The following is a 57,671-nucleotide window of genomic DNA, read 5'->3' on the forward strand; positions in this document are numbered from 1 at the left end:
CGCGCTTCTTCGCGTACACCGACGGGCTGCGCACCGCGCGCGGCACCGACGGCCGCAAGGTGTTCTGCATCCCGATCGCGGAATCGTCGCGCGACCCGCGCTGGCGCGCACTCGACCGGCGCTCGTTTCGCCAGTGGCTGCGCGACGAGGGCTACACCGCGAAGGCGCTGCACTGGTATCTGGACTATTGCTGCCGCGACGACTACGGCGCCGGTTACGAGCACGTCTCCGCATGGGCCGGGCTGCACTATTTCTCGTCGCGCGGCGGCCATGCGGGCGACGCGGGCGACGGCGCGGTGCTGACCTGGCCCGACGGGCTGCACACGATGGTGACGAAGCTGGGCGATTCGATCGCCGCACGCACCGGCTCGAACGCATGGTCGCGGGACGGCTTCGCGGTGCGCGCGACCGAACGTGCGGGCGGCGTCGACGTGCTGTGCGCCCGCGTCGGCCACGACGGCGCGCTGTCGACGTTCATGCTGAAGGCGCGCCGGGTCGTTTCCGCGATGCCGCTGTTCGTCGCGGCGCGCGTGTTTCCGCAGATGCCCGCATACGGCTTCGATCCCGCACGCGACCTGCCGCCGCGCGCGCCGTGGCTCGTGTCCAATTTCCTGCTCGACGGCATGCCGGCCGAGGAAGCCGGCGTACCGCTCGCGTGGGACAACGTCGTCTACGACAGCGTGGGGCTCGGCTATGTCGTGTCGACGCACCAGTTGATCCGGATGTCGCCGCCGACGCGCTCCGTCTTCTCCGCCTATCAGGCATTGAGCACGCAAACGCCGGACGATACGCGCCGCTGGCTCGCGCAGGCGAAGCCCGACGCGTTGCGCGAGCAGGCGGCAATCGACCTGCAGGCCGTGTACGGACGCGAGCTGTGGAAGCATGCGACCGCACTCGAGATCACCGTGCGCGGCCATGCGATGGCGACACCCGACGTCGGCTTCCTGAGCCGACCGGGGCTGCTCGCGCTGCGCGATGCCGACGGCCCCGTCGTGTTCGCGCATGCCGACCTGTCCGGGCTGTCGCTGTTCGAGGAAGCGTCGTACTGGGGCATGCTGGCGGCCCGGCGCGTGCTGGCCTGACAACCGCCGTTCGTCATTGCGGCGTCGCCGCCACCCGCTATAATCGCGCGACATTCCGACTGCATTGAGCAGGCCGACGGTGGCGCGCCGTTCGACGCGCCGCACGCCCTTCTCGACAACAACAATGACGAACCAAACCCTCCGACGCCTTCGCCCGTTCGTGCGCGCCGCCGCGCGCGTGCTCGCGTGCGCCCCGCTCCTCGGCGGGCCACTGGCGCTGCATGCGGCCGACGCCGCCGGCACGACCGCTGCCGTGCCCACGTCCGGGCGCTACATCGTCGTCGACACCGGCCACACGCCCGCGCATCCGGGCTCCACCGGCGCCAGCGGCCGCGTCGAATACCTGTACAACCTCGACCTGTCCGGCGCGGTCGCCGACACACTCGCCGCGCACGGCGATCGCGTGCTGCGCACGTCGGCAGACGGCCGCGAGATCGCGCTCGATCGGCGCTCGACGCAAGCGCCCGACGCGAACCTGTTCGTATCGATCCATCACGACTCGATGCAGCAACAGTTCATCGACGCGGGCCGGCAGCGCGAATTCCGCGGCTTCTCGGTGTTCGTGTCGGCGCGCAACCCGCACTATGCGGAAAGCCTGCGTTGCGCGAAGGCGATCGCCGAGCGGCTGGTCGCGGCCGGCGAACGGCCGTCGCTGTATCACGCGCAGCCGATCAAGGGCGAGAACCGCCCGCTGATCGACCCGCCACTCGGCATCCATCGCTTCGACGATCTCGTCGTGCTGCGCACCGCGCCGATTCCCGCCGTGCTCGTCGAGGCTGGCGTGATCGTCAATCCGGACGAAGAAGCGCGGCTCGCGCGCCGCGAGACGATCCAGCGCCTGTCCGCCGCGATCGCGGGCGGCATCGACGCGTGTACGACGCCCGGATAAACGACGGTATCGCCCGCCCGGTTCACCGGTTTTCACCCCAGTCAGGAGACTCACCATGAAGAAAAAGAATCTGCTCGCGTCCTGCGCGTTGCTCGCCCTTGCCGTTCCGTTCGCCGCGCATGCGGCCGGCTGCGGGAAGCCGCGCAGCGCGTTCGACCAGGTGTATTGCACGAGCACGCAGTTCTCGCAGTCCGACCGCGATCTCAACGACGAGTACGGCCGGCTACGCAAGCAACTGAGCGGCGACCAGCAGGCGGCGCTGAAGTCCGGGCAACTCGCGTGGCTGAAACAACGCGATGCGCAGTGCAGCGAGACGCGCGGCAGCAGCTACCTCGTCGATATCCAGTGCGCGAACGACATGACGCAGGCGCGGCTGTCGTTCCTGCGTGAGCGTGAGCGCGAATGCTCGAGCACCGGGTGCGTGACGTCGAAGCTCGGGGAGTAAGGGCGCGACGCATGCGATGCCGCGACGCGTTTTGCGGCATTGCACCCCGAAAGGAATCACACGAGGGCGCTTGACGTCGAACACGACGACGATCGCCCCCTTCCCTGATCGACTTTTCCGACGCGCGCGGCAATCACAGAAACCACCGATACTCCCGCGCGCCGATCTCGTTGCGGAAATCCAGCTCCTCCTGACGTTTGTTCTCGCAATACACCATCACGAACTCGCTGCCGAGCCCTTTGCGCACGGCCGGATGGTCCCGCATCGCGGCGACCGCCGACAGCATCTCCTTCGGAAAATCGATGCCGCTGCCGCGATCGTCGTTGAGCGGCGCGATCGGCTCGAGCCGTGCATCGAGCCCGTGCTCCATCCCGCTCAGGATCGCCGCCAGCACCAGGTACGGGTTCGCATCCGCGCTCGCGAGCCGGTGCTCGATCCGCAGGTTGCGTGTGTCCGACGCCGGAATCCGGATGCACGCGTCGCGATCCTCGAAGCCCCAGCTCGCGCGGCTCGCCGCGTTCACCATCGACCCGTAGCGGCGAAACGCGTTGTGATTCGGCGCGAACACCGGCATGCAATGCGGCAGCAGCGCGAGGCAGCCGGCCACCGCGTGCCGCAACGGCCGCTGCCCGTCTGCCGCAAGCACGTTGCGTCCCGCATCGTCATACAGGCTCACGTGCACGTGCATCCCGCTGCCCGGCGCATGCAGATACGGCTTGCCCATGAAGCTCGCGCGATAGCCATGCCGCAACGCGACGCCGCGGGTACTGCGGCAGAACAGCGCCGACCAGTCTGCTGCGCGCAGCGCGTCGTCGGTATGCCCGAAATTGATCTCGAACTGGCCGGGCCCGAGCTCGGCGGTGATCACCGTCGCATCGACACCCTGGTCGCACGCGGCGTCGACCATCTCGTGCAACACCTCGGAGAAGCGCGACAGGCGCTCGATATGCATGTTCGGTCGATCGTCGCGGTCGTCGCTGAGACGATCGCGCGGATACTGCGGCATGCCTTCCACAAGCTGCGCGGCGAACAGGTAGAACTCGAGCTCGAATGCGACGACCGGCCGGATGCCGCGCGCCGCGAACCGCCGCAGCACGCGCGCGAGCACCTCGCGCGGCTCGAATTCGATCGGCGAATCGGTACCGTCGGAGCTGATCAGCATCTGCGCGAGCGGCTGCCGCTCCCACCGCACAGGCTTCAGCGTGCCGGGGATCAGGCGGCGCGGCGCGTCGGGATCGCCGTCGTTGAAACAGTAATCGCCGATCTTGTAGAGGCCACCCTGCGTGCCGAGCAGCACGCAGTTCTGCGGCAGCTTCAGCAGCGAGCCGGACGCGACTTTCTCGAGCGCGTCGATCGGATAGCGCTTGCCGTAGAAATGCCCGGGCAGGTCGAGGCAGATCAGGTCGACATAACGGATCTCGGGGTGCGCCTGCCGGAATGCGCGGACTTCACCGACCAGCGCGGGAACGACGTCAGTCATGTCTCATCCTTTCCATGTCTTGTAGGGCGGTGCCGCAACGCGGCGAACCGGATTCATGCGGCGCACGGCGCAACGCATGCCGCATGTCGATCAGTACTGCAAACAGGCCGTGTGGCGCGACGGACTGCGGAGGCGCCCGCCCCGCCGACCATTCAGCTCAGGTAAATACCCAGATCACGCGCGTCGGCGCGTCGGTCAGGTTCGCATACCGGAAGCGCTTGTGCGCGGGAAGCTGGAATGCATCGTTCGGGCCGAGCGTGACGGGCGTGTCGTCGCCGTCGATCCAGATCGTCAGCGCTCCTTCGAGCACGAAGCCGCCCTGCTCGTCGCTGTCGTCGACCGGCCGCTCGCCGCTGCTCGCCCCCGGCGCGAGATGGCTTTCGAGGATCGAGAAGCGCGAACGCATGTTCGGCGACACGAGAATGTCGGTAATGCCGGCTGCGTAATGCACGGTGCGGCGTTCGTCGGGCCGCGTGACCCACGGCACGCTGCGCGGCTTGCTCAGGCTGTAAAAATACGTGGTCGGCACGCCGAGCACCTCGCCGATCGCGGTGAGATCCGCGACCGTCGGACGCGACAGCCCGCGCTCGACCTGCGACAGAAAGCCGACCGAGCGGCCGATCCGTTCGGCGAGATCGCTCAGCGTGACCTTGCGATGCTTGCGCAGGTCGCGGATCAGGATCGCCAGACTTTCTATCTCTTCCTGTTCGTTCATGAAGGATTCCGATGCAATCAAACGGTATCGCGCAGGCGGTACCAGACCTTGCCGATCGCCTCCAGCGGCGCGGCCAGCCGGTCGCCGCCGGGAAAGCGCGGGTTGCGAATGCGCTGATACTGCGCGAGCAGATGCGCGTCGCCGAGCACGGCATCGGCCACCGCGCGCGCGCCGGCGAGCGTCGGCAGCACGCCATGCCCCGAAAAGCCCTGCAGCCAGAAGCGCTGCCCGTGGCGGCCGATGTCCGGCGTGCGGCGCATGCTGATGTCGATGTGACCGCCCCACGCGTAGTCGAGCGGCACGCCGGCCAGTTGCGGGAACACGCGTTCGAGGCGCGGGCGCGTCGCCGCCGGGATATCGGCCGGAATGCCGCCGAGATACGTGCAGCCGCCGCCGAACAGCAGCCGGTTGTCGGGGCTCAGGCGGAAATAGTCGGGCACGAACTGGTTGTCGATCACGCAACTGTTGCGCGGCAATAGCGCCCGCGCGACGTCGGGTGCGAGCGGCGCGGTTGCGACCTGGTACGTGCCGACCGGCAGCAGCCGGCGCGCAAGGTCGCGATCGAGCCGGTCGACGTATGCGTTACACGCGAGCACCAGCACGTCCGCGCGCACTTCGCCGCGCGCCGTGCGGGCGACGTGGCCGCCGGCCGTCTCGCGACAGTCGAGCACGCGGCTCTGTTCGAAGATGCGGCCGCCCGCGCGCTCGATCGTTCGCGCGAGGCCGAGTGCGAGCTTGAGCGGATTCAGGTGGCCGGCCTCCGGATCGTGAAGCGCCGCGAGATAGCGCGTGCCGCCGATCCATTCGGGCATCTCGTCACGGCCTATCATGCGCAACCGGTCGTAGCCCCAGCGCTCGGCGGCCTCGTCGCGCGCCTGCGCCAGCATCGCGACGCGCCGCGGCCGCACCGCGGCCCACAGGCTGCCGGGCCGGTAGTCGATGTCGAAACCGTGTCGCGCCGGCAGTTCGCGCACTTCGGCCGCCGCCCAGCGCATGCTGTCCCAGAGCAACCGGGCGCCGTCGCGGCCGAGCGCATCCTCGAGCGGCCGCATGTCGCACGACCAGCCGAGCAGCGCCTGTCCGCCGTTGCGGCCCGACGCGGCCCACGCGACGCGGCTCGCTTCGAGCATGACGACGCGCCTGCCGGCGAGCGCGAGCCGCAGCGCCGTATGCAGCCCGCTGAAGCCCGCGCCGACGACCAGCACGTCGGCGTCGACACGTTCGTCCAGCGCCGGCCGATGCGGGATCGGCGCCGGGTAGGTACCGGCGTAGTAGCTTGCGACGTGACGGTCGGACTGCACGAACATGCGAGCCTCCGTGAAAATATTGCTGCGAAATTTCATGAAAAACTAGCACGACAATTTCACGGAAGCAACGCCAAGAAATTCCAACAAAATAAATTGCGAAGGCCACTAACCCGTCGCGCGTTCCGTTAACCGCTTCGTTGTTTCGCCGAGAGGCCATGGCCAAACCGATACTCGATGACGAATCGTGGTCACTCACCCAACCGCTGTTGTCACCACCGAAGCGGCGTCCGACGCGATACCCCGGACGCAAGCGTCTCGACGATCGCGGCGTCGCCCTCCATTCATACAGTGGGATCGGGTCGAAAGCAGGACCCAATCCCACTGCGTATCCGGTTCGAACGCCTCGCCACCATACATGAGGCGTTCATGAAAATCGCCGTCTGAATCATCTGCTGGAGGCACGTTCAAAAATCGTTCTGTTAGCGTTCCTTAGCGGATGGGATCGCAACCAACCGGAGCAACGAAACATTCGCTCCGGTCAAGGCTTCGCACGCACTTCCTTGTGAGCATTTTTGAGAATCCACAGTTTCTACACCTATATATTTTCACCACGCGTTCGATAACAAGGCGGGTTCGCCGTCCCCGGCATACGCGCGCAAGCGAAAACGTTTGCCGCCGCCGCGCGAGAGTTTCGTCTCCGCGTGGCCAACATTACGGACGTAACGATACGAACATGAGCGATACGAAACATCGACTTGAAGCGAGTGCTGGCCTTTCCCGTCGCACGTTCCTCTACAGCCTCGGCGCACTCGCGCTTTCGGCGTGCGGCAGCGGCCCGGATACGAGCGAGGCGGCCGCCGGCCGCGCGACAGGCACGGCAGACGCAGCGGCGGGCAATCGCGCGCTTGCGCGCGTCGCGACCCGCGCCGACGCCGTCACGACGAGCCAGGCCTTCGTAACCGCCACCAACCGAATATTTTTACGCCCAGGATGTGGGCCGACGTCAATCGAAAGAACATACCTATATTTTTCAGAAACGAAAGATGCTATCTAGCCCGGCGTTATTCCGCTTTCGAATGTTCGATTTTGTTCGATATCGCATTACCTCCGAGCGAAGTCACACTCTTTAAATATTTATCATTTAAAAATCGCATGCCACGGATCCGAATGGCGGATGCTTTACCAAGACCCATCCAAATCGTCCAACATAAAAAGACATGACATTTTGCATTTCATAGCATCAATTCCAGACGAAGCAAATTACCGAACCATCGGCCATGACATTTTTTGAGGATCGAATGTTAAATACCACATATATTTCAGGTTTGATTCTGCTTGTTTCTTCTATTTTGCAGGGATGCTCCGGCGGCGACGCCTTGCCGTCAAAGCCTGCTCAGAACTCAACAGATCAAAGCTTGAATCAGCAAAATGTCGCGCAAAATCTGCACTCTACGCCCCCGCCTCCGGGCAACACGGTACTCGTAGCCAGCGGGTCGACGCCTCAGCAGAAAGTCCGAAATCTGGGATCGGGGACGGGGTTCGTCGCGTCGGCATTGTCTGAGAAACTCCCGCCGGGAACGGCTGACGACTACGATGTTCTGGTCGTTTCCAGCGACCAGACTGCAAATCCGGGCGTAATGAAGGAAATTGTCGACGGCCTGGGAAATGGCAAAGAGATAGTCATCGATTCCGCCGGTAGCGGAAAGCCCGGGGGCGCGACCGTCAATTCCGCCGTAGAACAAATTGTCGGCCCGGGAACCGCGGTTGCCGGCGACGCAGTCCGAATTCAACGAGGCCCGAACGGCGACGGCTATCTGATCACCCCGATATTCAACACCGGCGGCGGAAATACCAACGGAGGACCCGACCAGAAGGTTTCAGGCATCGATGCGACACAAAACAACGTCGCGAATATTTTTCAAACCAATGATGGGGGTAACAAGTGAAGTCGAAATCGCTTTTCAATTCCGCGATTGCGGGCGTCGTTTGCCTGTTTCAGGTCGGCCATGCCGTTGCCGGGACGACGTGCCTGCTCGATAGCCAAACCAACCAGGCAAATCTGGTGGGAAACAGCTCGTCCTGGTCGATTCCTATTCAGCAAGCAACCAATACGTGGCAAGACTGGATATGGAGAGGTGATACCTTCCTGTGCAATGGCGTCCGCAATGTAGCTGCCCCGTGTACGTATACATGGACGAAAACCCGTTCCAATGGATACACCGTCAGCGGCAGTGCCAGTTTGAATCCGGAAAGTATTCCGATCGTGGGAGGCATCTTGAATCTGCTTCACGTTGACGCCTCGTATGGGCGCACAGTGACTAATACGGAATCGACTGGCTGGAGTCAACAGGTTCCGGCGGGGAAATATGCCACGTTCGTCGAGGTTGTCGTGCGTCGCTGGAAGCAAGGCGTGTTTCAAGGAGCGTATCAAATCACAAGCAAGCGATGCACGATCGACGAAATTGGGGATGGGCATTTCGCGTGGGGGCATGTGTATTCCTGGAATGGATCGGCCAGATACGGAAACTGGACGGCGAACCAGGCGGTCAATGGTTCCAATTCCGCGTACGGCATGGTCTGGATTCACTGACTTTGTTGCAAGGGTCGTCCGTGATACGCCAAGCCTCAACCGAGGAACGGCTTGAATTCCCGGAAGGAGAGCCGGTTTTTCGTTAACACCCAAGACAGGTCATCACGGCGACCCGAAATTCGCTCTTTTCGTCAAATAGAAGTTGATGTCCAGGTCCACCGCGCTCACCAAGGCGATCGACCAGGTTCGTTCAATCTCCGGGTCGTACGTACCGCGTCGGATCGGCCATGCGCATGCGGCCACGACCGATCCCGTGCATCCTGCCCGCCTTTGCAACGGCATCGCAAACTACGCCGTGAGCAGGCGACCGAATCCCGTGCGCAGCGCAACGCGGTCCTGCAAAGCGAAGACGGCGGCGTTTTCCCGGCAACCGAAGGGCGACGGCTCGCGGCCATGATTCCGGGCGCCCGCTTCGAAACACTCCCTCGGGGCGGACCTCTTGCAATCTCGACCACGCCGGTGCGCTTACCCGGGCACTTTTGCGCTTCCTGACCGGGCCCGATATTGTCGAGTCGTCCTGATTATTCCGCGCTGAAGTTGGGCGGCGCGCGGATGGTCGTCACCGGCACGGCCGACGCCGAGCCCGGCTTCGCGCTCGAAGGCCTCGGCTACCGGCCAATCGAACGCGTGTACGGCACGCAGCCGTGAGCGCGGCGCAAGATATTCAGCCCGGCGAGAACGTCGTCGTCAGCAAGAACGTGCGCCCGGGCAGCACGGGGATGAAGTTCGGGTAAAGCGCGGCGCCGTAAAGCTTCCGGTCGAACACGTTCTTCACGCCAAGCTGCACGGCCCACCTCTGCGCTCGGTAGAACACCGTCGCATCGACGCGCGCATCGCCGGGCACGACGTAGCCGGGTGCGCCTGTCGCCCGCTGCGAGCGGAAGAACACGCCGCTGCCGACGCCCCAGCCGCGCCACGCCGGCGCCTGCAGCGCGTAGGTCATCCACAGACTGCCGGCGCGCGCCGGCGTGCCCGGCGCCCGGACCTGCGTACCACGCGGGTCGACCGCCACGCCCGAATCGGACACCGTCAGCGAGCCAATCACGTCCAGTCCCGTCAGAACCTTCCCGGCCAAGTCGAACTCGACGCCGCGGTTGTGCTCGCCCGGCACGCGTGCGTAAAAGCCCGGATGCGTCGGATCGCCGATGATCTTGCCATCGTCGCGCAGCTGGTACGCGGCGGCGGTCGCGGTCAGCGCATCGCCGAAGAGCGTGAACTTGATGCCGGTCTCGATCTGCTCGGTGCGGGTGGCCTGCAGGGTCTTGCCGTCCCACGACACGGTGTCGAGCGACGGCCGAAAACCGCGCATCCAGTTTGCATAGATGCTGACCGACGGCGTGATCGCATAGCTGGCGGCGACGCTCGGCGACCAAACCGAATTGCGCACCAACGGCGAGCTTAGCGATTTGTCCAGCAGCGCGTTCGTGTGCCGCAGCGATGCGAGCAGCGTCACCCGATCGGCGATCAGCGCCTGGAGCTGCACGTAACCGCTCAATTGCCGCATCGCCGAATCGGATTCGCGCGCGAGCGGACCGGACGGAATCGACGGCAGCGGATGCGGCGCATACAGGTTCTGGACGGCGGACGCGTACGGTGCGATGTCGGCCGTCGACGACAGCCGCCAGTGCTCGACGCCCGCGAGCATGGTGCCGGACACACCGCCCGCGCGGAACGTGCGCAGCAGTTCCGCCGCCACATCCGATTCATGCCGCCGCTCGACGGAATGCAGGCCGTAGAGTGCGATGTCGCCGGAGCCGTCCAGCAGCGCGTAGGGCACGTGCCAATGCGACACGGTTTCGTATTTCAGCCAGATCGCGCGCACGCGCGCCTGCCAGCCGTCGCCGAACGCGCGCTCGGCGTTCAGCGACGCGCGCAGCGAATCGGTGCCCATGTGGTCGTCGCGCGCGCCGGCGGGCTCGAGCGACGTTTGCGGTAACGGATTGCCGTCATCGCCGCCGACCGAATACGGCAGGACCGGCACGCGCTGCCGGTAATGCTCGAGACGCAGCGTCACATCGGTGTCGGCGTCCCGGTAGCGCACCGACGGCGCGACGAAAAAGCCGCGCTGCCCATCGTAGCCGCCATAGCTGCGTCCGTTCAGGTTGCCGCTCGCTACGAACCGGTAGCCGACCTGCCCGTCGCTCGACACGTCACTCATGTCGAGCATGCTCTCGCGCCGCCCGCGCGACGACAGCGTCGTCTGCAGCGTCGCATGGCGCGCGAACTGCGGCCGCTTCGTGACCAGGTTGACGATGCCGCCGTTTGGCGCGCCTCCGACGAGCGCCGTCGCAGGGCCCTTGACGACCTCGATGCGTTCGATGCCCGCGAGCGGCGGGTAATCGGCGGATTCGACGACGCTCCCGTCGACGAGCAGCGCCTGCGCGGTATAGCCGCGTATCCCGATGCCGTAGTTCGCATTGTTTTCGTCGAACACCGACGTCGCGCCGCTGATGTTCGCGATCGCGTCCGCGACCGATTCCGCCTGCTGGCTCGTCAGCACGGCATGGCTCACGACGCCGACCGACTGCGGCGTGTCGACGAGCGGCAGGTCGAGCCGCGCCGCGGCCGACGAGCGCGTCTCGGCGAAGCCGCCGTCCGCGCCAACCCGAGCGCGCATGCGAATGGGCGGCAACATGATGGTCGCCGCGCCGGCATCCGGTGTACGGGTGCGCTGCAGCGTCCACGTGCCGCCCGCGACGCTGGTCGGTTCGAGCGGCGTGCCCGCCAGCGCGCAGGCGAGCGCGTCGCGCGCGGTCATCGTGCCATCGACCGGCCCGGCCCAGCGGCCGGCCGTCAGTACGCTGTCGAACGACAGCACGACGTGCGCCTGCCGCGCAACCTCGAGCAACACGGCATCGAGCGCGCCGCCCGGTACGTGAAAGGTGACGACGCCCTCGTCGGCGCAGGCGGCGGCCGTCGCCGCGCCCCACCAGACGCCCGCCAGCATCGCTCGTCCGACGATGTCGTTTATTTCGAATCGACTAAACACACTAAACATGCTTACTTCTCTGCCAGGTCGGAGCGCGAGCATACAGGGTCCGCGTGAACGTCAAAAAAAGCGGTGGCCGGCATGCATTCACGGCAATAGGATGTGTAGCATCACGAAGAACAGCGGCGGCGCACCGCAGAGCGATTGCGAAGCCGTGTCGGATTCGCAGCCTGCGACACACAGGCTCCGGCCCTCGGGCACGCACGCCTGCGTGACGCTCCCGCTCGACGCGATACGCCCGTCGACGGGCTGTACGGGCCGGCCGGCCGATAACCCGACACGCGCAGCCATGCGGCCGCCGCGCGACCGTCACGGCAACGTCGCCACACCGCAGCGAATTCGTCTTGCGCGAATCGCGGGTAAAAATGCGCACCGGCATCGAGGTTGAGTGCTCGTATATTCTTTGCTAGCCTGCGTGCAAGGCGCTCCTGGCCGCTCCAACCGTTCGATGCAACATGGAATTCAGCATGACGACGCTTGCCGCTGTCCCACCCGTCGACGCAATCTTCCGCAACGACTACCCCTGGCTGCTCGGCCGTCTGCGCTACAAGCTCGGCTGTGCGTTTACGGCTGAAGACATCGCTTCCGAAACGTTCGTGCAACTGATCGCGCAAGCCGGCACATCGTCCGTGCGGGAGCCGCGCGCGTTGCTGACGACAATCGCCCACCGCCTCGTCTACGACTTCTGGCGCCGCCGCGACCTCGAGCGCGCGTACCTCGCCGTGCTCGCCGCACGCCCGGAAAGCGTCGCACCGTCCGAGGAGGAGCGCGCGCTTGTCGTCGAAACGCTGCATGCGATCGACCGGATGCTGGCCGGGCTGTCCGCGAAGGCGCGCAACGCGTTCATCTACAGCCAGTTCCACGGGCTCACGCATGCCGAAATCGCCGACCGGCTCGGCGTATCGAAGCGCACCGTGCGCGACTATCTCGCGCAGGCGCTGCGCGCGTGCTATCTCGCGTCTTTGCAGTGAATCTGGCCGATCAACCGAAAGTGGTCGACGCGATCGACCCGCGCGTACTCGACGATGCGATCCGCTGGATGGTGCTGCTGCGCTCGGGCGATGCGACCGGGCGCGACCGCGCGCGCTTCGACGCGTGGCTGCGCGCCGATCCCGCACACGCGCGCGCGGTCGCGCGGCTCGACGCATCGCTCGGCGCGCTGACGCCGCCGGCAACGCACGGCCTCGCGCCGAGCGCGCTCGGCGATGCGCTATTGGCCGTACCCGCACGCCGGCGCGTCGTGCGCGGCGTGCTGTCGTTCGGCGCGCTCGTCGCTGGCGCGGGCGCGCTCGCCGATCGCTTCTCCCCCATCGCCGAGTGGTCGGCCGACCTGCAGACGAACACCGGCGAGCAGCGCACCGCGACGCTTGCCGACGGCTCGTCGCTGATGCTCGCCGCGCGCAGCGCGGTCGACGTCGACTACCGGGTGGACGAGCGCGGCGTGCGGTTGCGCGCGGGCGCGCTGCTCGTGCGCGCGGCGGCGAACGCGCGCCCGTTCGTGGTCCGGCATGCCGAGCGCATGGTGCGCGCGCGCGCCGGCAGGTTCGCGGTTCGTGTGGACGGCCCGTGGCTGCACGTCGCCGCACTCGATGCGCCGGTCGGAATCGCGGTGCCGGGTGGCGCGACGCTGTCGCTGCGGCCCGGACTCACCGCGCGCGCCGGCGTCGACCTCATCGAGCCACTCGCCGCCAACGCGACGGACGAAGCCGCATGGACCGGCGGCCAGTTGGTCATACACACCGAGCCGCTCGGCGCGGTGATTGCGCGGCTGCGTCCGTACTACCCCGGCGTGATCCGCGTGACCGACGCCGCCGCCGCGCTGCCCGTCACCGGCGTGTTCCGACTCGACGATCCGCCGCGCACCCTCGCCGCGCTCGCCGCGACGCTACCGCTGGAGGTCCGGCGCTATGCGGGATGCGTTGTGCTCGTTTCGCTCGCGTCGCAAGCCTGACGCGCACCGGGAGCGCGGCGCGATTGCCCGGGTGATCGCCCGATTGCCCGTGGTAACCCATCCAACGCCAGACAGCAAAAATTTTTTGCGGAAGGCACGTCACTTTTCGTCACTCGTCGCACAAGCAATCTGAAACACCGCAAAGTCGCGACACCGCAGGCGAACGGCAAAACCGTCCCGTGCGTGCAGGCACGGCCCGTCCCGGCGAACTGCCGGGCGCCGCCGCGCGACGACGGGCGCGGACGCCGATATTCCGTTTCGATTTGAAGAGGTCACTTTGGACTATGCCCTCCTGACCCGCGACCTGCGTCTGGCCGACCGCATCGCGGACAGCCTCGGGCGCGGCGAGCGCCGCGGCGACCGGTTCGCCGACGAGCTGACGATGCTGCGCGCATTGCGCCACCGGCCGTACGACCTGATCGTGTTCGACGCGCGCTGCGTCAATGCGACCCACAATCCGGTGCTGTCGTGGCGCGCGTGCCACGCGGACAGCCGCGCGCCGGTCGTGGTGGTCGGCTCGTTCGACGGGCCCGCCGAGATGTTCCTCTGGTACGACCTCGGCGCGGCCGACGTGTTGACGCTGCCGTTCGATCCCAACGAGCTGTACGTGCGCGCGACGCTCGCCCGGCGCGGGCAGGCCCGCGCCGCCTCGGCCCCGGCCCGCCTGTCGGTCGGTCCGTATGCGCTCGATCGCGATACGGGCACGGTCAAGCTGCACGGCGGCGCGATCGCGCTGACGTCGCGCGAGTTCGCGATGGCCTGGCTGTTCTTCTCGAACCCCGGCACCTGCTTCAATCGCGGCCAGGTCGCAAAATCGATCTGGGGCAACTACCGCGACTGCGCGGACCGGACGATCGAGCAACACATCTACAAGCTGCGCAAGAAGCTCTCGCTCGGCATTGCGAACGACGTCGCGCTGCGCACCGTGTATGGCTTTGGCTACAAACTCGAAGTCGGGTCGTGCAGCGACGCGCATGAGCCGGAATTCGCGACGCCGACAGCAGCCGGCCCGCACCCGGCCGCGTGAGGTAGGCTGTCGAACGCGTGCGCGCGGCGGCAGGTTCGTCGCGCATCGCGTCCGGCCGCCCGCCGTCACCGCGAACCGGTGGCTGCGGCCGCTGCCCGCAGGCGCGACCGGTCCGCGACGCGCCGCGCCGCGCCGCGAAGAACGCGATGCCTTGGTCTATCGCGCACACATAGCCGACGCGGGGCGCGAGCCGGTTGTCCGTAGGCGGCGAAAACGGACCGGCCGAAAACGCGACGGTCTGGCCGGGCTTCACCCGACAGCGGATGAACCTCCAGACCGGCCGCCCCGACTCATCGACCATCGCGGGTTCGTCGGCGAAGCTCAGCGTGCCGTCCGGCGTGATCCGCTACGCGTTGATTCGCAGCCCGCCGCATGTCGTGCCCGGCGCGGTTGCCGTGCCAGCCGGCGCGCATTTCGGCAGATCGCCCTTGAAGGACACGCCCGCGCGCTGGTTCAGCGTGTTTTCCACTTCGCTCGGACCGGACAACCGTATCGTCGGCCCTTGTGGGCGGAAAGGCATGGCGCGTCCGCGGCCCCTCGCCGCGCAGTCGCCCGGCGACTCGCTTGACAGCTCACCACGAAAGTCAACATTCTCGATGAGTGTTTTTGAAATCGTCTCTTAGCAAAAATCCAACTATCCATATCAATTCAGTTAGCCGTATATCTAAAAATTTTTCAATTTTTTGTGCATATTTGGTGCTTTTTAAGCGATTTTCATCCATATAATCCGGACATCGGTGGTCCATCGATATTCGGATGACCAGGAATTCCGCCGCGATTACGACAGCACTTGATGCCTTCCATGAGATTTTTTGAGGATTCCGGCGTGATTCACCTTATATATTTTCGTCCTGTGTTCGTTAACCCGACGAACTCGCCGTTCTCCGCATACGCTCGCAAGCGCAAACGTTTGCCGTCGTTGCGCGAGTCGCTTATCGCTGCATGAATCAAGTTATGGACGACAGAACGATACGAACATGACCGACACGAAACATCGACTCGAAACGAATGCCGACCTCTTCCGACGCACGTTTCTTCACAGTCTCGGTGCGATCGACAGGTTCCGCCTCCATCACGACGCGCCGCCCGCCGATCAGGCCGTGGTGCTTGCCTGCGGGATCTGATGCGTCCTCGCAACGGCTCACTCGCCATCCGGACGTCACGCTCACGTCGGAATGGGGCGATTCCGCTTCCTCTCGAAATGCGCGTCCCGTGCCCTCTACACACGCTGTCCGCCTGCGCTGCGCCGTGATTTCCACTCCGAATCCGCATGCTCATCAATCACACACCCTGGTTCGTCCTGCATCGCCCGCGTCCCCGGGCAACGCACCGGCTGTTCTGCTTCCCGTATGCCGGCGGCGGATCGCTGCTGTACCGGAGCTGGGCGTTTGAACTGCCAGACTGGCTCGAAGTCGTCGCCATCGAACCACCGGGGCGCCAAACCCGCTTTGCGGAAGCGGCGCTCACGTCGCTCGACACAATGTGCACCGCGCTTGCGACGGCGGCGGCCGGCCTGCTCGACAAGCCGTTTGGCACGTTCGGCTACAGCTTGGGCAGCGTCGTCAGCATCGAATGGACAAGGGAACTCGTTCGGCGCGGCCTTCCCACCCCTTCGCACGCATTCAGCGCCGCACACCGCGCGCCGCACGTGGCGCCAAGCGGGCCGCCGGCCCATCGGCTATCCGATCCGGAACTGATCGAGTGGCTGAAAGCGATGGGCGGAACGCCGGCTGCCTTGCTGTCGGAGCCCGAATGGCTAGGGCACTTCCTGACGTCGCTGCGTGCCGATCTCGCACTCGCCGACGGGTACCGGGTGGATACGCCATTCGTGTTGCCGTGCGGGCTGACGGTGTTCGGTGGTCTGCGCGATCCCCATGTCGCGAGCGATGCATTGGCCGAGTGGGCCCGCTACAGCGGGGGGCCATTCGCGCTGCACCGGTTCGACGGCGGGCACTTCTTTCTCCAGGCGTGGGAACAGGAGATTCGGAACCGCGTCGTCGCCGCGCTGACCGACCCTACGTAGCAGTCCCGTCAAATCGGCACCAGCATGCCGCGGGGAAATCTGCCGGCCAGTGTACGCCCGGTGCCGCGCACCGGTCGCACCTGCCGGCATTTGCGGCATTGCATGCCGACATCGGGATTGAAAAGGAGAACGACCTCGATCGACACGATCAGTATGAGTTGAAAGTCCATAACGATGAATAAGCAAGCGCTATCGGTCAGCGGGAGACACCTTCAGTAACACGGGCCGAATTTATTCAAATTTCATCGGGTATCGAACCATGACGACTCAATGGCATGAAATTTACTTGGGCATAGAGAATGCGAAGACCATGTCCGATCTTGCCGATACAGCCTCGCGCGCTGTATCGAGGATCGGCTTTTCCAACTGGCTTTTCGAAGTCAAATCCACATGCTCCGGCAACGACTCGGAATTCTTTTCCGACCGCGGGCAATACGAAAGCTGGATCAAGTATTACAAGGATGCGGATTTCCTTCCGGGTGGCAGTCCCGTCTATGCCGCACTCCGAACCAAAGGCCTGGCAGAATGGAGCGACGGCGCACGCTTCGTTCTTACCCAGTGCAGCTGGATCGGTGCCGATTTACCCGCCCTGTTTTCGGTCGGACGAGAAATCACACCTGTAAGAGTCGAGGAAAAGGCGACGAATGCCCCGTACATCGCGTGGCTCGCCGGCGCGATCCATGCGAAGTTCATCGCGCTGTCGGCGCCGACGCCGAAAACGGGCGACGTGTGCAGTCTTACGGACCGCGAACGGGAACTGCTGCGGTGGACCGCGCTCGGCAAGACGGCCGGCGAAGTCGCGTCTATCGTCGGGCTCACGACACGCACCGTCTATTTCCACCTGAAAAACGCGATGCTCAAGATGAATGCGACCAATACACTGCAAGCGGTCGTGAAGGCGATGGTACTCGGCCTGATCTGAGGCCGTACCATGCCGCGCGACATGCGCCGCGCGGCATGGCCCGCTCAGCGAGCAGCGGCGCGCCTCGCCGGCGCACGCGCCACGATGGCAAGCGCGCACGCGTACGACGCGACGCCCAGCGCGAACGGCCATCCCGCCGCGGCCGCGCCACCGCCCGTGCGCGCGGCCGCGGCGAGCGCGGCCGACCCGAGGAGCGGCGCGATCGCCCCGACCAGACTGACGAGCGACGCGAGACCGCCCTGCAGTTCGCCTTGATGCCGGTCGGACGCATGGCGCGACAACTCGGCGCGCAGCGCGGGGTCGGCCACGAGTCCCAGTGCCTGGGCCATCATCCCCGCGTACGTGAGCCATGGAGACGAAGCAGCGAAATAGCACAGATACGCGACCGCACAACAGCCGTAACCCAGTGCGAGGATCGCTCGGTTGTCGACGCGCGCGGTCAACCGACGCACGAGATAGCGTTGCGACAGGGCCATCCCGACAGCGAGCGCGGCGAGCGCCCGCGACGCATCGATCACGCTCCATCCGTAACGCGCCTGGTTCGCGAGCACGAAGCAGCTCTGGAACACGCCGTATGCGGCCCAGGTCAGCAGTAACGCCAGCAGGTACGGACGCAGCGTTTGGTTGCCGAACAGCGCGCGCAGGCTGCCCAAAGGCTGCGCACGGCGCCAGTCGAACGTTCGCCGGTGCGCGGCAGGCAGGCTTTCCGGCAGCCACGATGCGACGTACGCCGCATTCAGCGCGGCCAGCGCGCCGGCGATCGCGAACGGCAGGTACGGGTCGAACGACGCGAGCCAGCCGCCAGCGACCGGGCCAGCCACGAGTCCGACCGCGATGACCCCGCCCGCGCTGCCGTACAGATGCGTGCGGCGCTCGCCGTCGCTGACATCGGCCAGATACGCCATCACCGTCGACACGTTCGCGGCGGCGGCACCGCCGAGCGCGCGGCCGATCAGCAGCGACGCCAGACCGCCACCGAACGCGACGGTCCAGTGGCTCGCCGCGATGCCGACGAGCGCGGCCAGCAGCACCGGGCGGCGTCCGTACCGGTCGCTGAGCGCGCCCAGCATCGGTGCGCACAGGAACTGCATTGCCGAGTAGGACGCGATCGCCGCGCCCAGCACGAGCGAAACGCGCGCGGGCGACAGGCCCGCGAGCCCCGCGACGAGCGTCGGCAGCACCGGCATCGCCAGCCCCGTGCCGAGAACGTCGAGCGCGAGGATCGCGAGCACCACGCGCACCGCGCGCGTGCCGCCGTGCCCGGCAGGCGGCGCGCCGTTGACGTGCGGTTGCGCGCTCATCGCTCGAACGCCTGCAGGCGATCGGCCAGCGGCAGCGCGATCGCATGGGCGTGCACGTCGGACAGGCACGTGAAGTGATCGCCCGGCACGTCAATGCATTCGACCGGTGCGCGACTGAATGCCTCCCAACCCCACGCGGGCGTCTGCCGGATCTCCGGCAGATTGATGCCCGACGGCATCGAATCGACCGCCCGGAACAGCACGAACGACCAGTCCGACGGTTGCTTCGGCGGGTCGTAAGCCATTCCGAACGCCGCGGCCGCGCGATAGACGTTGAAGATGCCGCCGATGCTGCCGTCGTCGGCGCGCGCGTCGATCAACCCGTGAGCCTGGAGCTGCGTCTTCAGGAAGCGCAGGCGTTCTTCGTGCGATGCGGCTTCGAGACGCGCCAGCATATCGCGCGTCACGTCGACTGGCTTGCCCGAGTAGCGTCCGAAAATGCCCAGCAGCGAACCGACTACCTGGGCATCGGTCGGCGTCGTCATGCGCAGGTACGGCGGCGCAGCGGAGTCGAACAACGCGATCAGGCCGGGGGGCTCCCCTTCGGCGTCGAGCCGTCGCGCCATCTCGAGCGCGACCTTGCCGCCGAGCGAATGGCCGCCCAGCAGATACGGCCCGTGAGGCTGAACGGTGCGGATGCAGCGCACGTAGTGCTCGGCCATCGCCTCGACGCTATCGTGCGGTTCGGCCTTGCCGTCGAGCCCGAGGCACTGCAGACCGTAGAACGGCCGCGCCGCTCCCATCGCGCGTGCGAGCGGCAGCACCTGGGTAACGTTGCCGCCCATGCCCGGTACGCAGAAGAACGGCGTCCCGGCACCGGTACGCTGCACGGGCACGAGGCAGTAGCGCACGTGCGCGTCATCCTCGCCGCGGGCCGTATCGGCCGCGTCCGGCGCGCCGAGCGACCGCGCCATCCGTTCGATCGTAGGCTCGTCCAGAAACTCGGCAAGCGTCAGGCAATTCGCAAAGCGCTCCCGCACGCGCGATATCAGCTGCGCGCCGAGCAACGAGTGCCCGCCCAGCGTGAAGAAATTGTCGGTCACGCCGGGCAGTTCGCCGCCCAGCAGCTCGCGCCAGAGTTGCGCCAGCTCGCGCTCGACGTCGTTGCGCGGTGCGATCCGCTCGTCGACGGCCGGCGCCGCATGCGCGTCGCCGCGCTCGCCGCGCGCATCGGTCCCGCCCGCGAGGCGGCGCAGCCACACCTCGATGTCCTCGGCCTTGTTCACCGCGATTTGCGCGCCATCGTGCGCGAGCGCGATGTCGAACACGCGGCAGCCCTCGTCGTTCAGCAGACCGTGGGCCGCGTCGATCGGCGTCTGGTTCGGATGAGCACGATCGTATGCGACCCGCATGCCGACCTCGGCCCAGGCATCCCAGTTGATCGAGACGACCGGCAGCCCGTCGTGGCGCGCCGCATGCGCGACCGCGTCGAGATACGCGTTCGCCGCCGCGTAGTCGGCCTGGCCGAGACCGCCGACGAGCGCCGCCAGCGACGAACACAGCAGCACGAAATCCGGCCGGTGCGCGCGCAGCGCATCGAGCAACGCGTCCGTGCCGAGCGTCTTCGGCGCCAGCACGCGCGCCCATGCTGCCGGCTCGCCGAGCTGGACAGGCCCGCTGGCCTCGATCCCCGCCGCGTGGATCGCTCCGTCGATGCGGCCGCAGCGTGCGGCGATATCCGCCAGCGCCGCGGCCCACGCGCGAGGTTCGCCGCAGTCGGCCTGCACGAGCGTCACGTCGGCGCCGAGCGCACGCAGCGCGGCAGTCGCCGCCGCGACGTCCGGCCGCGACGCATCGACCGTGCGCGATACCAGGAACAGGCGCGGCGCGGCGACTCGGCGCGCGATATGCTCGGCAAACGTCAACCCCATGCCGCCCAGGCCGCCCGTGATCACGTACGCGCCACCGTCGACCAGCACAGGCGTCGCGTCCACGTCGGGCAGCGCCCGGAAGCCCGGCTCGTGGAACGTGCCGTCGCGCAGCGCGAGCGTCGGCACGAGCGTCGGCACGAGCGGCGCCGGCGAGCCGGCGTCGGCGCGCGCAAGCAGCCCGCGCAGCGCCGCATGATCGGCATCGCCCGGCTCGGCCGGAAGATCGACGTGGCGACAGCGCAGATGCGCGAACTCCCGGCTCGCTGCACGCAGTGCGCCGACCAGCGCGGCTTGCACGCCGCTCGGCCGTTCGCCGGCACGCACGGCGCAGGCGCCCGTGGTGACGAGCGTCAGAACCGTGCCGGATGCGGCTTGCGGGCCGAACGTCTGCAACAGGCGCATCAGATCGTCGAAGCGCTCCACCGCCGAACCGCGATCGTCGGCGCCGACGCAATAGAGGATCTGCGCCGGCCGGGAATTCCGTTCGAACGCGCGCGCATGGCCGTAACCGTCGCCGGCCTCGGGCGCGTGCGTGCCGCGCGCATCCTCGTCGACCAGGATGCTGCCGTGCGGTGCATGCGTCGCGATCGCGTCGCGCATCGACTTGCCGCGTGCGACGATCGTCCAGGCCGCATCGGGCAACGCATCGCCGCGCGGCGGCAGTGCGGGCCGCCATGCGGGGCGCGAGCACCATGCGGCCGGCGACGAGCGGTCGGCCGCCGCCGCGGGCGCACGCTCGTCGCGCAGCGTGAAGCCCTCCACCTCGACGAGCGCGGGCCCGACGCCTCCCGCCTCGTCGAGCGCGAACAGCGTCACATCGAAGACGTTCTCGCGCACGCGGCGCGCATGGCTGAACAGCCGCGCGGTCAACGGTGCATGGAGCGACAGCCTGCGATAGTGGAACGGCAGCCGCGCGCCGCGGTTTTCCAGCGTCGACAGGAAACCGGTGGCCATGTCGAGCAACGCCGGGTGCAGCGGCGCATTCTCCAGGTCGGCCGCGAACGCGGGATCGAGCTCGAGCTGCGCGACCCCTTCGTCGTCGCCGAGCCACAACGCGCGGAAACAATGCCAGCGCGGGCCGAACAGCGCGAGCCGGTCGTCGAGCGCGGCGCGCGCGGCGGGACTCGCGAGCGTGTCCGCACGCTGCGCGCGCACGTGCTCGAACCGGGCCGGCGGAGCCGGCATCTGGTCGGCATCGGCGATCGTGCCTTGCGCGTGCACGGTCCACGCCGCCGCATCGTCCGCGGCGGCGGAGGTGACTGCGAAGTCCTGAACACCGCCGTCCGCGCCGCCGAAGCTCACGCGCACGATACGTGCGCCGTGCGCGTCGTCGAGCACGAGCGGCGCCGGGAAATAGACGTCGCTCAATGCAATCCGCGGCCCGTGCCCCATCCGCTCGAATGCGCCTCGCACGAGCTCGAGACAGCCGGTGCCGGGCAGCACCGGCTTGCCGTCGAACACGCGATGCTCGTCGACGACCCACCACGACGGCGGCAATGCAAGCTCGTACGTGCGCCGCCCGCCGGCAACACGCCGCCAGTGACGATAAAGCGCAGGCGGCCCGCTTCGCTCGACCGGCGCGTCGATCCAGTGCCGCGTGCGCGCGAACGGATAAGCCGGCAGCGGCACGCGCCGCGCGGCGTTGCTGCCGCACGCGCGGCGCCAGTCGACGCGTGCACCCAGCCGCCACAATGTGGCGATCGCATGCGCGAAGGTCGACACGTCATCCGAACGATCGCGCGGATGACGGCCGCAGCCGAGCACATCGTATGCCCGGCCGTCCGCCTCCAGCGCGGTGCGCAGCGTCCGCCCCGGGCCTACTTCGACGAGCAGCGGCGCATCGAACGCGTCGTGCAACGTCGCGATCCCGTCGGCGAAACGCACCGTGTCGCGCAGGTGCGATGCCCAATAGCCGGCGTGGTTGGAGGCGTCGAGCGACAACCAGGCGCCGGTGCGGTTCGATATGACGGGCACCGTGCTCGCCTGCACCGGAATCCGGGCGACGAAGGCCTCGAGCGCCTGCGCGGCCGCCGCCATCCGATGCGAATGAAATGCGTGCGACGTCGCAAGCGGCTGGCTCTGCACGCCTGCCTCGGCAAGCGCTTGCCGCAGCCGCTCGATCGCCTCGGTCCCGCCGGCCAGCACGCACTGGTTGCGACCGTTGACGGCCGCCAGCTCCACGTCCGCGTCGAGCCAGCGCGCGCATGCGTGCTCGTCCAGCGCGACGGCAAGCATCGCGCCGCGATCGGCGGCCTGCATGAGGCGTCCGCGCGTCGCGACGATTGCGAGCGCATCCGCCAGCGTGTAGTAGCCGCCGACGCACGCGGCGACCAGCTCGCCGAGACTGTGGCCGATCAGCGCGTCCGGCTCGACACCGCGAGCGCGCAGCAGCATCGCGCACGAATAGTCGACGGCGAACAGCGCCGGTTGCGCGATACCCGTCTCGCGCAGCCCGGCGGACGCATCGGTCTCCCTGCCGGGGTCCGGGTACATGGCCGCGAGGATGTCGAGCCCGTGCTGTGTGCGCAGCAGCGTCGCGCATTCGTCCAGCGCGTCGCGGAACGCCGGTTCGCGTTCATAGAGCCCCTTCAACATCCCGATATGCTGCGCCCCCTGACCGGGGAACATGAACACGACCGGGCGATTCTCCCGCGGCTCACCCGCCGGCGCATCCCACGGCGCGTCCAGCGCCATGCATGCGGCCTCGCGCGTCGCGCACACGATCGTGTCGCGCACCGGCAATCGCGCACGGCCCGCGCCGAGCGAGAACGCGACGTCTGACAGCCGCGCGGACGACGCGCGCAGGTGCGCGGCCAGGCGGCGACGCATGCGTCGAAGCGCGGCCGGCGTGCGGGCCGACAGCGGCAGAACCTGCACGCCAGCATCGGGTGCGTCGGGCGACGGCAACGGCCGCGGCGGCGGCGCCTCGACGATCACGTGCGCATTGGTGCCGCCGATCCCGAACGAGCTGACGCCCGCGCGACGTGGCCAGGGTGCATCGGGCCACGTGTACCGCTCGGTGTTGATATGAAACGGGCTGCCCTCGAGATCGATCTCGGGATTCGGTTTCGTAAAATACGGCATCGGCGGCACCTCGCCGTGCTCGACGGCGAGAACGGCCTTCACGAAGCCGACGATCCCTGCCGCCGCATCGAGATGCCCGAGGTTCGCCTTAAGCGAGCCGAGCGCGCACCGGCGGCCGGCCGGCCATGCGCCGTTCGGGGCATAGGCCTGCGTGAGCGCGCGGAATTCGACCGGATCGCCAAGCCGCGTGCCGGTACCGTGCGCTTCCACGTACCCGACCGTGTCGGCCGGCACGTCGGCATCCCGCAGCGCGGCCGCGATGACGCCGGCCTGCCCGGCGACGCTCGGCGCGGTGTAGCTCACCTTGCCGGCGCCGTCGTTGTTGATCGCCGAGCCCCGGATCACTGCATGCACGTGATCGCCGTCCTCCAGCGCCTTCGCGAGCGGCTTGAGCATGACGACCGCGCAGCCGCTGCCGCCCGTCGTGCCGGACGCATCGGCGTCGAACGGCCGGCACCGGCCGTCCGTCGAGATGATGCTGTCCGGCATGGGTCGATAACCGTAATACTCGGCCTCGAGCGACACGCCGCCGACGAGCGCCATCTCGCAGTCGCCCGCGCGCAGGCTCGCGCAAGCGGCATGCACTGCCACGAGCGAGGACGAGCAGGCGGTCTCGACGGTCACGGCCGGGCCGGCCAGGCCCAGCTTGTACGCGACGCGGGTGGCGAGGAAGTCGCGGCCGTTGCCGAGCAGCCACTGGATGTTCTCGAGCTTCAGTTCGCGTCTGCGCGGATAGACGTTGTCGAGCAGATAGTGGCTCGTGCCGGCGCTCGCGAACACGCCCACCCGGGCGCCGCGCGCGGCACCATAGCCGGCCGCCTCGGCAGCCTCCCACGCACACTCGAGAAACAGTCGCTGCTGCGGGTCCATCAGCGCCGCTTCGCGAGCGGAGTAGCCGAAGAACTCGGCGTCGAAGCCGTCCACGTCCTCGAGCCGGTTGCCGAGCCCGACGAAGTCCGGCTGCGCGCGCGTCTGCGCATCGACGCCGTGTTCGGCAAGCAGTTCGTCGCTGAAGTGCAGCGTCGACTCGACGCCATCGAGCAGGTTGTCCCAGAAGGTCTGCAGATCGGGAGCGCCGCAGAAGCGGCCCGCCATCCCGATCACCGCGATCGCGCGCTCGCTTGCCGGCGGCACGGCGGCCGGCGCATCGGCCGCGGCCGCAGCCTGCGCCGGCGCATCGTCGGCCTCGGCTTCGGCCACGCTCACGCGGTTGCGCTCCAGGTGCGCGACCAGTGCGCGCAACGTCGGATGCTCGAACAGCTCGGCAATCGCGATCCGAGTCGCAAACGCGTCCTCGAGGCGCTTGCGCATCTCGACGATCCGCAGCGAATGCCCGCCGAGATCGAAGAAATTGCTGTCGGGCTCGACGTCGTCGCGTTCGAGCACGGCTTGCCAGATCGCTTTCACGTGCGCGAGGAGCCGGCGGCCGCCGGTCGGCACACGTTCGCCCTGCACCTCGGCAGCAGCTGCCGGTGGCGCCGAAGCATCGCCGGCCGGTGCGTCCGCGACGGGCGCGACGGGCGCGACAGGCGCGACCGGCCCGGCCGCCTGGGCGGCGAGCGCGTTGCGGTCCACCTTGCCGGTACGCGCGCGCGGCAGATCGGGCAGCCTCACGAGGCGCTGCGGAACAAGATGGGCCGGCAATTGCTGCGCAAGCCGCGTGCGCACCTCGCCTTCCGCGGGTTCGCCCACGTAGTAGCCGACCAGGATCCGATGCCCGTTCGCATCGAACGGCGCGAGCACGACGCCCTGCGTGATCCCCGGCAGCGCGTTCAGGCGCGCCTCCACCTCGCCCGGTTCGACCCGGAAGCCGCGGATCTTGACCTGCGCGTCCGCGCGTCCGACGTACGTCAGGCTGCCGTCCGGCTGGCGGATCACGTAGTCGCCGGTCCGGTAGCGGCGCGCGCCGGGCTCGCTTGAACGCGGATCCGGCACGAAGCGGCGCGCGGTCTCCTCGTCGAGGTTCAGGTAGCCGGCCGCCACGCCCTCGCCGCCGATGTACAGCTCACCGGGCACGCCGCACGGCAACGGATGGCCGTAGCGATCGAGCACCTCGAACGTCACGTTCGCCAGCGGTCGCAACACCAGCGCGCCGCGGGCATCCCAATAGTCGGTCGCCGATGCGTAGATCGTCGTCTCGGTCGGCCCATAACCATTGATGAAGCGCCGGCCTTGCGCCCACTCCCGCGCGATGTTCGCCGGACAGGCCTCGCCCGCGGCCACGATCGTCGCAAGCTCCGGCAACTCGGCGTACGGCAGCAGGCGTAGCGCGGTCGGCGTGATCTGCAGATGCGTGATCCGCTCGGCGCGCAGCAGCCCGAGCAGCTCGGGCCCCGGCAGCAGCCGGGCGGCGGGCGCGAACACGAGCGTCGCGCCCGACACGAGCACCGGAAACACTTCGCCGCACACGCCGTCGAAGACGGGCGAAAAATACTGCAGCTGGCGCGCACCCGGATGCAGCCCGACGGACGCTGCGAATGCGTGCGCGGTATTGAGCAGGTTGCGCCGCGTCACCATCACGCCTTTCGGACGTCCGGTCGAGCCCGACGTGTAAAGCACGTACGCGAGATCGGTCGGCGCGTGCACGAGACCCGGCGCGCGCACGGCCGGCGCGCGGTCGTCGTCGATATCGTCGGCGATCAGTGTCGTCACGCCGAGCGCGGCGCAGCGCGACGCGAGGTCGCGCTGGGCGACGACCAGCCGCACGCCGGCGTCGGCCACCGTGTAGCCGAGACCTCCGTCGACCGTGTCGTCGGGATTCAGCGGCACGAACGCGCAGCGCGCCTTCAGCGCGCCGAGCATGCCTGCAACGAGATAGGGATGGCGTCCGGTGAACAGCCCGACATGCGTGCCGGGCGTCGCGCCGTGCGCGCGCAGCGCGCCGGCGATCCGGTTCGCGAGCTGGTCGAGCTGCGCGTAGGTCCAGCGCCGTGCGTCGAACTCCAGCGCAATCGCGTCCGGCGTCGCCGCCGCGTGCGCTTCCAGTTGCGCGATCACGTCACCCGTCGCGCCGAAATCGCGCCGCGTCCCACGGCACGCGTCCGTCAATGCCGCGTATTCGTCGGCCGGCAGCATCATCACGTCCGACACGGTCTGGTCGGCATCGGCCAGCAGATTGCGCAGCAATTCGCCGAAATGGCGCGCGAGCCCGCCCACAAATGCGCGCGCGTAGCGTGACGTACGGTACTTGAAGCTGCCGCCGAGCGATGCGCCGTCGAATGCGCGCACTTCGACCATCAAGTCGAGCTTGACGTCGGCGGGCGCGACCGCGAGCTCGTCCACCGCCAGCCCCGCCAGGTTGAGCGCCTCGGGCGCCGCACTCTGCACCACCAGCCCGATCTGGAAGAACGGGTGCCGACCCGGCGCGCGAGCCGGATTCAGCGTTTCGACGAGATGATCGAGCGGCACCGACTGTCCGGCGTCGGCCTCGAGCAGCATGCGCCGACTTGCTGCGATAACGTCCGCGAGTCGCATCGGCGCGTCCAACTGCAACCGTATCGGCAACAGATTGACGAAGAACCCCATCAACGCTTCGGCATCCGGATGATCTCGTCCCGCGAACGGGATGCCGATCACGATATCGTCCTGCCCGGTGTAGCGATGCAGCAGGACCGCGAGCGCCGCGTGCATCACCATCGTCGGCGTGCAGTTCAGCCGCTCGCACAGCCGCTTCAGCTGCGGTGCGCACGATGCGGGCAACGCGAAATCGACATAATCGGCGCCCGGTGCGCCGGCGCCCGGCGCGTCGGTCCGCTCCGGCAACGGCAGCGCGGACGGCAGATCGCTCAGGCGCTCCCGCCATGCGGCGACGGATTCCGCAAAACCGCTCGTCGCCGTCCGTGCGCGCTGCCACGCCGCGTAGTCCTGATACTGCAACGCGGGCTCGCTCGACACGAGCGCCTCGCCTGCGGCGCATGCCCGATAGGCTTGCGCCAGCTCGCGGCGCAACAGCCCGCTCGACCAGCCGTCGTACGCGATGTGATGCAGCACGATGCACAGCACGTGTTCGTCCGGCGAGACGCGCAGCAGCAATGCGCGGATCGGCCACTCGCGGTCCAGCTCGAACGGACGCGCCGCTTCGCGCGCGAGTCGCTCGTTCACGCGCCCCGGCTCGATCTGCTCGACGACGAACGGCACCGGCGCCGGGGCGTCGATCTGCGCCAGCGGCTCGCGGCGCGGATGGCCGGCATCGTCCACCCACGCCTGCACGTCCGCGGTGAAGCGCGTTCGCAGCACCTCGTGGCGCCCGACCACGCGGTTCAGCGCCGCTTCGAGCGCGTCTCGATCCAGGCGGCCGCGCACACGGAACACTTCCGGCATGTTGTACGCCGCGCCCGGCTCCGCCTGCCGGGCGAACCACATACGCCGCTGCGCGAACGACAGGCGCCGGCGCTCGTGGCCGTCCGCGCGCGGAATCGGCGCATCCGCGCGAGCGGCCACGCCTTCCCGGGCAGCCGACATCATTTGCTCCATCACGCGCTCGGCAAGCTGCTCGATCGTGGGCCGCTCGAACACGTCGGCCACCTTCAATTTCACGCCGAACGCATCGTGGACGCGCGTCAGCGCCTGCGTGACGAGCAGCGAATGGCCGCCTCGCTCGAAGAAATTGTCGTGCACGCCGATGCGCGTCGTGCGCAGCAGCGCCTCCCAGTCCTGCGCAAGCCGCGCCTCGAGCGGGTTTCGCGGCGCAACGTACGCATGCGCGAGCGCATCCCAGTCCGGATCGGGCAAGCGCTTGCGGTCGATCTTGCCGTTCGGCGACAGCGGCAGCGCCGGCAACAGGACCAGCGCACGCGGCACCATGTGCTCGGGCAGCCGCGCGCGCAGATGCTCGAACAACGCTTCCCGGGTTGCCCCCGCATCGGCATAACCGACCAGTTCGAGCTCGCCGCCCGGCGCCCCGCGCGCCACGACCGCGCATTCGCGCACGCCCGGATGCTCCGCGAGCACGCTTTCGATCTCGCCGAGCTCGATCCGGAAGCCGCGAACCTTGACCTGGTTGTCGAGCCGGCCGATGAACTCGATCGTGCCGTCCGCAAGATGCCGGCAAAGATCGCCGGTGCGGTAGAAGCGGCGGCCGCCCGGATCGGACACGAAGCGCCCGTCGGCATCGAACCCGCCGACCGGGAAACGTTCGCGGGTCAGCTCCGGCCGATTCAGGTAACCCGACGCGACGGCGCCGCCGCCGATCAGCAGTTCACCGGGCACGCCGAGCGGAACGAGATTCAGTGCGTCGTCGACCACGTACATCGACGTGTTCGGCAACGGCGTGCCGATCGGCATGCTGCGTTCGGACTCGTACCACGCGTCGCGCGGTTCGAAGGTCGCGCTTTCGCACGTGGCTTCCGTCACGCCATACACGCTGAGCACGCGGGTATCCGGCGCGCACAGCGCGCGCAGCTTGCGGTACTCGTGGACGAACCAGACGTCCGCACCGCACGTGACCGCCTGCACCCCGTCCAGGCGCTTGCCGCTGCGTTCGAGATATTCGATCATCTGGCGCACGACGGCCGGCACGAATTCCATCACGGTCGCACGCTCGCGCTCGATCAGCGCATGCAGCGCCTGCGCATCGGTCAGGCTCTCCCTCGGGCACATGATCAGCCGCCCTCCCCCGCCGAGGCCGCGAATCACGTCGCTCATGAACACGTCGAACGTATGGTTCGCCATCTGCAGCACGGCCGTCACACCCGGCTGCGTGCGGCCGTAAGCTGCCTCGAATGCATGAAACAGCGACATCCAGCTCCCGTGCGAAACCTCGACGCCTTTCGGGCGACCGGTGGAGCCCGACGTGAAAATCACGTAGGCGATGTCGTCGGCGGTCGTCATCGCTCCGTCCGGATCGAAGCCCGCGAGCGGTGCGCCCGGCTCGCACACAAGCGCTTCCATCGCGATCGCGGTGCAATCGAACCCCGCACCGTCGCACGGATGTTCGACGACGATCGCCGCCGGCGCCACGTCGGCGATCAGTGCATCGCGTCTCGCATCGTCGGGCGACACCGGCACGAACACGGCGCCGGCCTTGTGGATCGCGAGCAGCGCGACGACCACGTCCGGACCATAGCGCCGCAACACGACGACGCGATCGCCGCGCCGCACGCCCGACGCCTGCAATTGCGCGGCCAGCGCCGTCGCTCGCGCGTCGACGTCCGCGTAGGTGGCGCGCCGCTCGCCGTATACCAGCGCCAGCGCACCGCCGTCACGCTGCGCCGCCTGCTCGAACGCGCGGTGAAACGGCACGAATGGGCGGCCCGGGTCTCGCGTGCCGTCGTTCGCGAGCGCCAGCATCGCGGCCGCGGCCTCGCGCGACAGCAGCGGCGCCGCGTCGATACGCGCGTCGGGGTCGGTCACCAGGCAACGCAGGATGCGCACGAGGCTGTCGGTCATCTGTTCGACGAGCGCGCCGCCGAGCAGGTCGCAGTCGTACTCGAACGCTGCGCGCATGCCGTCGCCGGCGAGTGCCAGCGTGAGGCTGAGATCGTACTTCGCGGTGCAGGAGTCCAGCGTATGCATCCGCGCTTCGATTCCGGCGCCGAAGTCCACCTCGAACCCTTCGGCCGCGAAATCGAACAGCACCTGGAATATCGGCGCATGAGCCAACGAACGCGGCGGCTGGACGGCTTCGACGATCTTCTCGAACGGTACGTATGCGTGCTCGAGCGTGTCCAGCACCGTCGCACGCACGCGTTCGAGCACGTCGGAAAAAGTCGGCGTGCCCGATACGTCGACCCGGTTGGGCAGTGTGTTCACGAAATAGCCGATCACGTCGTCGCGCTCGAGCGCATAGCGATTCGAAATCGGCGATCCGATCACGATGTCGCCCTCGTGCGTATAGCGGCGAAGCAGCACCGCGAACGCCGCGAGCCCGACCATGTACATCGACAGGCAGCGCGCCCGCGCGACCTCCTTGAGCCCGTTGGCCACATCGAGCGGCACATCGAATTCGATCCGGCGCCCGTTGAAGCGCCGCGCGGCCGGCCGCGGATGATCGAGCGGCAGCGGCAGCACGGCAGGCGCGCCCGACAGCCGGGCCTGCCAATGCGCGAGGCCGGCGGCGAGATCCGCGGATGCGGCGTTCGCATCGGCATGCAGGCCGTCGTCGAGCGGCGCGGCGTCCGGTTCGCGGCCGTGCGCGAGTTCGGCATACGCCCGCGCGAGTTCATCGAGGAACAGCTGCAGTGAACGGCCATCGAACACGATGTGATGCACGGTCGCGACGAGACGGTAGTCGTCGTCGGCCACGCGCGCGAGCGTCGCACGCAACGGAGCATCGCGCTCGAGGTCGAACGGCGCGCGTGCCTGCTCGCTCTCGAGTTCGGCCACGCTCGCCGCCGGATCAGGCAGGCTCGATAAGTCGACGCGCGTCAGTGCGGCCGGCGCGTCGACGATCTGCGCGACCGGCTGGCCGCCGCGGCTCGGAAACCGGCAGCGCAGCGCGGGATGCCGCCGCTGCACGACGTCGAGCGCGCGCGCGAGCACATCGGGGTCGACACGGCCGGACAGGCGCAACGAGAACGGGACGTTGTAGGTCACCCCGCCACGTTCGAACTGATTCAGGAACCACAGGCTCTGCTGAGCCGCGGACATGCCGGTCGGGCCGGCGGCGATGGACTGGACGGACGTTTCCGCCGGACTTGCGAGATCCATGCATTGCTCCAGGATGGAACGCGCGCGCCGGGCGGCGCGCGCGGAGGTGCTTCGAGGATGGGAAAGGTTCGGCCGGGCCGGCCGCGGGTCAGACGGCCTGGCCGGCCGCCACGGCGGCGGCCGGCGTCGCGTGGGCCGGGCTGTCGGACAGCGCGCCGGCGAACGACGCGACCGTCGGGAAGCGGAACAGCGTGTCGAGCGACACGCGCCGGCCGAGCGTCTTGCCGAGGCGCGATACGATCCGCATGCCGGCGAGCGAGTGGCCGCCGATCGAGAAGAAGTCCTGCTCGCGCTCGATCACGTCGAGTTTCAGCACGTCGGCCCAGACCGCGGCAATCGCCTCTTCCAGCGCACCGGTCGGCGCGGTGCGGCGCACATCCTCCCGGGCGCCCGCGTCCGTTTCCACGGGCGCGAGTGCGTCGCGCAGCGCGCGCTTGTCCAGCTTGCCGCTGGCCGTCATCGGCAGGCGCTCCACGACGTGGACGCGCGCGGGCACCATGTAGTCGGGCAGGATATCGACCAGTGCGTCGCGCAGCGCGGCCGCGGAGGGCGTCGCGCCGCGCGTGGCCGTGACGAACGCCTCGATCCGCTTGTCCGCCCCTTGCGCGGCCACCACCACCGCGCACTGGGCGACGCCGTCCAGTGCCCGGATGGCCTGCTCGATTTCGCCCGTCTCGATCCGAAACCCGCGAATCTTGATCTGGCTGTCGCGCCGGCCCAGGAACTCGACGCAACCTTCGGCGGTCCAGCGGCCGATGTCGCCGGATCGGAACAGCGTGCGCCCACTCAACCACGGCAGGCTGACAAAGCGTTGCGCCGTCAGGTCGGGCCGCTTCAGATAGCCGTCCGTCACGCCGCCGCCCACGTACAGTTCACCGGGCACGCCTGGCGCGGCCAGATTGCCAAACACGTCGATCACGTACAGGTCGCGATGCGAAATCGGCCGACCGATCAGCGCGCGCGCATCGATATCCTCCGGGCGTTCGAGCGTATATGCCGTCGTGAACACGGTGCCTTCGGTCGGCCCGTAGCACACCGTGAGCGCCCGCCCGCCTGCCGCGAAGAAACCGCGCATCGCGTCGGTCGACACGACGTCGCCGCCGGTCAGCACCTGCCGCGCGTGCCGCAGCGCTTGCGGATGCTGCGCGACCATCTCCTGGAACAACGCGGAAGTGAGCCATATCACGCTCGCCTGCGACGACACGAGCGTATCGGCAAGATCCTCGAGGCTCGCGTGCGTGCCAGGCTGCACGATCAGTTGCGCGCCGTTGAGCAGCGCGCCCCAGATCTCGAACGTCGACGCGTCGAACGCGAGCGGCGCGAACATCAGCACGCGGTCGTCCTGCCCGATCTTCACGCAGCTGTCGCTCGTCAGGAAATTCACCACGTCGCGATGGCGGCTCGGCGTCGCCTTCGGCTCGCCGGTCGAACCGGACGTGAACATGTAGTAGCACGGCGCGTCGATGCCTGCGTCGGGCCTGCCGGCATCGCGGATCCCGGCGTACGATCCGAGCGGCACGCGATCGACGCAGTGGGTCGCGACACCGTCTGCGAACGGCGGCGCGTCCGCGTCGACCAACACATGCGCGACTCCGGCTGCACTGACCTGCCAGTCGCGACGCGCGGCGGGCAGTGCCGCATCGAGCGACAAATAGCAGGCCCCCGCTTTCAGGATGCCGAGCAGCGCACCCACCTGCGCGGGCGAGCGGGCCATGCTGACGCCTACCACATCCCCAGGCCGCACACCGCACGCGATCAGGTGCGCAGCGACCTCGCTTCCTTTCGCATCGAGTTCCGCATAGGTCCATACGGACTCGCCGCACCGCACCGCGGGCGCATCGGGCCGTTCGGCCGCCCAGCGCTCGACGAGCGCATGCAGCGTCGCTTCCCGGTACGGCGGCCGCGCGCCTTCCGCCTGCCGGCGCAGTGCGGCGATCTCGCCCGGCTCGCCCACAGCGTCGGCGGCGCCGATGCGCATGTCGAGCGACAGCGCGGCCGCATCGACCAACCGTTCGACCGCCCGCGCGAACGACGCGACAGTCTGCGCCGACAACCCTTCGGAGGTATAAACCGGGGTCGGCGTCGTGCCGCCTGGCGTAACGCACAGCAGCGCGTCGATGCGGGTGCGACCGCCCTGCGTCGCGGCGTGCGACGCGGGCGAGTCGTACGTCACGGCGAACGTCGACTGGAAGCCCGGCGCCGTTGCATGGCCCGTACCCGCGCGCCATTCGGCCGTCGCGACATCCAACGCCTGCGGTGCGCGTGCATGACGCTCAACTGCCTGTCGCCACGCGCGCCCGGCCATTCCGGACAATTCGGCGAATGAGGCGGACGGGTCGACGTGCAGCGCGACCGGCAGCGGCACGGGCAGTGTGCGACCGTCGATGTCCGATGCAAGCCCGATCACGACATCGAGACTGCCGCTGAAGCGCGCGAGGGCCGCCGCATGCAGCGCGAGCGACGCAGCGGCCGGCGCGATCCCGCTCGCGTCGCATGCCGCGTCCAACTGCATGAGCGACTCGGCGCCGCTGGCCGGGTCCTGCCGCCCGGTGTAGAACTCGACGGGCGGCGTCCCGGCGGGTGCATCCGCGATCAGCTCGCCCACCTCCGTGTCGAGTTGCGCGCGCCAGAACGCGACGTCCGCGTCGCCGGCCACGGGCTGCGCATCGTCCGCGCCACCGGCCGGCGCGCCCGCAAGCGCGCCGAGACGGCGATCGGGATCGTCGAGCCAGGCATTCGCGGTCGCGAAGAACGCATTCATCAGCGCGAGCACATCCGCCTCGGCCGCCGCGGACGTCGAGTATTCGAGCATGAAGCGCCCACCGGCTTCGGGGCGCGTCTCGTCGTCGAACACGACTATCACGTTCAGATCGAACTTGGCCGAACCATTGCTGAGCCCTTCGAGAATGTCGACGTCCAGCCCGTCGAATTTGAGCTTGCGCGTCATCGAATTATGGAAACTGAACGCGACCTGAATGTACGGCAGCAGATTCGTCGCGCGTTCGGGCTGAAGATCGGCGACCATGCTCGAGAACGGCACGTGCGAATGCGAACATCCGGCGCGGATCTCGTCCTTCACGCGGTCGATCAGGGCAGGCCATTGCATGTCGGGCGACAGCTCGACGCATACCGGCAGCATGTTCACGAGCATGCCGATCGTGTTCTGAATCCCCTGGACGTCTCGATTAGCGACGGCCGTGCCGACGATCTGGCGTGTATTGCCCGAGCGCGCGGCAACCACGGATGCAAACACCGAGAACATCGTCTCGAACAGCGTTGCCTTGCGCTGCGCCGCGTAATGCTTCAGGCGCGTGGCCAGCGCGGCGGGGAACGGCACCGATACCGAACTGCCAACGAAATCGAGATTCGCGACCGGCGCGCCGGCGCGCGGGAACGGCGAATGGCCGTAAGGGGACCATGTCCGCAGGCGTTCCCGCCAGTACGCGCGTCCCGCGAGGCCGGCCGTCGATTCGAGCCACGCACGTTCGAACTCGCAATAGTCGATGAACTGAATGACCGGCTCGAGCGGCGCAAGGTCCTGCCTGCCACGCTCCGCGTTGTAGAAGTGACTCAATTCGCGCAGGAACAAACGAAACGACCAGCCATCGTGAATCAGGTGGTGCTCGATGTGCAGCAGCGCATGATCATGCTCGCTGCGCTTGAACAGAACCCAGCGCACCAGCGGCAGCGTGCCGACGTCGATCTTGGCGCCCGTTTCTACCCTGATCAGCGATTCGATGTACGCGTCGCGCGCGTGCTCGGCCGTCTTCGACATGTCGACGACTGGCACCGTGACGGGCCATGCGGGTTCGATGCGCTGCACCGGCTCGCCGTCGTGCTCGACGAATACCGTCGACAGGCTCTGATGGCGCTGAACGAGCCGCCCGAGCGCACGCTCGAGCGCGCCGATGTCGAGAGCGCCGCGCAGGTTGAGGACCGCCTGGAAGTTGTACGCGATGCTGTCCGGCACCAGCATCTCGAGAAACCACGCCTGCTCCTGCGACATCGACAGCCGCGCCTCCGTTCCCGCCGGGTAGCTGCGGCCGGCGGATTCGCTCAACCGATCAAGGACATTGCCCGTCTCATCGAAATGTTTGCTCACGACCACTCCCTTGTTTTCTCGTTGCTGAAAATTGGCATGCGACCGTACTCGATCGACATGCCTGAAAGTCCGAATCACAATGGAAGAAGAACACGGGACATGGCCGTCTCACAACCTGCGAAATTTCACTGTCAATTTCCACAGCGAAATTTCACAGATGCTGTGCAAAACACGTTCGTATAACTTGGTTCGCATTTCAAAACAGGCAAGGAATCGATATGCGCGAACAGAATACGGGCGTGTTGAGGAAGTTCCGGATAGACGCCGTACTCAAGGCCGATCTCGACCCGCTGTACCGGAAGAACAACTGGCGCGGGCTACTGGGCTGGATGGGCGACCTTGCGACGATCGCCGGCGCGATCTGGATGACAAGGCTGACGCCGTACGCGTATCCGCTGACCGTGCTGATCGTCGGATCCCGCCAGCGCGCACTCGCGTCGCTATTGCACGAAGCGGCGCATCTGACACTCGCACGCAATGGCCGCTTGAATCGTTTCATCGGCGAATATCTTTCCGGTCTCCCGGTTTTTCAGGATTTCGAATCGTATCGCCAGTCTCACGTCATGTCGCATCACCGGTTTCTCGGCGATCCGACGCGCGATCCGGACTACATCTACTATATCGACTCGGGCCTTCAGCGCGCCGAGGATCGATTCGAGTTCTGCTTCGGCCACGTGCTTCGTACCCTGATGTTGCTGAACGTGTTCAGCTACGCCAACTACCTCGTCCGTCATCGCGTTGCGTCGCTGCTCAAATCGCGGCGTGGCGCGATAAAGCTGATCCTGGTCCATGCCTTCCTGTTCGCAGTCCTTGGCATTGCCACGAACCCCGCAGGGTACCTGCTCTTCTGGCTGATTCCGTACCTGACGTCGTTCCAGGTCATCGGGTGGCTATCCGAGGTATCCGAGCACTTCGGCCTGTTCGGCAGGGAAACCGACGAATTGCTGATGACCCGCAACCGATTTCCGTCATGGTGGGAACGCTGGTTCATCGGCATGCATGGCGACAATCTACACCTCACGCATCATCTTCTCGCGGCCATCCCGTACTGGAACCTGCCTGCGGCCCACCGAATCCTGATGCGGGACGAACACTATGCGCGCGCCAACGCCCGCACCGGCGGAATCGTGTCGCGCGGAAGCCACCCGCTGTCGGTAATGGAACAGATCCTCGAAGGCTACAAGGCACCGGCCACCCCGTCTCACGCACCGCAGTCGAACTCATGAGCGTACGTGTAATCGTCCTCGTCGCCCGCATCGCCGCGGCCATGTCCACGCGGTCCTGCCGACAGGATCGACCGATCATGGCGGCACGCATGCGATCCCGTCGTGGTTTGCGCGCGCGGCAGCGTCGTTAGTCGAGAAGTCCGTCGGGCACCTGGCACGCGATTTCAGTCGCGATGCGGCACGAACACGGTGCCGTGTCGGTACCGCACGCTCGGCGAGCGGCTCGCGCCGCGAGTATCGGATCGACCATGTACGCCCGCCGGCGGCGCATCACGTCGGCCTGCGCGAGGTCGGCCCTCCGGTGCCCGGCGGGCGTTTCAAAACAAAGAGACCATCCGCGAGCGCCGATGTACGCGACGCGCGTCAAGATCCCCTCCGGCAATCGCGCTCCGCCGCGCCCATCGCCTCGCCGATCACGCTCGCTTCACTCCCCGCTGCGCGCCGTATCGAAGTGCAATAACTGACAGTTTCTCGTCCGGGCGCTTTTCATTAGATTGGCGACACGATCCCTGCAAAGCCCGCGCCCCGACATGACTCTCACCGACAGCGAAGCACAGCACACGACGACCGCCGCGTACCGGGACATCGCCGAACGCCATGCGCGTTCCGCCCCTTGCGGCGCCTTCCATCGCGACGCATGGGATGCCTTGTCGGACGCGGGACTGTGGCGCCTGCCGGTACCGCGCGAACTCGGCGGCGCGGGCGGCACGTGGCACGACTTCGTCGATGCCTTCGAAGCGGTCGCCGCGGCGCTGCGCTCCGTCGGCTTCGCAATGGCGCTCGCCAATCAGGCGACGCTGATTCGCGCGATCGCCGCATACGGTTCCGACGCGCAGCGCACACGGCATCTGCCGTCGCTGCTGTCCGGCGCCATCGGCGCCACGGCGATCTCCGAGAAAGGTACCGGCACCGAAGTGCGCGCGCTCGAAACGTGCCTCGTTCGCGACGGCGACCACTACCGGCTCGACGGCCACAAGTACAACATCAGCCACGCGCCCGAAGCGCGCCTGATGATGATCGTCGCGACGCTGACCGGCGACGGCAAGCCGGCCACCGCGCTGGTGCTGATCGATCCCGAACGCGCGGGCGTGCGGCGCAGCGCCCCGCAGGCGACGTTCGGCGTCGCGGATCTTCCGATCGGCGATCTCGCGCTGTCCGGCGTGCGCGTCGACGCCGACGAACTGCTCGGCACGCCCGGCGACGGGCTGCGCCTGCTGATGGACATCGCGTCGATGAATCGCGCGCTGTTCGGCCTGCTGTGCGCGAACGTCACCCAGCCGTTTCTCGCCGACGCGCTCGCGCATGCCAGCGGCCGCAAGACGCTCGGCGTCGCGCTGGACGCCCATCAGCACGTGCAGCGCCGGCTGGTGGACGTCCAGGTCGGCATCGAACGCACGCGCTGGACGGCGCGCGCGGCGCTCGATCAACTCGTCGGGCAACGTCCCGAGGCGCTCGCGAACTGTTCGATCGCGAAGCTCGCAGGCGCGCGCGATCTCGCGCAGGCCGCGCTGCACCTGCTCGCGATTCACGGCAGCGACGGCTACCGGCGCGGCCCGCTCGCCACCTTCGTCGCCGACGCGCTGGCGATGGGCTCGGCCGGCGGCACCGAGGAAATGCATTACCGCAACATCTTCAGCCAGATGCAACGACGCGCGGCCGCCACGGCGCGCGCGGCGTGAGCGTTCACCCTTCCATCCCCCTTCAGGAGCTGCCCTTGACTATCCAGACTGGCCTGCGCGCCCGCGCCACTCACCGCGTCGACACGATTTCGCTCGCCGATCAATGGGGAGGCGAAGCGCACGCGCTCGCGAGCCCGATCATGATCATCTTCATCGAACAGACCTGCATGCAGGCGACCGACCATCTGCTGCCGGCCGGGCAGATGACGGTCGGCTACAACTTCGAGATCAAGCATCTCGCGCCGACGCCGCCCGAATGGGAGGTGACGGTCGACGCCGAACTGATCGAGGTCGACGGCCGCATGATGACGTACCGGGTCGAGGTGCGCGACGCGGTGGGCGTCGTCGGCGAAGGCGTGCATACGCGCTGCGCCGTCAGCCGCGACGGCTTCCACCGCCGCCTGGACGAGCGGCGCGACAGCGCGGCGCTCGTGCGCTGACGAGCCGGAGCCTGACCATGATTCCGCTTCCGCTGCAGGGTCTCCGGCTGCCGGTGATTGCGTCTCCGATGCTGATCGCGAGCTATCCCGAGATGGTGCTCGCCCAGTGCAGGAGCGGGATCGTCGGCGCATTTCCGGCGCTCAACGCGCGGCTCAGCGCGCAGCTCGGCGACTGGATCGACACGATCGACGGCACGCTGCGCGCGTACCGGGAGGCCGATCCCGATGCGCCGGTCGGCCCGTACGCGGTCAACCATATCTGCCATCCGTCGAATCCGCGCGTCGAACAGGATCTGCGCATCTGCATCGAGCGCCGCGTGCCGCTGATGATCACGAGCCTGCGCGCGCCGTCGCGCGACGTCGTCGACGCGATCCACGCCTATGGCGGGATCGTGCTGCACGACGTCACGACGGTGCGACATGCGCAGAAGGCGCTGGAAGCCGGCGTCGACGGCCTCGTCCTCGTCGCGGCGGGCGCGGGCGGCCACGCCGGCACGCTGTCGCCGTTCGCGCTGGTCACGGAAGTGCGGCGCTTCTACGACGGCTTCATCGCACTGTCCGGCGCGATCGCGACGGGCGACGCGATCGCCGCCGCGCGCGCGCTCGGCGCCGACTTCGCGTACATCGGCACGCGCTTCCTGGCGTCGCACGAAGCCAACGTGGTGCAGCGCTACAAGGACACGATCGTCGAAGCCAGCGCTGCCGACATCGTCTACACCGATGCATTCACCGGCGTCCACGGCAACTACCTGCGCCAGAGCATCGAGGCGGCCGGGCTCGACGCGCGCCGGCTCGCACGGGTCGACGGCGCGCAGCTCGATTTCTCGCCGGACGGCGGCGCGAAGCAGTGGCGCGACATCTGGGGGGCCGGCCAGGGCGTCGGCGCGATGGACGCGGTGCTCAGCGTGGCCGACATCGTCGAACGCCTCGCGGCCGAATACGCGCGCGCCGTCGCACGCATGCAGCCGGGCGCGGCGGCGCACGTCGCCGCGCACCGGCCGGCCGTTTCCCCCGCTTCACGGATCGACACGCCATGACGCCGACCGAACTTGCCGCGCCGTCGTCCGTCGACGATGCGATCGCACGACGCCGCGCGCGGATCGACGTGATCGACGACCAGCTTCTCGAACTGATCGGCCAGCGCATCGCTCACGCAACCGAGATCGGTCATCTCAAGCGGCATGCGGGGCTCGCGGTGCGGCAGCCCGCCCGCGAAGCGTCGATCGTGGCCGAGCTGTGCACGCGCGCGCCGTGGGGGCTGCGCGACCGCGACCTGCGCGCCATCTGGCAGACGCTGTTCAGCGCGAGCCGTGACGCGCAAGCGCTGCCGTCCGTCGCGTTCCTCGGCCCGTCGGGCACCTACACCGAAACCGCGATGCTGCGTCATTTCGGCGAATTCGCCCGCGGGCAGGCGCACGAGACGATCGACGCCGTATTCGACGCGCTCGCGCGCGGCGACGCGGAATGCGCGGTCGTACCGATCGAGAATTCGTCCGAAGGCGCCGTGACCCGCACGCTCGACCTGCTGATCGCGCAGGCGGCGAGCGTCACGGGCGAGATCGAACTGCCGGTCGCGCACTGCCTGCTGAGCGCCAGCGGATCGCTCGCCGGCGTCGACAGCGTGGTCGGCCATCCGCAGGCGCTCGCGCAATGCCGCGAGTGGCTCGACGCGCATGCGCCCGGCCTGCGCCGCATCCCGGTGTCCAGCAACGCGGTGGCCGCGCGCGAGGCGGCGCACCTGTATGACTGCGCGGCGATCGCCGGTGAGCCCGCGGCCGCGCTTTACGGACTGCGAATCGTTGCCAGCGCGATCCAGGATCACCCGGACAACCACACGCGCTTCGTGATCGTCGGTGGCCAGGCGCCCGCGCCGACCGGCCACGACCGCACGAGCATCGTGCTGCGGCCGACCGATGCGCCCGACGCGCTCGCGCGCGTATTCGACGCGCTCGCCCGACACCGCGCCCCGCTGCTGTGGGTCGGCGTGCGCCCGGCACGCGGCGCCGGCCATGCGTATCGGTACTGCATCGATTTCGGCGGGCACCTGCTCGATCCGAACGTGCGCGCGGCGCTCGACGAGATGGCGCTCGCCGCGTCCGAGCTGCGCGTTCTCGGCGCCTATCCGCGAGCCGCGGGTTGTCCCGACCGGCACGCCGACGGCCCGGCCGCATCATGACGACGGCGCCCGCTTCGTCCCGCGTCGCCGCCCGGCTGCTCGCGATTCGCGACGGTCGCGACGATCGCCTGCTCGTGCTGTGCGGCATCGCCGCGGCGGACTGCCTGTCGCTCGCCGCCGGGCGATGGCTGCGCGCGTTGCGCGCCGAATACGACGACGAACTGGAGCTGCTGCCGTTCGTGCGCGGCACACCCGACGCCGCCGGCACCGCGTGCCTGCTGCGGCGCTGCGAGCGCCTCCGGCTTCCCGCGGTGGCGATCGGCGACAGCCTGGCGACCGCCTATGGCCGCTGGCGCGCATGCCTGCCCGCGGCGCCGCTGACCTGGCGAGTGCTCGAGACGTCCGCCGCACGGGCCGCGACGCCGCTGCCCGGCGGCCTCCTGGCGCGCTGGCCGGTACGCCCGGCCGAGCCGGTCGACTGGCCGCGCTCACGCCGCGTCGTTGCGGATCTCGGCGTGGCGTCGCCGGCACTCGGCGCGCGAATCGGCGCGCTCGCCGACGCACTGTGCGACGGCACGCTCGTCATCGCCGGCATTGCGCTGGACACGGCTCCGGGCGCGCCTCACACCTTCGTCACCGATGCGCTGGACCCGCTCGCCAACTACGTCCGGATGCAGCGCATCGCCGCCGTGACCCGCCGCGCGCCGTCGCTTCGGAGCCGCCTGTGAGCCCGCGCCCGCAAGCCGGCCCGATGCGCATCGCGCTCGTCGGCATGCCCGGTGCCGGCAAGACGACCGTCGGCAGCGCACTGGCCCGCGCACTCGCGCTGCCGTTCGTCGACGCTGACCGCGAACTCGAACGCCGCTTCGGCGCGCCCGTCGCCGCGCAATTCCATGCGGGCGACTTCCGCGCACGCGAAGCCGACGTCATCGACGCGCTGACCCGCGGGCCGGCGCTCGTGCTCGCGACCGGCGGCGGCGCCGTGCTGCGCGACGACACGCGCGCCCGGCTCGGCCAGCGCTGTTTCGTGATCCATCTCGCGAGCGATCTCGACACCCTGTGGCACCGCACGCGCGGCGACGCGTCCCGCCCGCTGCTGAACGTCGCCGACCCGCGCGCGGCGCTCGCCGTGCTGCACGACACGCGCGAATCGCTGTACCGCGCGTGCGCGCACTGCCGCATCGATACCTCCGGCCAGTCCGTCGCACAAACGCTCGCGGCCGCGCTCGACGCACTCGCCATCGCGTAACCCGCGCGCCTCTGTCCTTCCCCTTCCGCTTTTCGACGATGCCAGCCGCCGGTGCGGCCGGTGTGGCCGACTGCCATTTCTACCAGTTGCCGACCGTCGAATAATATCTAAAGATATATTTTTAGATACAGACCGTTCGCCTTCACGCGACAGGAAATCGACCATGCCCCTACTCATCGACCGAGCGTGCGGCGCGCGCCGCCTGATTCCCGCGCTCGCCGCGCTCGCGATCGCCGGCTGCGCCCCGTTCGGCCCGCAACGCCCGGCGGCGCGGATCACGCCCGTCGAGCAACTCGACGCGGGCGCCGCGATTCGCTCCGCCGGCGCCGGCTCGCCGACGATCGCCGAACGCTGGTGGACCGCGTTCGGCGACGCGCAGCTGGATCGCCTCGTCGACGATGCGCTGGCCGGCGCACCGACGCTGCAGGCGCAGCGCGAACGTGTCGCGCAGGCACTGGCCGACGCCGACGTCGAAAACGCCGCGCTGCTACCGCAGCTCGGCGCGACGGCGAGCGCGGTGCCGACTCGCCTGCCGGGCAGCTATCGGACGCCGCCGCCCGCGGCCGGACACTGGCAGGTCGACGCGCAGGCGCTCCTCGGCGCGTCGTGGGATCTCGACATCGCCGGCCGGCAGCACGCGCTGGCGCGCGCCGCCGCGCTGCGCGCGGATCAGCAGCGCGCGCTCGAGCATGCGGCCGCCGTGTCGCTGCAGGCGGCGATCGTCGAAACGTACCTGCAGCTCGCGCTCGAACAGCAACTGCTCGCGATCGCGCGCGATACGCTGCAGCAGCACAGCTATCTGCTGCGCCTCACGTCGCAGCGCGCCGACGCCGGCCTCGACATGCAGGTGGCCGTGCTCAGGGCGAGCGAACCCATTCCGCACGCGCAGGCCGACATCGACACGCATGCGGCTGCCTCGGCCCGGCTGCGCCACCGGCTCGCCGCGCTCGTCGGTCGGGGGCCCGGTTACGCCGACGCGCTGACGCCCGCCGCGCCGCCGGCGGCGGCGTTGCCGATGCCGGCCGTCCTGCCCGCCGCGCTGATCGGCCGCCGGCCGGATGTCCTGGCCGCGCGCTACCGGGTCGAAGCCGAAGCGGCGAACATCGACGCCGCGCGCGCCGCGTTCTATCCGGATGTCAATCTGCTGGCCTTCGCCGGCGTGCAGAGCTTCGGGTTCCGCGCGCTGTTCCACGGCAACAGCGGCACCCTCGGCGCGGGCCCCGCGATCACGCTGCCGATTTTCGAGGGCGGGCGCCTGCGCGCCGGCCTGCGCGCGCAAACCGCCGCCTACAACGCCGCCGTCGCGACGTACGACGACACGGTCGTCAACGCGCTCGCGCAGGTCAGCGACACCCTCGTCCAGATCGACACGCTCGGCCGGCAGCGGGCGCTTCAGCGCGAGGCGCTGGCGCGCGCGCAACGGACCTACACCATCGAAACGCAGCGCTACCGGAAAGGCATTTCCGGCTACCTCGACGTCCTGCTCGCCGAAGGCCGGCTGCTCGAGGATCGCGCATCGGTCGCCCGTGCGGACGCGTCGTTCGCGATCGAGCACGCCCGCCTGATCGCCGCGCTCGGCGGCGCCACTTCCACTGGAGTCGCACAATGAACCGTCCCGAATCCCCCGCCGCCGAGCCCTCGCTGCAACGCGCGCGCCGGCGCTACTTCCGCTGGTTCTTCATCGCGCTCGCCGGCGCGGCCGGCCTCGCCGCCGCCGCGTGGGCCACCACGCGCGGCACCGAGACGACCGACGATGCGTACGTGTCCGGCGACGTCGTCCAGATCTCGCCGCAGATCGGCGGCACCGTCGACGCCGTGCGCGTGCAGAACGCCGACTGGGTCCGGCCCGGCGACCTGCTGTTCAGCGTCGACAAGACCGATGCGCGGCTCGCGCTGGACGAAGCGGTCGCGCAACTCGCGCACGCGGTGCGCCAATACCGCACCGCGCATGCGGACGTGGTGCGCGAGGAAGCGCAGATCCGGGTGCGGCGCACCGAATGGGCCAAGGCGAACGACGACCTGCAGCGCCGGCTGAGCCTCGCGCAAGACGGTGGCGTGTCGCGCGAGGATCTTCGCCATGCACGCGACGCGATGGACGGCGCGGCAGCCGCGCTGAACGCGCAGCAGGCCGCCTACGACGCGACGCTCGCGCGCACCGACGGCACGTCGATCGACACGAATCCGCTCGTGCGCGCGGCGGCCGCCCGCGTTCGCAGCGCGGCGCTCGCGCTGCGCCGCACCGAAATACACGCGCCGCTCGGCGGGCTCGTCACGCGCCGGGTCGTGCAGGTCGGCCAGCACGTGTCGCCCGGCACGCCGTCGCTGGCGCTCGTGCCGCTCGATCACGTGTGGGTCGAGGCCAACTTCAAGGAATCGCAACTGCGCGGCATGCGCGCCGGGCAGCCGGTCGAGCTGTTCTCGGACCTGTACGGCAGCGACGTGGTGTTCCACGGGCGCGTCGTCGGGCTCGAAGCCGGCACCGGCGCCGCCTTCGCGGCCGTGCCCGCGCAGAACGCGACCGGCAACTGGATCAAGGTCGTCCAGCGCGTGCCGGTCCGGATCGCGCTCGATCCCGCCGAGCTGCGCGCGCACCCGCTGCGTATCGGCCTGTCGATGACGGCCTCGGTGCCGGTCGATCGCGGCCCCGGCACCGCGTCGGCGTCGCCGCCCGCCCGTGCGCCCGAAGCGCGCCGGTCGATCGACGCCACGTCGATCTATCGTGAGGATGACGAAGCGGGCGACGCGCTCGTCGCCGAGACGATTCGCGCGAACAGCGGCGCCCGTCCGCTCGCGCCGGGAGCCTGACGATGCGCTTCTTCTCCAGGAACGCGGCGCCGAAACTGCCGCTGGAGCCGCTCGCCGGCATGCCGCTGGCGCTCGTCGCGATCGCGGTCAGCGTCGCGAATTTCATGCAGACGCTCGACCTGACGATCGCGAACGTCGCCGTCCCGACCATCGCGGGCGATCTCGGCGTCGCACCGGACATGGGCACGTGGATGCTGACCTCGTTCGCGACGCCGCTCGCGATCACGCTGCCGCTCACCGGCTGGCTCACGCAGCGCTTCGGCCAGGTGCGGCTGTTCCGCGTGTCGGTGCTGCTGTTCGTGGTCACGTCGATCCTGTGCGGGATGGCGCCGAACTTCGAGTCGCTGCTGGTGTTTCGCGCGCTGCAGGGCGCCGCGTCGGGCCCGATCACCGCGCTGTCGCAGGCGCTGCTGATGGCGGTGTTCCCGTCGACGCGCCGCCACGTCGCGCTGGCCGTGTGGCAGACCACGACGTTCGTCGCGCCGGTGCTCGGGCCGATCGCCGGCGGCTGGATCACCGACAACCTGAGCTGGCCGTACATCTTCTACGTGAACGTGCCGCCGGGCGTGCTCGTGCTCGGCGTGCTCGCACGGCTGCTGAAGGGGCGCGACAACGCGACGCGGCGGCTGCCGGTCGACGTCGTCGGGCTGCTGCTGCTCACCGCCGCGTTCGGGTCGTTCCAGTTGCTGCTCGATCGCGGCCAGAACCTCGACTGGTTCGCCTCCGACGAAATTCGCATGCTGGCGGTCGTGGGCATCGCGTCGTTCGTCGCGCTGGTCCTCTGGGAGCTGACCGACGACCATCCGATCGTCGACTTGCGGCTGTTCGCGGACCGCAACTTCACGACGAGCACGCTCGCGATCACGGTCGGCTTCGGGCTCTACTTCGGCGCGCTGGTGCTCGTGCCGCTGTGGCTGCAGACCCAGCAGGGATACACGGCCACCTGGGCCGGCATCGCCACCGCGCCGCTCGGCGTCGCGGGGATCGTGATCGCGCCGCTGCTCGGCCGCTTCCAGGGCCGCACCGATCCGCGCCTGCTCGCGACCGTCGCGCTCGTCGGCTGGGGCGCCGCGTCGTTCTGGCGCATGCATTTCAACAGCGACGTGACCCTCGGCGACATCGCCGCCAATTCGCTGCTGATGGGCGCCGCCACCGCGTTCTTCATCACGCCGCTCGTGTCGCTTTCGCTCGCCGGGCTGCCCCGCGAGCGGCTGCCCGCGGCATCCGGGCTGCAGAACGCGCTGCGCCGGATCGGCACGAGCGTCGCGACCTCGGTCGCGCCGACCTACTTCGAGCGTCGTTCCCGCGTGCACAACACCTATCTCGTCGACCACATCACGCCGTACGATTTCGCGTCCGCCGACTGGTTCGCGCGGCTCGATCACGCGGGGCTGTCGCCGTCCGGCGCACTCGCGTCGGTCTCGCATGCGATCGACGTCGAAGCGCACATGCTCGCGCTGAACGATTTCTCGTTCGGCTGCCTGCTGCTGTTCGGCGCGACGCTGCTGGCGGTCTGGTCGATCCGCTCCCGCCACGCGTGACGCGCGACGGAAAACATCCGGAAGCCGTCTCGCCCGGCAGGAGCGACTGACCGGCTAACCGGGCGGCGGGCGGCGCAAGCCCCTGCCGGACCGCATCGCCGTCATCGGTGAATCGGCCTGGCGGGCCGCGCTCGACGGCACCGCGAATGAAAAAAGGGGCTGCGCGCCGATCGACACGGCGCGCAGCCCCTTCAACTGCGCCGCTTAACGCGGATCAACGCGGGTCGCTGGGCGCCGGCACGTAGCCGTCGGCGAGGATGCCGATCGTCCGCGCGGCCGGCTCGCGCAGGCGCTTGGCTGCCTGATAACCCTCCGACCGATACCACTCGCGGGCGCGCTCCGCCGACTCGAATTCGAGCACGACGACGCGCTTGGGCGCCCAGTCTCCTTCCAGCGTCTCGACTTCGGCGCCGCGCACGAGGAAGCGCCCGCCGTACTCGGCCACCGTCGGCGCGCCGAGCCGGCGGTACGCCTGGTAAGCGTCGACGTCGTGCACGTCGATGTCGAATATCACGTACGCGCTCATGATCGCGCCTCCGCGGGCGCCGGCGCCGCCGCGTCGGCCGGCGCGAGCTGCACGAACACGCGGCCGTTCTCGATCTTCACCGGGTAGGTGTGCACGCACGTCGTCAGCGGCGCGCACAGCGCCATGCCGGTCCGCACGCTGAAGCGCCCCTGGTGCAGCGGGCATTCGATCTCGTCGTCGAGCAGGAAGCCGTCGCTCAATCGCGCGTCGCCATGCGTGCACTGGTTCTCGGTCGCGAAGATCTCGTCGCCGACCGCATACAGCGCGATGTCGCGGCCGCCCACCCAGACGCCGAGTATTCCGTCGGCGCGCACCGTTTCCGGCGCGACTGCATCGATCCATTCCGTAGTCACGTTCGGCACCTCGTTCAGATCGGGTAAATCAGCGAGTTCGGAATCATCTCGCTGTCGTAGACGCAGATGCGCGACTCGAAACGCAGCCCGTGCGGCGTACGCAGGATGCGGTCCAGGTAGCGCCCGGTGTTGTACACGTCGCTCATCTGCTCGGTCTTCGTGCGCAGCACCGCGTAGTTCGTCTCCGCCTCGATCACCGTGTCGTCGAGATACGTGACGAGCGGCAGCCCGATCACGTGGCGCTGATAGTACGGATCGAAGAACAGCGTCTCCTTGATCCCGTAGACGCGATCCTTCAGCATGCCCTTGCTTTCGAAATCCATCACCGCCAGCGGCAGGTTGCGCTCGTGGTTCTCGCGCGGCACCACCGTGTACCGGCATTGCTCGATGAAGAATTCCGGCCACGCGTCCCAGTCGCCGCCGTCGAGCACGGCCGCATATCTCGCGTTGAGCTGGACGAGCGAATAGAAATCCTCGAAGGTCGCGCCGCCCGCGTGCGGCTCGGCGGCCGGCCGGGCCGTTCTTGTCGTGATCGTGCTCATTCAGGCCTCCATCACTTGGCGCCAGTACTGGTACATGCCGCGCACCAGCGTTTCGCTGACCATGTGTTCGGTCTGCTCGTCGATCTGCCGGCCGCCGAGCTCGTTGTAAACGTTGCCGTGCTGGATCTGCTCGAAGCTCTGCTGCACGCATTCGATGACCTCGCCGTCGTCCGCCGACACGAAGCCGGCCGGCCCGAACAGATTGGCCTGGCGCAGGCGGCGCCGCGTCATCTCCTCGGTGTCGGTCTCGAAACCGAAATGCGTCCACACGTAGTCGAACACGCCCGGGCCGATCGGCCGGATGCGCCGCGTCGACAGCGCATTGACCTGCTGCTGGATGATGACGCTCGGCATCAGCGTGAGCATCACGACGGTCGGATCGCCCCACCACGGTTCGTGCACGACGTCGAGGAAGCGGTCGTCGTGCAGCGTCATGCGTTCCTTGAAGCTCGTCACGTTGTGGGTCACTTCTCCGCCGCCGCCGCCGCTGCGGATCGACACCATCGCGCCGTGCCGGTGATGCGCATCGGTCACGAGCCGGGCGGGATTGTCCGCGCGCCACAGGCCGAAGTTGACGAACCAGGTGTGCAGCAGCCCCGCGTGATACGGATCCTTGATGTTCTCGACCATCAGCTTCCAGTTGCTCGGCACGCGCTGCCGCGTATAGCCGAGCACGGTCAGCTTCGGGCCGTGGAACAGGCGGTCGTAGTAAGGCAGGATGCGCGGGCCGAGGAAATCCTCGAACGATTCGACGTTCTCGTCGAACGACGCGAACACGGCGCCGCCGCGCGTCGACACGCGCAGGCGCCGCAGCGCATGCTTGCCCGGCTCGAAATCCGCCGGCATGCCGCCGTTGATCGTGCCGCCCTGACGCACGCCGCGCCGGAACGGCACGCCGATCAGGTTACCCTTCAGGTCGTAGTTCCACTGGTGATACGGGCAGTGGAAATCCTTCGCCTTGCCCGAGCGCTCGCGGCAGAACTGCATGCCGCGGTGCGCGCACGCGTTTTCGAAGACGACGATCTCGCCATCCTCCGTGCGCGTCATCACGACGGATCGCTCGCCGACTTCCGTGCGCTGGAAATCGCCGGGAGACGGCACTTCGGCTTCGAGGCCGATGTAGCACCAGTGATTCGCATAGAACAGGCGCTCGAGTTCCCGCTGGTACAGCGCTTCACTCGTATACGCCTCGTATGGCGTGCGGCCGGCGCCGTCGCCTTTCCAGTCGAGCGCGCGGGCGATGTCGATGGGTGAGTTCAAGAGAGCTCCTTTCATTCAGTAAGAAACGGCCTGCCTCGCGACGGCGGCACCGTGCGCGATGAAGCCGGCTGGCGAACGCCGCCGCGCAACCGCCGCGGCAGCCAACTGCTCGATGAGTTCGGCCGTGTGATCCCAGCCGAGACATGCGTCGGTAATGCTTTGGCCGAACACCGGCGGCGTGCCCGGCACCAGGTCCTGCCGCCCCTCGACGAGAAACGACTCGATCATGACGCCCACGATCGCGCGTTCGCCGCGATGCAGTTGCGCGGCGAGGTTGCCGCAGACGTCGATCTGCGCGCGGGTCTGCTTGCCGCTGTTGCCATGGCTCGCGTCGATCACGACGTACGGGGGAAGATGCGCGTCGCGCAGCGCGGCGCAGGCGGCCGCGACGCTGGCGGCGTCGTAGTTCGGGGTCTTGCCGCCGCGCAGGACGATATGCGTGTCGGGATTGCCGGACGTGGTCGCGATTTCCACGCTGCCGGAAACGGAGGGCCTCAGGTAACTGTGCGACACGCGCGACGCGCGGATCGCGTCGATCGCGACCTTCACGTTGCCGTCGGTGCCGTTCTTGAAGCCGATCGGCAGGTCGAGCCCCGAGGCCGCCTGGCGATGGATCTGCGATTCGGTCGTCCGCGCGCCGATCGCGCCCCAGGACACGAGGTCGTCGAGATACGGCGCGGTCATCGGATCGAGAAATTCGGTCGCGGCCGGCAAGCCCAGCGCATTGATGCCGAGCAGCACCTTGCGCGCGACGCGCAAGCCGTCCTCGATCCGGAAGCTGCCGTCGAGATACGGGTCGTTCACGAGCCCTTTCCAGCCGACCGTGGTGCGCGGCTTTTCGAAATAGACGCGCATCACGATCTCGAGTACATCGGCGTACCGCTCGCGCAGTGGCGCGAGCCGGCGCGCGAACGCCAGCGCGGCGTCCGCATCGTGGATCGAACACGGGCCGACGATCAGCGCAAGCCGGTCGTCCTCGCCCGCGATGATGCGCGCCAATGCGCGCCGCGCATCGCCGATCGACCGTGCCAGGCCGGGATCGCACGGCAACTCGGTGCGCAACCGCTGCGCACTGATCACCGCCACGCCTTGCGTCAACGCTGCCTCAACGGGTTTTTCCATTTAACGCTCCACTCTCGCTGATCGGATGCCGATTTACGGAGGCAATTAGAGCGCGGTCAAATCCCCGGTGATACTGTCATTTATCTCAGAAGCATTTCACATGGTGGATATCTGTGATTTCCGACAGTATTCCGATATGCGGATCACGTCTAACTTAACTCCTGACAAAACATGTTCTCACCTGCTGTTCTGCCAAGGAGCCTCGTAATGACAAGAAAATATTTTGAAACGCGAATCGACGTGAAGTATCGGGAAACGGACGCGATGGGCCATGTGAGCAGCCCCGTCTATTACGACTATCTGCAGCACGCGTACCTGACCTACATGCACGATCTGCTCGAGCTGCCCTATTCGGAAAAGCTGCCGCACATCATGGTCAAGACCTCGTGCGAATATCTGAAGCCCGCGCAGTACGGCGATACGATCACGGTCCGCAGCAGCGTCACGCGCTTCGGATCGAAGAGCTTCGAACTGGAATACCTGATGGTGCGCGACGGGCAGGCGGACGCCGACGATTCGGCCGACGATCATGCAGTGGTTGCGCGGGCCGTATCCACGCACGTGATGTTCGACTACGGCAGCAAGACCACGGTGCCGGTGCCGGAAGAGTTCAGGACGCGCGTGCTGTCGTTCCAGGGCGCGATCTGATGCCGCAGCCGGGGGTCCACGGACGGACACCCCGGCGCCGTTCAAGCAAACACGATCAGGCCCATCAACACGGCTTTCACGACCGCATTGGTCTTGTTGGACGCGTTGAGCTTGACGATCGATCTCGAGATGTGGAAATTGATCGTCCGCTCGGTCAGGCCGAGAATGATGCCGATCTCATACGCGGTCTTCCCCTCCGCCGCCCATCGCAATACCTCGCATTCGCGCATGCTCAACGCGACATCCACGGGAGCCTCTATATTCGCCGCACACTGAATCATTCGTTTCTCCATCCAGAATAAGACGCCAATGTTTCAGATTCATTTCCGCCGCTCATCTCGATTCACATGCCCCTCGGATTGGATGTTTATTATTTAAAGGCGTCACGAATATTCGGCGAATTCAAAAGCAACGATCTTCCCACCCATTATCTCCGGTGTTGTCACAATGGAATCGAGCATACCGAATCGATTTACGCTTCGGAAGATGCACGAGACGCAATGTATCAATGACGTTGACGCACGCCACCAGAGTTGCACGACACGTCATATCGAAACGGCCGCACGACTGGCGGGCGCGATCGCATCGGCCACGCGCGGCGCGCAGATACTGCGCACGCAATCGCGCAGCCAGCGATGCGCGGGGTCGCGATCGAAACGCGGGTGCCAGATCTGCGAGACGGTCAGGTCCGCGATCGGCAACGGCAGCGTGAAGCTGTACATGCCGGCGCGGGACCGCTCGGTCTGCCGCTCCGGCACGCTGGCGACGAAGTCCGAGCTGCGCGCGAGCGACAGCGCGGTCGGGAAGCTCGACACGACGGTGGTCACCGAGCGCACGATGCCGAGGGAATCGAGCAGCGTATCGATCGGGCCGTTGAACTGCCCGCGGCGCGACACGCCCACTTGCGGGAACGACGCGAAGCGTTGCGGCGTGATTTCGCCGGTCGCCAGCGGATGATCCGCGCGGACCACGCCGATGAAGCGGTCGCGAAACAGCGCCTGCACGCGCAGTTCCGGGCCGGCCTGGCCGATCACGCCGACTTCGAGATCGATGTCGCCGTTGCGCAGCGCATCGACATGCTTGTTGGGTTTCGGCGCGAAGCGCAGCCGCACGTCGGGCGCGACGCGCGACGCGTGTTCGAGCAGCGCCGGCGCGAAGGTCTCGACGAAGGCCTCGTTCGCGCGAATCGAGAACGTGCGCTTGAGCGTACGCATGTCGACCCGCTCGCACGGGCACATGACCGAATGCGCCTCCACGACGAGCGCATGCACCCTGTCGCGCAACTCGAGCGCACGCGGCGTCGGCACGAGATCGCGCCCGGCCCGCACCAGCAACGGATCGCCCGTCATCACCCGCAGTCGCGCGAGCGACCGGCTGAGTGCGGACGGACTGAGGCCGAGCGCGTTGGCCGCGCCCACGACGCTGTTCTCGGACAACAACGCGTCCAGAACGACGAGAAGATTGAGGTCGATGGAAGTCGCCATGTTGCGCTCTTGCTGTACTGTCGGGACCGGCCGGCCGATGGGCCAGCGGCATCGTGCCTCGGGCGTATGTGCTCCGTGATTCGCGATAGACCGGAAATCGGCAGTCGCGCCGCCGAGCCCGACGCACGATCGTGCGTCCGCCGAAATGGCGGGCAGTGAATGGCGGGGAGTATTCGTGCCGCTGAGAAAAATCCGCTGCGGATTTATTGCACTTGTGAACGATTGTGCACCGCGTTGCAATAAATCGCAACCCGACACGATGCGTATCAGGTTTAAATGAAACGATGAACGCGAATGAACAATAAAACAAAACCGATTCGATTGCGTCGCGCCGCGCATCGCGCACGCAAGCAGGCCGGTGAAGCAAGGCCTGCCTCGGCGGAGCCCGCGCGAGCCTTGACAGGCGCTGCGCGGCCGGCCGGCACGGCGTGCGCGCAAAGCACCGCACGGTCCGCTCATCGCGATCGAATAACAGAACTTTTAGACTCTTCTATTGACTTTCTCGACAATATTCCGTCTTGGCTCGCATACGTTTCACGAAACAAATCCCGATCAACCGATTTTGCGAAAATCTTCCGGCGATTCGAGAAAACCGGCTGGAGTGTCCGCCGCGCCCGTTTTGCGACTCGATCGGCATTTCACCGGAGTTCGGTGATGTTTCGTCCGACTCGCCCGGCTGGAATGTCCACCGTTGTCAAAACCGCGCTTCAATCTGCTCGGTCCGGCCGCGCATGCAATCGGCGCTGCACTCGCCCATACCTCGCTGCTGCAGCTTGCCCGTGCGCTCTCCCGCGAACCGTCCGCCCCAGGGTGAACGATTCCGCTGTGGCCTCGCCCGCGCCGCAAACAACAGGAATCCTCATGAAATTCGTCGACGCCGGATTACCCGGCGTCCGTCGCGATTCATGCTCGGCGATCACGGAGGCTTGCCGGGCCACCCGGCGCCATCGGCGCTTGCCGGCGGACGTGCGAAACGACGGCGCGACGATGTGCGCTCGACCCATCGCCGCTCGCGGGCGAACCGCCGGTCAGTCGTCGTGCTTGTGGCGCTTTTTGTTCTTGTGCTTGTTGCCGTGGTAATGATCGCTGGAACGCGAGTTGTTGCGCGACACGTGGCCGCCCAGCGCCGCACCTGCGCCGCCGCCCACGGCAGCGCCGACGAGGCTGCCGGCCGTGCCGCCCATCGCGTTGCCCGCAGCGGCGCCGGCGCCGCCGCCCAGAGCGCCGCCGACGACCGCGCCCGTGCGTTCCCGCTTGTTCGACGTCACCGCACCGCCTGCGCCACCGCCCACGGCCCCGCCGATGATCGCCCCCGTGCTCCCGCCGACCGCGTTGCCGACCGCCGCGCCGGCGACGCCACCCAGCGCGCCGCCCAGTGCGTTATTCGTGTCGCCTGCCACGGCAGGCAGCGACGCCACCGCAGTCGCACCGACCACCACTGCCATCCCGGCCAATTTCTTCAGCATTTTTTTGCCCCTTCCGCTTGATGAGATATCGGTGCGCGAATCTAGCACCTTTCCGCTAAGCCCATCGTAATGAAGCGTTAAATCGGGTGTTTTTTCTGACCGGGATCGCCGCGACGGCGCATCCCGTCGGCACGTTCGCCCCCTGCCACGACGCGACGGACGCTTCGTATCGCAGCCCCGGCCTCTCCCGCCGCGTCGGTCCTTCCCGCGCCCACGATCCTGCATTACCATCGTGCGTCCGCCGCGCCTGCCCGCTTCCGGCTGGCGAGCCCAGCCACCTCCCCGTTCCCGCAACCGATGCTTGCCCTCATCATCCTCGCCGGCCTCTGGGCCGGCCTCCAGAACGCCCTCGCGGGCGGCGGCTCGTTCATCACGCTGCCCGCGCTGATCGTGTCGGGGATGTCACCGCTCGCGGCCAACATCACGTCGACGGTCGCGCTGTTTCCCGGCCAGGTCACGACGGGCTGGGCGAGCCGGAACATGGTGAGCGGCGTCGGCAGGCTGCCGTTTCGCGCACTGTTCGCGATCAGCGTGGCCGGCGGCGCGCTCGGCGGCCTGCTGCTGCTCAAGACGCCGTCGTCGATCTTCTCGCACCTGGTGCCGTGGCTCGTGCTGTTCGCGACGGTCGTGTTCGCGTGGGGCAGTTTCTTCCGCAAACCGGGCGCGGGCGCGCAACATCTCGGCCCCGTCGCGGCCGGGGTCTCGCAGTTCCTGATCGCGGTCTACGGCGGCTACTTCGGCGGCGGCATCGGGTTCCTGATGATGGCCGCGCTGACGATGGCCGGCCTGCCGCCGCGCCACGCGATGTCGACGAAGAATGCGCTCGCGGGCGTGATGAACGCATCGGCCGTCGTGCTGTTCGTGACGTCGCCCGAACTGCACTGGCGGGCGGCGATCGCGCTCGGTGCGGGCGCGATCGTCGGCGGCCTGCTCGGCGCGTGGGCGCTGCATCGCGTGAACGAACGCGTGCTGCGCATCGCGATCGTCTGCATCGGCGCGCTGCTGACCGTCGGGTTGTTCGTCAAACCGATCTGACGCACGCCCGTTGCCGCCGCGATCGCGGCACGCGACGCGCAAACCGCAACACGTCTTTCGCGATCCGGTGCCGAACCGGGTCGCGCTGCCAGGGCTTGTCGCCGTGCCGGAGTCGTAGGCGTTCAACCCGGATTCGCGCGTCCCGTGTCGGTTCGCGGTCCTGACGGCGCGCGCGAACGTCGCGGCGCATTGCTTGCGGCGAAGGCAGCCGTCGTTCGGGCCGGCCGCCGGCGTGAAGCATCGCAGGCCGGCGCAAGGCCGACCGGCGTTCGCACTCCGTTCAGCCGAACGGCCGCACGCCGATCAGCGGGCCGTGCAGGAACCGCGCGAACACGGCCCAGGCGACGAGTCCGGCCGCAACGGCCGCGACGTCGCCGGCCAGCCCGCCGGCCGGATAGCGGACACCGTCGCGGCGATCCCGCGCACGCGACACGACGAAATCGACGATCGACCACACGAAGAACGCGCCGAACAGCACGACTGCGTGCACGGTGCCGTTCACCAGCAGGTGCGCCACCGCCCAGACCATCACGCCGGCCAGCATCGGATGGCCGACGAGCGTCTTGATCCGGTTGCGCGGCACGTACGACGCGGCGATCAGCACGAACGCGACCGCGGTCAGCATGCCCGTCAGGTGGCGCACGCCGACCGGCGACACCCACAGCAGCGTCGCGCCCGCCCGGGCGATCCCGTACCCCCAGATGATCAGCGCGAAACCGACGATCGACGCGATCGCGTAACCGCCCTTCCAGGCCTTCTCGCCGATCCGCTCGATCGTCGCGGACCGCCAGCCGTCGGCGACGATCCGGATCGAGTGCACACCGAGGAAGATCGCTAAACCGAGAATCAGGACGAGCATCGGCTGTCTCCGTCTGGGATGGTGAGTGGGGAAGCGTTCCGCGCGGCGTACGGTGCGCCGTTCGCGGGGCCGGCGGCGAGGCCGGTGCGGGTCGCCAGGCACGGGCGCAACCCGCGCCGATCATAAACGCCGGGGCGGCCGTTGTGAAGCATGCAGGACGTGCGGTGCGTCAAGCTCGATGCATTCGTGCGCCGGATCGTGCGGGCGAGTCGGCACGCGCAGCGTGCGGGTGGGCCGCGACGGGCATACCTGAAATTCAGGAACGCGAAAATCGCGACGCCGTCGCTTCTCGTAACCGGTACTACGCCTGCTTGCGCTTCGCCGCAGGTTTCGGTGCCGGCGCGGGCGATGATTTCGATGCCGGTTTCGCTTTCTGCGCCGACACCGGTTTCGATGCGGATTTCGCCGCCGGCTTCGTTTTCTGTGCCGACGCGGGTTTCGTTGCCGGTTTCGTTGCCGGTTTCGTTGCCGGTTTCGTTGCCGGTTTCGTTGCCGGTTTCGTTGCCGGTTTCGACGCAGCCTTCGCAGCAGCTTTCGGCGCGGCCTTCGGCCCCGCCCCGGCTACCGTCTTCGACGCCGCCCTCGCCTTGCGCTTCGGCGGCCCGGCCAGCAGCGCCGCGCGATACGCGCCGCGGCACCAGTCGAACAGCGCGCCCGCATCCTCGAGCACGTCGGCCGGCGTTTCGTAATAGCCCTCGAGTGCGACGGTGCGCGTGGGCCGCGCATACGAGAACGGCCCCATCCCCGCCGCGACGAACGCCGGCCGGTTCACGTCGTCCACACGCAGGAACAGCGACCCGCGCGACAGGAAGCCGAACATCACGCCGTCGAGCCGCAACGCCGCACCGCTGAAGAACCGTGCAACGGTGACCGTGCCGAGCGGCGCAAGCCGATACGCGATTTCCTCACCGTGCGCCTTCTCCGCCTGCCAGCTCATGCGGACACCTCGCAGCGCCGCGTCCACGCATCGAACTCCGCCGCGTCGACACCCACGGCCGCCGCGCTCTCGCGAATCTGCCGCCACGTCGCGCGGTCGACCGGAATGCCGGCCGTGCCGCGCGCGGCGCGGCTCGCTTCTTCAGGTTCTCCAGGCATCCGCACCGGCGTATCGCCGGCCTGCGGCGACGCCTTCGCCCATGCAACGAATGCATCGGCTTCGCGTTCGGCATCGGCCGCGTCGAACGCGTTCGGATCGATCAGCACCGACAGCATCCCGTTGACGATCGCACTCGTCTTCTGCAGCGTATCGCCGTACGTCGTATGCCCGCCCACCAGCGCACCGCCGAAGATCTCGCACATCGCCGCGAGCGCATAGCCCTTGTGCAGCCCGAACGGCAGCAGCGCGCCGAACGGCTGCTCGTGCATCACGGCCGGATCGTCGGTCGGCTGGCCGCGATGGTCGATCAGCGACCCGGCCGGCACGCGCTTGCCCTGGTTGTAGGCGACGCGCGTCTTGCCGTACGCGATCGCGCTCGTCGCGAAATCGAGCAGCAGCGGCGGCTTGCCCGCTCGCGGATACGCGGCGCAGAACGGGTTCGTGCCGAAACGCGGATCGGTGCCGTGCAGCGGCGCGACCAGCAGGTCGCCCGGCACGTTGACGAAATGGAACGACACGAGCCCCGCGCGCGCGCACTGTTCGGCCCAATGCCCGATGCGGCCCAGGTGGTGAACGTCGCGCAGCCCGATCGCGCAGATGCCCATGCGTCGCGCGCGCTCGATCCCTTCGACCATCGCCTCGAACGCGATCACCTGGCCGAAGCCGCGCCCGCCGTCGATCGTCAGCACCGCGCCGCCGTCGCGGACGATCGACGCGTGCCCGTTCAGTTGCAACTGCCCTTCCCGCCACGACGCGACGTAATTCGGGATCATCCCGATCCCGTGCGAATCGTGTCCGGCGAGATTCGCGCCCACCAGATGATCGGCGACGAGCGTCGCCTCGCGCGGGTGGCTGCCGG

General features: G+C 68.1%; 42 protein-coding genes and 2 pseudogenes (2 of these 44 only partly in view). 26 read left to right on the forward strand and 18 right to left on the reverse strand.

Annotated features, from left to right (window positions below):
- The 3 genes from KPB06_RS30775 to KPB06_RS30785 all read left to right on the forward strand — a co-directional run.
- A protein-coding gene (locus KPB06_RS30775; RefSeq protein WP_059584649.1) for an FAD-dependent oxidoreductase crosses the window boundary here: on the forward strand, positions 1–1,082 show its 3' portion. The gene continues 538 nt to the left of window position 1, outside the view; the window shows 1,082 of its 1,620 coding nt (coding positions 539–1,620); the start codon falls outside the window, past its left edge; its stop codon occupies positions 1,080–1,082.
- Positions 1,083–1,206: 124 nt separating this feature from the next.
- The gene (locus KPB06_RS30780; protein WP_059584647.1) at positions 1,207–1,971 is read left to right on the forward strand and encodes an N-acetylmuramoyl-L-alanine amidase family protein; all 765 of its coding nucleotides are present in this window, start codon (positions 1,207–1,209) and stop codon (positions 1,969–1,971) included.
- Between the two features lie 55 nt (positions 1,972–2,026).
- Positions 2,027–2,416: a lysozyme inhibitor LprI family protein gene (locus KPB06_RS30785; RefSeq protein ID WP_059584645.1), complete on the forward strand. Its 390-nt coding sequence runs from the start codon at positions 2,027–2,029 to the stop codon at positions 2,414–2,416.
- A 133-nt stretch (positions 2,417–2,549) separates the two neighbouring features.
- Here KPB06_RS30785 and KPB06_RS30790 read toward each other — a convergent pair whose 3' ends face one another.
- The 3 genes from KPB06_RS30790 to KPB06_RS30800 form a co-directional block, all read right to left on the reverse strand.
- Complete coding sequence (locus KPB06_RS30790) at positions 2,550–3,896, reverse strand: glutamine synthetase family protein (protein WP_059584643.1); 1,347 nt, start codon at positions 3,894–3,896, stop codon at positions 2,550–2,552.
- A gap of 157 nt (positions 3,897–4,053) precedes the next feature.
- Positions 4,054–4,611: a helix-turn-helix domain-containing protein gene (locus tag KPB06_RS30795; protein ID WP_059584641.1), complete on the reverse strand. Its 558-nt coding sequence runs from the start codon at positions 4,609–4,611 to the stop codon at positions 4,054–4,056.
- A 17-nt stretch (positions 4,612–4,628) separates the two neighbouring features.
- A complete protein-coding gene (locus KPB06_RS30800) occupies positions 4,629–5,918 on the reverse strand; it encodes an NAD(P)/FAD-dependent oxidoreductase (protein ID WP_059584639.1) in 1,290 nt (429 codons plus the stop codon).
- 155 nt (positions 5,919–6,073) lie between these two features.
- Between KPB06_RS30800 and KPB06_RS34595 the strand changes: the two are divergent.
- The 5 genes and pseudogenes from KPB06_RS34595 to KPB06_RS30820 form a co-directional block, all read left to right on the forward strand.
- A pseudogene (locus tag KPB06_RS34595) lies at positions 6,074–6,190 on the forward strand (IS5/IS1182 family transposase); the annotation flags it as partial.
- 401 nt (positions 6,191–6,591) lie between these two features.
- The gene (locus tag KPB06_RS30805) at positions 6,592–6,912 is read left to right on the forward strand and encodes a hypothetical protein (RefSeq protein WP_124859847.1); all 321 of its coding nucleotides are present in this window, start codon (positions 6,592–6,594) and stop codon (positions 6,910–6,912) included.
- Between the two features lie 223 nt (positions 6,913–7,135).
- A complete protein-coding gene (locus KPB06_RS30810) occupies positions 7,136–7,804 on the forward strand; it encodes a hypothetical protein (RefSeq protein ID WP_144029756.1) in 669 nt (222 codons plus the stop codon).
- On the forward strand, positions 7,801–8,448 hold the full coding sequence (locus KPB06_RS30815) for a hypothetical protein (protein WP_124859842.1): 648 nt from the start codon (positions 7,801–7,803) through the stop codon (positions 8,446–8,448). Before KPB06_RS30810 ends, KPB06_RS30815 begins: the two co-directional genes overlap by 4 nt.
- 504 nt (positions 8,449–8,952) lie before the next feature.
- Entirely contained in the window at positions 8,953–9,096 is a 144-nt protein-coding gene (locus KPB06_RS30820; RefSeq protein ID WP_226225201.1) for a hypothetical protein, read from the forward strand.
- Between the two features lie 16 nt (positions 9,097–9,112).
- On the opposite strand, the gene KPB06_RS30825 is transcribed toward KPB06_RS30820, so the two are convergent.
- Positions 9,113–11,395, reverse strand: a complete 2,283-nt coding sequence (locus tag KPB06_RS30825; RefSeq protein ID WP_275905744.1) for a TonB-dependent siderophore receptor — start codon at positions 11,393–11,395, stop codon at positions 9,113–9,115.
- 509 nt (positions 11,396–11,904) lie between these two features.
- Here KPB06_RS30825 and KPB06_RS30830 point away from each other — a divergent pair.
- The 6 genes from KPB06_RS30830 to KPB06_RS30860 all read left to right on the forward strand — a co-directional run bounded on the left by KPB06_RS30830 (position 11,905) and on the right by KPB06_RS30860 (position 17,360).
- Positions 11,905–12,408 (forward strand): sigma-70 family RNA polymerase sigma factor, encoded by a 504-nt coding sequence (locus KPB06_RS30830; protein WP_059585104.1) that lies wholly within the window; start codon positions 11,905–11,907, stop codon positions 12,406–12,408.
- Positions 12,405–13,388: a FecR family protein gene (locus tag KPB06_RS30835; protein WP_081066368.1), complete on the forward strand. Its 984-nt coding sequence runs from the start codon at positions 12,405–12,407 to the stop codon at positions 13,386–13,388. Before KPB06_RS30830 ends, KPB06_RS30835 begins: the two co-directional genes overlap by 4 nt.
- A gap of 277 nt (positions 13,389–13,665) precedes the next feature.
- Positions 13,666–14,415: a response regulator transcription factor gene (locus tag KPB06_RS30840; RefSeq protein WP_059584633.1), complete on the forward strand. Its 750-nt coding sequence runs from the start codon at positions 13,666–13,668 to the stop codon at positions 14,413–14,415.
- 977 nt (positions 14,416–15,392) lie between these two features.
- Positions 15,393–15,539 carry a hypothetical protein gene (locus KPB06_RS30850; RefSeq protein WP_155634556.1) on the forward strand — a complete coding sequence of 49 codons (147 nt, stop codon included), beginning with the start codon at positions 15,393–15,395 and terminating at the stop codon, positions 15,537–15,539.
- Between the two features lie 146 nt (positions 15,540–15,685).
- A complete protein-coding gene (locus KPB06_RS30855; RefSeq protein ID WP_059584631.1) occupies positions 15,686–16,438 on the forward strand; it encodes a thioesterase II family protein in 753 nt (250 codons plus the stop codon).
- A gap of 259 nt (positions 16,439–16,697) precedes the next feature.
- Complete coding sequence (locus KPB06_RS30860) at positions 16,698–17,360, forward strand: helix-turn-helix transcriptional regulator (protein ID WP_081059157.1); 663 nt, start codon at positions 16,698–16,700, stop codon at positions 17,358–17,360.
- 44 nt (positions 17,361–17,404) lie between these two features.
- On the opposite strand, the gene KPB06_RS30865 is transcribed toward KPB06_RS30860, so the two are convergent.
- The 3 genes from KPB06_RS30865 to KPB06_RS30875 form a co-directional block, all read right to left on the reverse strand.
- Positions 17,405–18,661, reverse strand: a complete 1,257-nt coding sequence (locus KPB06_RS30865; RefSeq protein WP_059584627.1) for an MFS transporter — start codon at positions 18,659–18,661, stop codon at positions 17,405–17,407.
- Positions 18,658–31,263 (reverse strand): hybrid non-ribosomal peptide synthetase/type I polyketide synthase, encoded by a 12,606-nt coding sequence (locus KPB06_RS30870; RefSeq protein ID WP_059898031.1) that lies wholly within the window; start codon positions 31,261–31,263, stop codon positions 18,658–18,660. The genes KPB06_RS30865 and KPB06_RS30870 overlap by 4 nt, the downstream gene beginning before the upstream one ends.
- 88 nt (positions 31,264–31,351) lie before the next feature.
- Complete coding sequence (locus KPB06_RS30875) at positions 31,352–35,365, reverse strand: amino acid adenylation domain-containing protein (RefSeq protein WP_099317931.1); 4,014 nt, start codon at positions 35,363–35,365, stop codon at positions 31,352–31,354.
- Positions 35,366–35,583: 218 nt separating this feature from the next.
- Between KPB06_RS30875 and gntB the strand changes: the two genes are divergently transcribed.
- The 10 genes from gntB to KPB06_RS30925 all read left to right on the forward strand — a co-directional run bounded on the left by gntB (position 35,584) and on the right by KPB06_RS30925 (position 46,421).
- Entirely contained in the window at positions 35,584–36,591 is a 1,008-nt protein-coding gene (gntB, locus tag KPB06_RS30880) for a guanitoxin biosynthesis L-arginine gamma (S) hydroxylase (RefSeq protein WP_060011805.1), read from the forward strand.
- Positions 36,592–37,121: 530 nt separating this feature from the next.
- The gene (locus KPB06_RS30885) at positions 37,122–38,270 is read left to right on the forward strand and encodes an acyl-CoA dehydrogenase family protein (protein ID WP_059584621.1); all 1,149 of its coding nucleotides are present in this window, start codon (positions 37,122–37,124) and stop codon (positions 38,268–38,270) included.
- Positions 38,271–38,305: 35 nt separating this feature from the next.
- Entirely contained in the window at positions 38,306–38,710 is a 405-nt protein-coding gene (locus KPB06_RS30890; protein ID WP_059584619.1) for a thioesterase family protein, read from the forward strand.
- Positions 38,711–38,727: 17 nt separating this feature from the next.
- Entirely contained in the window at positions 38,728–39,747 is a 1,020-nt protein-coding gene (locus tag KPB06_RS30895; RefSeq protein WP_081075380.1) for an NAD(P)H-dependent flavin oxidoreductase, read from the forward strand.
- A complete protein-coding gene (pheA, locus tag KPB06_RS30900; RefSeq protein ID WP_104012607.1) occupies positions 39,744–40,886 on the forward strand; it encodes a prephenate dehydratase in 1,143 nt (380 codons plus the stop codon). The genes KPB06_RS30895 and pheA overlap by 4 nt, the downstream gene beginning before the upstream one ends.
- The gene (locus KPB06_RS30905) at positions 40,883–41,554 is read left to right on the forward strand and encodes a hypothetical protein (protein ID WP_060011809.1); all 672 of its coding nucleotides are present in this window, start codon (positions 40,883–40,885) and stop codon (positions 41,552–41,554) included. Before pheA ends, KPB06_RS30905 begins: the two co-directional genes overlap by 4 nt.
- Positions 41,551–42,075: a shikimate kinase gene (locus KPB06_RS30910; RefSeq protein ID WP_230971923.1), complete on the forward strand. Its 525-nt coding sequence runs from the start codon at positions 41,551–41,553 to the stop codon at positions 42,073–42,075. Before KPB06_RS30905 ends, KPB06_RS30910 begins: the two co-directional genes overlap by 4 nt.
- A 163-nt stretch (positions 42,076–42,238) precedes the next feature.
- Entirely contained in the window at positions 42,239–43,684 is a 1,446-nt protein-coding gene (locus KPB06_RS30915) for an efflux transporter outer membrane subunit (protein WP_060011812.1), read from the forward strand.
- Positions 43,681–44,880, forward strand: a complete 1,200-nt coding sequence (locus KPB06_RS30920) for an HlyD/EmrA/EmrK family protein (RefSeq protein ID WP_059584610.1) — start codon at positions 43,681–43,683, stop codon at positions 44,878–44,880. The genes KPB06_RS30915 and KPB06_RS30920 overlap by 4 nt, the downstream gene beginning before the upstream one ends.
- 2 nt (positions 44,881–44,882) lie before the next feature.
- Positions 44,883–46,421: a DHA2 family efflux MFS transporter permease subunit gene (locus tag KPB06_RS30925; protein ID WP_059639816.1), complete on the forward strand. Its 1,539-nt coding sequence runs from the start codon at positions 44,883–44,885 to the stop codon at positions 46,419–46,421.
- A 214-nt stretch (positions 46,422–46,635) separates the two neighbouring features.
- Here the strand turns inward: KPB06_RS30925 and KPB06_RS30930 are convergent, their stop codons facing one another.
- From KPB06_RS30930 to KPB06_RS30950, 5 genes are read right to left on the reverse strand one after another with little or no spacing between them, the layout of a single operon-like run.
- The gene (locus tag KPB06_RS30930; RefSeq protein WP_059584607.1) at positions 46,636–46,947 is read right to left on the reverse strand and encodes a DUF1330 domain-containing protein; all 312 of its coding nucleotides are present in this window, start codon (positions 46,945–46,947) and stop codon (positions 46,636–46,638) included.
- Positions 46,944–47,300, reverse strand: coding sequence for a non-heme iron oxygenase ferredoxin subunit (locus KPB06_RS30935; protein WP_059585100.1), 357 nt, complete (start codon positions 47,298–47,300; stop codon positions 46,944–46,946). The genes KPB06_RS30930 and KPB06_RS30935 overlap by 4 nt, the downstream gene beginning before the upstream one ends.
- Before the next feature lie 14 nt (positions 47,301–47,314).
- Entirely contained in the window at positions 47,315–47,842 is a 528-nt protein-coding gene (locus KPB06_RS30940) for an aromatic-ring-hydroxylating dioxygenase subunit beta (protein WP_059584605.1), read from the reverse strand.
- Positions 47,843–49,102 carry an aromatic ring-hydroxylating oxygenase subunit alpha gene (locus KPB06_RS30945; RefSeq protein ID WP_275905743.1) on the reverse strand — a complete coding sequence of 420 codons (1,260 nt, stop codon included), beginning with the start codon at positions 49,100–49,102 and terminating at the stop codon, positions 47,843–47,845.
- A gap of 15 nt (positions 49,103–49,117) precedes the next feature.
- Complete coding sequence (locus tag KPB06_RS30950) at positions 49,118–50,224, reverse strand: 3-deoxy-7-phosphoheptulonate synthase (RefSeq protein WP_063896793.1); 1,107 nt, start codon at positions 50,222–50,224, stop codon at positions 49,118–49,120.
- Positions 50,225–50,431: 207 nt separating this feature from the next.
- On the opposite strand from KPB06_RS30950, the gene KPB06_RS30955 reads away from it, so the two are divergent.
- Positions 50,432–50,872 (forward strand): acyl-CoA thioesterase, encoded by a 441-nt coding sequence (locus KPB06_RS30955; protein WP_060011819.1) that lies wholly within the window; start codon positions 50,432–50,434, stop codon positions 50,870–50,872.
- A 41-nt stretch (positions 50,873–50,913) separates the two neighbouring features.
- Here KPB06_RS30955 and KPB06_RS30960 read toward each other — a convergent pair.
- The 3 genes and pseudogenes from KPB06_RS30960 to KPB06_RS30970 all read right to left on the reverse strand — a co-directional run.
- Positions 50,914–51,111 (reverse strand): annotated as a pseudogene (locus tag KPB06_RS30960) (LuxR C-terminal-related transcriptional regulator); the annotation flags it as partial.
- A 306-nt stretch (positions 51,112–51,417) separates the two neighbouring features.
- A complete protein-coding gene (locus tag KPB06_RS30965; RefSeq protein WP_059584601.1) occupies positions 51,418–52,356 on the reverse strand; it encodes a LysR family transcriptional regulator in 939 nt (312 codons plus the stop codon).
- Positions 52,357–53,384: 1,028 nt separating this feature from the next.
- Complete coding sequence (locus KPB06_RS30970; RefSeq protein WP_059584599.1) at positions 53,385–53,822, reverse strand: hypothetical protein; 438 nt, start codon at positions 53,820–53,822, stop codon at positions 53,385–53,387.
- 297 nt (positions 53,823–54,119) lie between these two features.
- Here KPB06_RS30970 and KPB06_RS30975 point away from each other — a divergent pair, with 297 nt between their 5' ends.
- Positions 54,120–54,857, forward strand: a complete 738-nt coding sequence (locus KPB06_RS30975) for a sulfite exporter TauE/SafE family protein (RefSeq protein WP_059584597.1) — start codon at positions 54,120–54,122, stop codon at positions 54,855–54,857.
- A 280-nt stretch (positions 54,858–55,137) separates the two neighbouring features.
- Here the strand turns inward: KPB06_RS30975 and KPB06_RS30980 are convergent, their stop codons facing one another.
- The 3 genes from KPB06_RS30980 to KPB06_RS30990 all read right to left on the reverse strand — a co-directional run.
- Positions 55,138–55,716 (reverse strand): NnrU family protein, encoded by a 579-nt coding sequence (locus KPB06_RS30980; RefSeq protein WP_104012604.1) that lies wholly within the window; start codon positions 55,714–55,716, stop codon positions 55,138–55,140.
- A gap of 301 nt (positions 55,717–56,017) precedes the next feature.
- Positions 56,018–56,653, reverse strand: coding sequence for a TfoX/Sxy family protein (locus KPB06_RS30985; RefSeq protein ID WP_275905742.1), 636 nt, complete (start codon positions 56,651–56,653; stop codon positions 56,018–56,020).
- Positions 56,650–57,671 carry the 3' portion of a malate/lactate/ureidoglycolate dehydrogenase gene (locus tag KPB06_RS30990; protein WP_060012004.1) on the reverse strand. 88 nt of this gene lie beyond the right edge of the window, so 1,022 of the gene's 1,110 nt are visible here — the last part of the coding sequence; its start codon lies off the right edge, out of view — the gene reads right to left on this strand; the stop codon is at positions 56,650–56,652. Before KPB06_RS30990 ends, KPB06_RS30985 begins: the two co-directional genes overlap by 4 nt.

The organism is Burkholderia semiarida (assembly GCF_029268935.1).
GTDB lineage: Bacteria > Pseudomonadota > Gammaproteobacteria > Burkholderiales > Burkholderiaceae > Burkholderia > Burkholderia semiarida.

What these genes read in the sequence shown, in the direction of transcription:
- KPB06_RS30925 (WP_059639816.1), top strand. Translation starts at nt 44,883, where the DNA reads ATGCGCTTCTTCTCCAGGAACGCGGCGCCGAAACTGCCGCTGGAGCCG.
- KPB06_RS30780 (WP_059584647.1), top strand. Translation starts at nt 1,207, where the DNA reads ATGACGAACCAAACCCTCCGACGCCTTCGCCCGTTCGTGCGCGCCGCC.
- KPB06_RS30790 (WP_059584643.1), bottom strand. Translation starts at nt 3,896, where the DNA reads ATGACTGACGTCGTTCCCGCGCTGGTCGGTGAAGTCCGCGCATTCCGG.
- KPB06_RS30975 (WP_059584597.1), top strand. Translation starts at nt 54,120, where the DNA reads ATGCTTGCCCTCATCATCCTCGCCGGCCTCTGGGCCGGCCTCCAGAAC.
- KPB06_RS30800 (WP_059584639.1), bottom strand. Translation starts at nt 5,918, where the DNA reads ATGTTCGTGCAGTCCGACCGTCACGTCGCAAGCTACTACGCCGGTACC.
- KPB06_RS30830 (WP_059585104.1), top strand. Translation starts at nt 11,905, where the DNA reads ATGACGACGCTTGCCGCTGTCCCACCCGTCGACGCAATCTTCCGCAAC.
- KPB06_RS30980 (WP_104012604.1), bottom strand. Translation starts at nt 55,716, where the DNA reads ATGCTCGTCCTGATTCTCGGTTTAGCGATCTTCCTCGGTGTGCACTCG.
- KPB06_RS30940 (WP_059584605.1), bottom strand. Translation starts at nt 47,842, where the DNA reads ATGAGCACGATCACGACAAGAACGGCCCGGCCGGCCGCCGAGCCGCAC.
- KPB06_RS30885 (WP_059584621.1), top strand. Translation starts at nt 37,122, where the DNA reads ATGACTCTCACCGACAGCGAAGCACAGCACACGACGACCGCCGCGTAC.
- KPB06_RS30810 (WP_144029756.1), top strand. Translation starts at nt 7,136, where the DNA reads ATGACATTTTTTGAGGATCGAATGTTAAATACCACATATATTTCAGGT.
- KPB06_RS30970 (WP_059584599.1), bottom strand. Translation starts at nt 53,822, where the DNA reads ATGCTGAAGAAATTGGCCGGGATGGCAGTGGTGGTCGGTGCGACTGCG.
- KPB06_RS30915 (WP_060011812.1), top strand. Translation starts at nt 42,239, where the DNA reads ATGCCCCTACTCATCGACCGAGCGTGCGGCGCGCGCCGCCTGATTCCC.
- KPB06_RS30795 (WP_059584641.1), bottom strand. Translation starts at nt 4,611, where the DNA reads ATGAACGAACAGGAAGAGATAGAAAGTCTGGCGATCCTGATCCGCGAC.
- KPB06_RS30920 (WP_059584610.1), top strand. Translation starts at nt 43,681, where the DNA reads ATGAACCGTCCCGAATCCCCCGCCGCCGAGCCCTCGCTGCAACGCGCG.
- KPB06_RS30965 (WP_059584601.1), bottom strand. Translation starts at nt 52,356, where the DNA reads ATGGCGACTTCCATCGACCTCAATCTTCTCGTCGTTCTGGACGCGTTG.
- KPB06_RS30955 (WP_060011819.1), top strand. Translation starts at nt 50,432, where the DNA reads ATGACAAGAAAATATTTTGAAACGCGAATCGACGTGAAGTATCGGGAA.
- gntB (WP_060011805.1), top strand. Translation starts at nt 35,584, where the DNA reads ATGCGCGAACAGAATACGGGCGTGTTGAGGAAGTTCCGGATAGACGCC.
- KPB06_RS30895 (WP_081075380.1), top strand. Translation starts at nt 38,728, where the DNA reads ATGATTCCGCTTCCGCTGCAGGGTCTCCGGCTGCCGGTGATTGCGTCT.
- KPB06_RS30985 (WP_275905742.1), bottom strand. Translation starts at nt 56,653, where the DNA reads ATGAGCTGGCAGGCGGAGAAGGCGCACGGTGAGGAAATCGCGTATCGG.
- KPB06_RS30825 (WP_275905744.1), bottom strand. Translation starts at nt 11,395, where the DNA reads ATGCTGGCGGGCGTCTGGTGGGGCGCGGCGACGGCCGCCGCCTGCGCC.
- pheA (WP_104012607.1), top strand. Translation starts at nt 39,744, where the DNA reads ATGACGCCGACCGAACTTGCCGCGCCGTCGTCCGTCGACGATGCGATC.
- KPB06_RS30785 (WP_059584645.1), top strand. Translation starts at nt 2,027, where the DNA reads ATGAAGAAAAAGAATCTGCTCGCGTCCTGCGCGTTGCTCGCCCTTGCC.
- KPB06_RS30950 (WP_063896793.1), bottom strand. Translation starts at nt 50,224, where the DNA reads ATGGAAAAACCCGTTGAGGCAGCGTTGACGCAAGGCGTGGCGGTGATC.
- KPB06_RS30870 (WP_059898031.1), bottom strand. Translation starts at nt 31,263, where the DNA reads ATGGATCTCGCAAGTCCGGCGGAAACGTCCGTCCAGTCCATCGCCGCC.
- KPB06_RS30850 (WP_155634556.1), top strand. Translation starts at nt 15,393, where the DNA reads ATGACCGACACGAAACATCGACTCGAAACGAATGCCGACCTCTTCCGA.
- KPB06_RS30930 (WP_059584607.1), bottom strand. Translation starts at nt 46,947, where the DNA reads ATGAGCGCGTACGTGATATTCGACATCGACGTGCACGACGTCGACGCT.
- KPB06_RS30905 (WP_060011809.1), top strand. Translation starts at nt 40,883, where the DNA reads ATGACGACGGCGCCCGCTTCGTCCCGCGTCGCCGCCCGGCTGCTCGCG.
- KPB06_RS30860 (WP_081059157.1), top strand. Translation starts at nt 16,698, where the DNA reads ATGACGACTCAATGGCATGAAATTTACTTGGGCATAGAGAATGCGAAG.
- KPB06_RS30865 (WP_059584627.1), bottom strand. Translation starts at nt 18,661, where the DNA reads ATGAGCGCGCAACCGCACGTCAACGGCGCGCCGCCTGCCGGGCACGGC.
- KPB06_RS30855 (WP_059584631.1), top strand. Translation starts at nt 15,686, where the DNA reads ATGCTCATCAATCACACACCCTGGTTCGTCCTGCATCGCCCGCGTCCC.
- KPB06_RS30805 (WP_124859847.1), top strand. Translation starts at nt 6,592, where the DNA reads ATGAGCGATACGAAACATCGACTTGAAGCGAGTGCTGGCCTTTCCCGT.